38 protein-coding genes (1 of these 38 running past the window's edge) are annotated in these 40,673 nt (G+C 72.9%); 19 read left to right on the top strand and 19 right to left on the bottom strand.

Annotation, left to right across the window (positions count from 1 at the left end):
• Positions 1-231 precede the first annotated feature (231 nt).
• Both AB0M08_RS18875 and AB0M08_RS18870 read left to right on the top strand, forming a co-directional pair.
• A complete protein-coding gene (locus AB0M08_RS18875) occupies positions 232-1,206 on the top strand; it encodes an ATP-binding cassette domain-containing protein (RefSeq protein ID WP_364494465.1) in 975 nt (324 codons plus the stop codon).
• Complete coding sequence (locus tag AB0M08_RS18870; protein ID WP_364494462.1) at positions 1,203-2,015, top strand: ABC transporter permease; 813 nt, start codon at positions 1,203-1,205, stop codon at positions 2,013-2,015. The genes AB0M08_RS18875 and AB0M08_RS18870 overlap by 4 nt, the downstream gene beginning before the upstream one ends.
• A gap of 126 nt (positions 2,016-2,141) precedes the next feature.
• Here AB0M08_RS18870 and AB0M08_RS18865 read toward each other — a convergent pair whose 3' ends face one another.
• The 6 genes from AB0M08_RS18865 to AB0M08_RS18840 all read right to left on the bottom strand — a co-directional run bounded on the left by AB0M08_RS18865 (position 2,142) and on the right by AB0M08_RS18840 (position 12,410).
• A complete protein-coding gene (locus tag AB0M08_RS18865; protein WP_364494459.1) occupies positions 2,142-5,528 on the bottom strand; it encodes a BTAD domain-containing putative transcriptional regulator in 3,387 nt (1,128 codons plus the stop codon).
• A gap of 302 nt (positions 5,529-5,830) precedes the next feature.
• Positions 5,831-6,790, bottom strand: a complete 960-nt coding sequence (locus AB0M08_RS18860; RefSeq protein ID WP_364494457.1) for a type II CAAX endopeptidase family protein — start codon at positions 6,788-6,790, stop codon at positions 5,831-5,833.
• Between the two features lie 130 nt (positions 6,791-6,920).
• On the bottom strand, positions 6,921-7,589 hold the full coding sequence (locus AB0M08_RS18855) for a response regulator transcription factor (RefSeq protein ID WP_364494454.1): 669 nt from the start codon (positions 7,587-7,589) through the stop codon (positions 6,921-6,923).
• A gap of 190 nt (positions 7,590-7,779) precedes the next feature.
• Complete coding sequence (locus AB0M08_RS18850) at positions 7,780-8,934, bottom strand: histidine kinase (protein ID WP_364494451.1); 1,155 nt, start codon at positions 8,932-8,934, stop codon at positions 7,780-7,782.
• Between the two features lie 159 nt (positions 8,935-9,093).
• A complete protein-coding gene (locus AB0M08_RS18845) occupies positions 9,094-10,827 on the bottom strand; it encodes an ABC transporter ATP-binding protein (protein ID WP_364494448.1) in 1,734 nt (577 codons plus the stop codon).
• Positions 10,824-12,410 (bottom strand): ABC transporter ATP-binding protein, encoded by a 1,587-nt coding sequence (locus tag AB0M08_RS18840; protein WP_364494483.1) that lies wholly within the window; start codon positions 12,408-12,410, stop codon positions 10,824-10,826. The genes AB0M08_RS18845 and AB0M08_RS18840 overlap by 4 nt, the downstream gene beginning before the upstream one ends.
• A 262-nt stretch (positions 12,411-12,672) precedes the next feature.
• Here AB0M08_RS18840 and AB0M08_RS18835 point away from each other — a divergent pair, with 262 nt between their 5' ends.
• Positions 12,673-13,185 (top strand): GNAT family N-acetyltransferase, encoded by a 513-nt coding sequence (locus AB0M08_RS18835; protein ID WP_364494445.1) that lies wholly within the window; start codon positions 12,673-12,675, stop codon positions 13,183-13,185.
• A 67-nt stretch (positions 13,186-13,252) separates the two neighbouring features.
• On the opposite strand, the gene AB0M08_RS18830 is transcribed toward AB0M08_RS18835, so the two are convergent.
• Both AB0M08_RS18830 and AB0M08_RS18825 read right to left on the bottom strand, forming a co-directional pair.
• Positions 13,253-14,302 (bottom strand): LLM class F420-dependent oxidoreductase, encoded by a 1,050-nt coding sequence (locus AB0M08_RS18830; protein ID WP_364494443.1) that lies wholly within the window; start codon positions 14,300-14,302, stop codon positions 13,253-13,255.
• The gene (locus tag AB0M08_RS18825) at positions 14,302-15,387 is read right to left on the bottom strand and encodes a Zn-dependent alcohol dehydrogenase (RefSeq protein WP_364494440.1); all 1,086 of its coding nucleotides are present in this window, start codon (positions 15,385-15,387) and stop codon (positions 14,302-14,304) included. Before AB0M08_RS18825 ends, AB0M08_RS18830 begins: the two co-directional genes overlap by 1 nt.
• Positions 15,388-15,539: 152 nt before the next feature.
• Between AB0M08_RS18825 and AB0M08_RS18820 the strand changes: the two genes are divergently transcribed.
• The 4 genes from AB0M08_RS18820 to AB0M08_RS18805 all read left to right on the top strand — a co-directional run bounded on the left by AB0M08_RS18820 (position 15,540) and on the right by AB0M08_RS18805 (position 18,372).
• Positions 15,540-16,142 carry a TetR/AcrR family transcriptional regulator gene (locus AB0M08_RS18820; RefSeq protein ID WP_364494437.1) on the top strand — a complete coding sequence of 201 codons (603 nt, stop codon included), beginning with the start codon at positions 15,540-15,542 and terminating at the stop codon, positions 16,140-16,142.
• Positions 16,143-16,221: 79 nt separating this feature from the next.
• Complete coding sequence (locus tag AB0M08_RS18815) at positions 16,222-16,977, top strand: glucose 1-dehydrogenase (protein WP_364494434.1); 756 nt, start codon at positions 16,222-16,224, stop codon at positions 16,975-16,977.
• A gap of 1 nt (position 16,978) precedes the next feature.
• The gene (locus AB0M08_RS18810; protein ID WP_364494431.1) at positions 16,979-17,923 is read left to right on the top strand and encodes an SDR family NAD(P)-dependent oxidoreductase; all 945 of its coding nucleotides are present in this window, start codon (positions 16,979-16,981) and stop codon (positions 17,921-17,923) included.
• A complete protein-coding gene (locus tag AB0M08_RS18805; protein ID WP_364494428.1) occupies positions 17,920-18,372 on the top strand; it encodes a TIGR03618 family F420-dependent PPOX class oxidoreductase in 453 nt (150 codons plus the stop codon). Before AB0M08_RS18810 ends, AB0M08_RS18805 begins: the two co-directional genes overlap by 4 nt.
• A 42-nt stretch (positions 18,373-18,414) precedes the next feature.
• On the opposite strand, the gene AB0M08_RS18800 is transcribed toward AB0M08_RS18805, so the two are convergent.
• Complete coding sequence (locus AB0M08_RS18800) at positions 18,415-19,140, bottom strand: SDR family oxidoreductase (RefSeq protein ID WP_364494426.1); 726 nt, start codon at positions 19,138-19,140, stop codon at positions 18,415-18,417.
• A gap of 47 nt (positions 19,141-19,187) precedes the next feature.
• Between AB0M08_RS18800 and AB0M08_RS18795 the strand changes: the two genes are divergently transcribed.
• The 4 genes from AB0M08_RS18795 to AB0M08_RS18780 are packed head-to-tail and all read left to right on the top strand — an operon-like array spanning position 19,188 to position 22,501.
• Positions 19,188-19,919, top strand: coding sequence for an enoyl-CoA hydratase family protein (locus tag AB0M08_RS18795; RefSeq protein ID WP_364494424.1), 732 nt, complete (start codon positions 19,188-19,190; stop codon positions 19,917-19,919).
• On the top strand, positions 19,916-20,764 hold the full coding sequence (locus AB0M08_RS18790; protein WP_364494422.1) for a CoA-transferase: 849 nt from the start codon (positions 19,916-19,918) through the stop codon (positions 20,762-20,764). Before AB0M08_RS18795 ends, AB0M08_RS18790 begins: the two co-directional genes overlap by 4 nt.
• Entirely contained in the window at positions 20,748-21,455 is a 708-nt protein-coding gene (locus AB0M08_RS18785) for a CoA-transferase (RefSeq protein ID WP_364494419.1), read from the top strand. The genes AB0M08_RS18790 and AB0M08_RS18785 overlap by 17 nt, the downstream gene beginning before the upstream one ends.
• Positions 21,452-22,501, top strand: a complete 1,050-nt coding sequence (locus AB0M08_RS18780) for a nitronate monooxygenase (protein WP_364494417.1) — start codon at positions 21,452-21,454, stop codon at positions 22,499-22,501. The genes AB0M08_RS18785 and AB0M08_RS18780 overlap by 4 nt, the downstream gene beginning before the upstream one ends.
• Here AB0M08_RS18780 and AB0M08_RS18775 read toward each other — a convergent pair.
• On the bottom strand, positions 22,485-23,645 hold the full coding sequence (locus tag AB0M08_RS18775) for an acetyl-CoA C-acyltransferase (protein WP_364494414.1): 1,161 nt from the start codon (positions 23,643-23,645) through the stop codon (positions 22,485-22,487). The genes AB0M08_RS18780 and AB0M08_RS18775 overlap by 17 nt on opposite strands.
• A gap of 64 nt (positions 23,646-23,709) precedes the next feature.
• Between AB0M08_RS18775 and AB0M08_RS18770 the strand changes: the two genes are divergently transcribed.
• From AB0M08_RS18770 to AB0M08_RS18750, 5 genes are all read left to right on the top strand, one after another.
• Positions 23,710-24,843, top strand: coding sequence for an acyl-CoA dehydrogenase family protein (locus AB0M08_RS18770; protein WP_364494411.1), 1,134 nt, complete (start codon positions 23,710-23,712; stop codon positions 24,841-24,843).
• 5 nt (positions 24,844-24,848) lie between these two features.
• Complete coding sequence (locus AB0M08_RS18765) at positions 24,849-25,493, top strand: acyl-CoA dehydrogenase family protein (protein ID WP_364494409.1); 645 nt, start codon at positions 24,849-24,851, stop codon at positions 25,491-25,493.
• Positions 25,490-26,350, top strand: coding sequence for a TIGR03619 family F420-dependent LLM class oxidoreductase (locus AB0M08_RS18760; RefSeq protein ID WP_364494407.1), 861 nt, complete (start codon positions 25,490-25,492; stop codon positions 26,348-26,350). The genes AB0M08_RS18765 and AB0M08_RS18760 overlap by 4 nt, the downstream gene beginning before the upstream one ends.
• Before the next feature lie 34 nt (positions 26,351-26,384).
• A complete protein-coding gene (locus AB0M08_RS18755; protein ID WP_364494404.1) occupies positions 26,385-26,891 on the top strand; it encodes a PadR family transcriptional regulator in 507 nt (168 codons plus the stop codon).
• Positions 26,892-27,002: 111 nt separating this feature from the next.
• Positions 27,003-28,340, top strand: a complete 1,338-nt coding sequence (locus AB0M08_RS18750; RefSeq protein ID WP_364494402.1) for a right-handed parallel beta-helix repeat-containing protein — start codon at positions 27,003-27,005, stop codon at positions 28,338-28,340.
• A 27-nt stretch (positions 28,341-28,367) separates the two neighbouring features.
• Here AB0M08_RS18750 and AB0M08_RS18745 read toward each other — a convergent pair whose 3' ends face one another.
• The 3 genes from AB0M08_RS18745 to AB0M08_RS18735 are packed head-to-tail and all read right to left on the bottom strand — an operon-like array spanning position 28,368 to position 31,439.
• Complete coding sequence (locus AB0M08_RS18745; RefSeq protein WP_364494399.1) at positions 28,368-29,483, bottom strand: sulfotransferase; 1,116 nt, start codon at positions 29,481-29,483, stop codon at positions 28,368-28,370.
• Positions 29,480-30,289: an SDR family oxidoreductase gene (locus tag AB0M08_RS18740; protein ID WP_364494396.1), complete on the bottom strand. Its 810-nt coding sequence runs from the start codon at positions 30,287-30,289 to the stop codon at positions 29,480-29,482. Before AB0M08_RS18740 ends, AB0M08_RS18745 begins: the two co-directional genes overlap by 4 nt.
• 22 nt (positions 30,290-30,311) lie before the next feature.
• Positions 30,312-31,439 carry a hypothetical protein gene (locus AB0M08_RS18735; RefSeq protein WP_364494393.1) on the bottom strand — a complete coding sequence of 376 codons (1,128 nt, stop codon included), beginning with the start codon at positions 31,437-31,439 and terminating at the stop codon, positions 30,312-30,314.
• Between the two features lie 80 nt (positions 31,440-31,519).
• Here AB0M08_RS18735 and AB0M08_RS18730 point away from each other — a divergent pair, with 80 nt between their 5' ends.
• Positions 31,520-32,662, top strand: coding sequence for an alcohol dehydrogenase catalytic domain-containing protein (locus tag AB0M08_RS18730; protein ID WP_364494391.1), 1,143 nt, complete (start codon positions 31,520-31,522; stop codon positions 32,660-32,662).
• Between the two features lie 24 nt (positions 32,663-32,686).
• On the opposite strand, the gene AB0M08_RS18725 is transcribed toward AB0M08_RS18730, so the two are convergent.
• The 6 genes from AB0M08_RS18725 to AB0M08_RS18700 all read right to left on the bottom strand — a co-directional run bounded on the left by AB0M08_RS18725 (position 32,687) and on the right by AB0M08_RS18700 (position 38,922).
• Positions 32,687-33,367 carry an FKBP-type peptidyl-prolyl cis-trans isomerase gene (locus tag AB0M08_RS18725; protein WP_364494388.1) on the bottom strand — a complete coding sequence of 227 codons (681 nt, stop codon included), beginning with the start codon at positions 33,365-33,367 and terminating at the stop codon, positions 32,687-32,689.
• Positions 33,368-33,431: 64 nt separating this feature from the next.
• Positions 33,432-35,051 carry a GMC oxidoreductase gene (locus AB0M08_RS18720; protein ID WP_364494385.1) on the bottom strand — a complete coding sequence of 540 codons (1,620 nt, stop codon included), beginning with the start codon at positions 35,049-35,051 and terminating at the stop codon, positions 33,432-33,434.
• Positions 35,048-36,199: a thiolase domain-containing protein gene (locus AB0M08_RS18715; RefSeq protein ID WP_364494383.1), complete on the bottom strand. Its 1,152-nt coding sequence runs from the start codon at positions 36,197-36,199 to the stop codon at positions 35,048-35,050. The genes AB0M08_RS18720 and AB0M08_RS18715 overlap by 4 nt, the downstream gene beginning before the upstream one ends.
• The gene (locus AB0M08_RS18710) at positions 36,196-37,122 is read right to left on the bottom strand and encodes a lipid-transfer protein (protein ID WP_364494380.1); all 927 of its coding nucleotides are present in this window, start codon (positions 37,120-37,122) and stop codon (positions 36,196-36,198) included. Before AB0M08_RS18710 ends, AB0M08_RS18715 begins: the two co-directional genes overlap by 4 nt.
• Entirely contained in the window at positions 37,119-38,018 is a 900-nt protein-coding gene (locus AB0M08_RS18705; protein WP_364494377.1) for an OB-fold domain-containing protein, read from the bottom strand. The genes AB0M08_RS18710 and AB0M08_RS18705 overlap by 4 nt, the downstream gene beginning before the upstream one ends.
• Before the next feature lie 118 nt (positions 38,019-38,136).
• Positions 38,137-38,922, bottom strand: coding sequence for a crotonase/enoyl-CoA hydratase family protein (locus AB0M08_RS18700; RefSeq protein WP_364494374.1), 786 nt, complete (start codon positions 38,920-38,922; stop codon positions 38,137-38,139).
• A 61-nt stretch (positions 38,923-38,983) separates the two neighbouring features.
• Between AB0M08_RS18700 and AB0M08_RS18695 the strand changes: the two genes are divergently transcribed.
• Complete coding sequence (locus tag AB0M08_RS18695; protein WP_364494480.1) at positions 38,984-40,555, top strand: acyl-CoA synthetase; 1,572 nt, start codon at positions 38,984-38,986, stop codon at positions 40,553-40,555.
• Positions 40,545-40,673, top strand: the 5' portion of a protein-coding gene (locus AB0M08_RS18690; RefSeq protein WP_364494371.1) for a nitronate monooxygenase family protein. It continues 966 nt past the right edge of the window; only the first 129 of its 1,095 coding nucleotides appear in the window; the start codon lies at positions 40,545-40,547; the stop codon falls past the right edge of the window. The genes AB0M08_RS18695 and AB0M08_RS18690 overlap by 11 nt, the downstream gene beginning before the upstream one ends.

The following is a 40,673-nucleotide window of genomic DNA, read 5'->3' as shown; positions in this document are numbered from 1 at the left end:
GCGGCCACCGCCCCCACCCCCCCCACCGCACCCACCCCCACATCGCATGAGCCCGAATTAACCGGCTGGCGCCCCCCGCCCCCCCACGGCGCGCCCCGCCGACCGGCGGCCCGCCCGTGCGGGACTGACATCGCTGGCACGGCCGATTCCGGCCGTGCCAGCGCCGTGTGCGCCCCGTACCAGCGGCATCCCGCACTCTCAGAGTCGCAACAGACCTGAGGGGGAGATCCGGTGGAGGACTTGGTGGTGCGCGCCGAGGGGCTGCGCAAACGATTCGGGACGACCCAGGCGCTGGACGGCGTCGACCTGGCGATGCGCCGGGGCACCGTCCTGGGCGTGCTGGGCCCCAACGGCGCCGGCAAGACGACCGCGGTACGGGTGCTCGCCACGCTGCTGCGCCCCGACGAGGGAAGCGCGTTCGTCGCCGGCGTCGACGTGCTCCGCGACCCGCAGAAGGTGCGCCGGCGCATCGGGCTGACCGGCCAGTACGCCTCCGTCGACGAGGACCTGACCGGCACGCAGAACCTGGTGCTGATCGGCCAGCTGCTGGACCTGACGACACGGGACGCCAAGAAGCGCGCCGCCGAACTGCTGGCCTGGTTCGACCTGACCGAGGCCGCCGGCCGGATGGCGAAGACGTACTCGGGTGGCATGCGGCGCCGCCTCGACCTGGCGGCCAGCCTGGTCGGTCACCCCGAGGTGATCTTCCTGGACGAGCCGACCACCGGACTGGACCCGGCCAAGCGCGAGGACATGTGGGGCGTCGTCCGCACCCAGGTCGCGCAGGGCTCCAGCGTGCTGCTGACCACGCAGTACCTCGAGGAGGCGGACGCGCTCGCCGACGAGATCGTGGTGGTCGACCACGGCCGGGTGATCGCCCAGGACACCCCGGACGGGCTCAAGCGGCGCGTCGGCGGGCAGACCCTGCGGATCCGGCCGGCCGACCCGGAACGGCTGCCCGACGTGATCAAGGTGCTCGACGTCGTCGCGGCGCCCGGCACCACCGCGGCGCCGGACGAGTCGGCCGGCGCCCGTCCCGGCGCCGCCTCGGTGCCGGTCACCGCCGACACCGCCCTGGACGAGGTGCTCCCCGCGCTGCGGCAGGCCGGCGTCGAGGTGACCGAGCTCGCCCTGCACCTGCCCAGCCTCGACGAGGTGTTCCACACGCTGACCGACAACCACACCCGCAAGGAGTCGCCGGCATGACCGCGATGACGATGCCCGTACGCGTGGACCACCCTCGCGGCGGAAGCCTGCTCGCCCTGATCAGGCACAGCGGTGCGCTGATGAGACGCAGCCTGATCAAGACGATCCGGACGCCCGAGGCGCTGATCGACGTCACGCTGCAGCCGGTGATCTTCCTGCTGATCTTCACCTACCTGTTCGGCGGCGCGATCGCGGGCGGCGACCGGCACGCCTACCTGCAGTACCTGCTGCCCGGCCTGCTCGGACAGTCGCTGGCCATGGGCGGCATCGCGCTCGGCCAGAACCTCAACGCCGACATCGAGAAGGGCGTCTTCGACCGGTTCCGGTCACTACCGGTGGCCCGGTCGGCACCCCTGATCGGCGCGGTCATGGCGGACGTCGTCCGCTACCTGACGGTCTGCGTGGTGATGCTGGGGTTCGGCACCGTGATGGGTTTCCGGATCCAGACGGGGGCGGTGCCGACGCTGGCCGCGGTCGGCCTGGCGATCGCCTTCGGCCTCTGCTTCTGCTGGATCTCGGTCTGGGTCGGCATGCTGGTCCGCAGCTCGGGCGCGGTCCAGGGCGTGATGTTCCTGCTGGTCTTCCCGCTCTCCTTCGGCAGCAACGTCTTCGTGCAGACCAGCACGCTGCCGGGCTGGCTGCAGGGCTTCGTCCACGTCAACCCGATCACCTCGATCGTCGCGGCGGAACGCGGCCTCCTCATCGGCGGCCCGGTCGCCCACCACCTGATGATCACCCTGGCCTGGATGGCGGGCCTGCTGGTCGTCTTCGTCCCCCTGGCCCTGCGCGCCTACAACCGCCGAGCCTGAATCCGATCCGCGCAGCCGATCACCTGCCCGACGAATCCGATCAATCGGATTCGTCGGGCACAGGCCGTCACCGACCACTGCGAGCCTGCGCGAGCGGTCGTCACGCCCGTCGATCGCGCGCCGCGGTCAGACCCCGTCGATCGCGAGCTGGCCCGGATTCACCCGGGCCAGTGCCGTGCCCGGGTCCAGCGCCCACCCGCTCTGATACGACTCCTGGAACTCCGCCGCGCCGAGCGCCTCCTGCCCCCGCCGGGTCAGCCACGACACCGTCATGTCGGTCGGGTCGTGCGCGCCGCGCAGCCTCGCCGCCGCGCCGAGCAGCATCGCCGCCTCCCGCGGGCGCCCGAGCAGGTCGGCGAGCCCCGCCGCGCCGACCGCCACCATCGACATGACCGGCATGTCCCGGGTCTCGATCGCCGCGGCGTACGCCCGGATCAGCGCCCGCTCGGCCCGCGGCGAATCGTTGCGCTTCAGGGCGAGCGCCGCGTCCACCGTGCCGACGATGGCCAGCCCGTGATCGCCGGTCATGATCTCGGCGCCGTCCACCGACAGTCCCCGCGACGCGCGTTCCAGCAACGCCTCGGCCCGCTCCAGCTCGTCGAGGCTGACCATCAGCCCCGCCTCCAGGGCATCGATCAGCACGCTCATCTCCAGTGACATGGCGCGTTCCGCCCGCCGCCGGGCCGAGGCGACCGCGTCCCGTGCCTTGTCCGGCTCGCCGCGCCGCATGTGCAGGTCGGCCCAGCGCAGATCGATGAAGATCTCGTCACCCAGGTCCAGCGACCCGAACTGCCCGGCCAGCGACTTCGCCGCGAGCAGATCGGCGAGCGCACCGTCCAGATCGCCCTCGTACTGCCGGAGCATCGCCCGCATCGGCAGCACGGTGGCCTGGCCCCAGCGGTCGCCGGCCGCCCGGAACCCGGCCAGCGCCAGGTCCACGTCGGTACCCACCCGCGCCACGTCGCCTTTGTTCTCCGCCACCTGGGCCCGGAAGAGGTGGGCGAGAGCGGCCACCCACGGATCCGCGTCCTCGCAGAGCCGCACCAGCCGGGCCTCCGCCTCGGCCGTCTCCTCCGCCATGAAGAGGACGATCGAGATCATCGCGCCGAACTTCCCGGGCGGTGCCGGCGCCGCACTCAGCCGTGCGGCCAGCTCCCGGGTACGCCGTCGCCGCTGCTCCGCCGTCTCGGTGATCATCGCGGTCTCCGAGCCGGCCCGGTTGAGCATCAGCATCGCCTCGGCCGCGTCGCTCGTCAGCGGATCCCGCTCCCCCGGCACGGCCAGCGACTCCCGCAGCCAGAACGCCGCGTCGGCGTGCCGCCCGAACATCTGCCAGTACCAGGACAGATCCATGGCGAGCCGGATCGCCGCGCCGGCCTCCCCCGCATCGCAGTAGTACCGCAGCGCGGCGAGCGCGTTGTCGTACTCCGCCCGCACCACCCGCAGCGCGTCGAGCTGGGCACCGGTCCGGAGCAGCGGATCATATTCGGACATCAGCGCCAGCAGGAAACCCGCCGCGAGCTCCCGAACCCGGGCCAGCACACCCTGCTCCGCGAGCCGGTCGATGCCGTACTCACGGAGCGTCTCCAGCATCCGGTGACGCCCGGTGTCCCCCACCAGCTGCAGCATCGACTTGTCGACCAGGGCCGCGAGCAGCTCGGGGATCTCCGCGACCGCGACCGTCGTCCCGGCGCAGACCGCGGCCGCCGACGCCGGGGTGACGCCGCCGGGCAGCACCGACACCCGCTCGGCCACGATCCGCTCATCCTCGGCGAGCAGCTCCCAGCTCCAGGCGATCACCGCGCGCAGCGTCCGGTGCCGGGGCAGTGCCGTACGGCTGCCGGTGGTCAGCAGCCGGAACCGGTCGTCCAGCCCGGCCGCCAGGTCACCCAGCGCCAGCGTGCGCAGCCGGGCCGCCGCGAGCTCCAGCGCCAGCGGCAGGCCGTCGAGACGGCGCACCACCTGAACGATGTCGGACACCGTCGCCTCATCGACCGTGAAGCCGGGCCGGACCGCGGCGGCGCGCTCGGCGAACAGCCGCACGGCCGGAGCGGCCCGCGCCTCGTCCAGGTGATCGGAATCGGGCATGGCCAGCGGACCGAGCGGCACCAGCGCCTCCCCGTCCACCGCGAGCGGCTCCCGGCTCGTCGCCAGGATCCGCAGCCCGGGACAGCGCACCAGCAGCGTCGTCGTCAGATGCGCGACCGCGTCGATCAGATGCTCGCAGTTGTCCACCAGCAGGAGGTAGTCCCGCCCGGCGAACTGCTCCACCAGCATGTCCAGCTCACCGCGCTCCAGCCGGGCCTTCGCGCTCTCGAAGATCGTGGTCGACCGCGGCCCGGTCGCGTTCAGCACGGTCGCGGGCAGCTCCGACGGCACGGTCACCGACGCCAGGTCGATCATCCACACGCCGTCCGCGTAGTCACCGCGCCGCCGCCGGCTCGCCTCCGTCGCCAGCCGCGTCTTCCCGGCGCCACCGGGCCCGAGCACCGTCACCAGCCGCCCGGCCACGAGCAGCGCGTCCACCCGCGCGAGATCATCCTCCCGCCCCACGAAACTCGTCAGTGGCTCAGGCAGGTTCCCCGCTTCCGCTTCCCTTTCCCGTACGACCTCGGCCGGCGCCCGCAACAGCGTGAGATGCCGCTCTCGCAGGGCCCTGCCGGGATCGGCGCCCAGTCGATCGGCGAGATCCTCGCGCACCCGCTCGAACAGCGCGAGCGCGTCCGCCTGCCGTCCCTGCGCCGCGAGCGCGTCCATCAGCAGCACCGCGACCCGCTCGTCCAGCGGATGCTCGGCCAGCAACGGCACCAGCCTCGCCTCGGCCACGTCCTGCCGCCCGAGCAGCAGATCCGTCTCGGCCAGATCGACCTGTGCCCCGGCCACCGCCCGCGCCAGCCGCACCACGACACCCTCGGCCACCACGCCCACTTCGCCCGCGACCACCACGCCCAGGTCGCCCGCGACCGCCCCACCCACGGCATCCGGACCACCCGCGGCACCCGGACCACCGGCGGCACCCGGACCACGGCCGGCACCCGGACCACGGCCGGCACCCGGACCACCGCCGGCCGCGCCCGTCACGCCCCGCCCGGCGGCCAGCGAGAGCGCCTCGCTCAGCGCCTCGGACGCCTCCGCCGCGTCCCCGGCTCGCAACCGCTCCCGCCCGAACGCCGCCAGCCTCTCGAACCGGACCACGTCCACGTCGTCCGCGTTCACCCCGAGGCGGTAGCCGCCCACCTCCTGCACCACCGCGTCCGCATCCCCGAGCACCCGGCGCAGCCGCGAGACCAGCGACTGCAGCGCGTTCGCCGGATCACCCGGCCGCTCCTCCGGCCAGAGCGCGTCGACGAGCACCCCCACCCCGACCGGCCGGCCGGCGGCGAGCGCCAGCCGGGCCAGCAGCCCGCGCAGCCGCGCACCGGGCACGACCAGGTCGCCGCCGTCCCGATGCGCCCGCAGCGCCCCGAACAGCTGGACCCGAAGCCCGTCGGCTCGCTCTCCGCGTTCCTCCACGCTGCGATCCTCTCGCGCCCGGGCAACCGCCCACAAACCGGTTCTCCGGAGACTTTCCTTACCGGCTCACCCACTCGAGAAGCCCGGCTCGCCGGTCCGGGAAACCCGGCCCACTCGGCCGAGAAACCCACCCGATCAGCCCGGAGAACCCGGCCCACCCCTCTCGAAAGCCCGATTCCCCTCGATCCGGCCCGCCACTACCGCTCTGGGCTTCCTAGGAGGCTAGCCAGAATCCGTGCGCAGACAGCAGGGCGGGCCGCAACCGGTACCCCGGCGGCGGCCCGCATGTCCCACTGACGAACTCACTCCGAGGCTTCGGCCTGCTCCCGATAGGAGGCCTCACCAGCGCCGGCCGAAGCGGACGAGGCAGACGCGGGGGACGCGGTGGGCGAGACGGACGCGGTGGGCGAGACGGAAGCCGCGGAGGAGGAAGCGGAAGCGGTGGTCAGGACCGCCGCCGGACGCGGGCGGATGTTCCCGTTGCGCTGGGCGTTGCGCAGGAAGAGGTACGTCGCGACCAGCCCGATCAGGATCGCCGCGATGCTGGCCTCCGGCCCGAAGCTGCCGCCGGTCAGCGCCGCCCCACCGTCGAACACCCCGTGCAGCAGGCCCTCCCGGCCACCCTCCGAACCCGACACCGTGACACCGAACAGACCGCCCTCGGCCCAGTTCCAGCCGAGGTGCATCCCGATCGGCACCCAGAGGGAGCGGGTCGCCACGTACGCCGAGGCCACCATCGCACCCGCCGCCACGATCCCGATCACGCCGCCGAAGCTGCGGCCCGGGTTCAGCAGGTGCAGCACGCTGAAGATGACCGCCGAGATCGCCAGGGCCCGCCAGGTGCCGGCCTTCTCCTCGATGATCCGGAACAGCACGCCACGGAAGAGCACCTCTTCGACGGCCGCCACCGCCGTCATCAGGCCGAAGATCGAGATCATCCCGCCGAAGGAGCCCCAGCCCGCAATCGAGAAGCCGCCGAAGATCGCGATCAGCAGCACGGTGAGCGTGAACAGGCCGACGCCGAGCAGGGTGCCGTTGCGAACCCCGGCCGCCGCCCTGGACCAGGGTACGTCGACCGCCTCCTTCTTCTCGATCTTCCGCACGCTGAACTCGTACAGCAGAAGCGTGGCACCCGCCGCCAGGAAGCCCAGCAGAAGGCTCACGATCGCGATGCCGGAGGCGGCGTTGAGAAGTCCGACCACCGCGGCGTCGGTGACGATGAAGATCACCATCAGCATGATCAAAGGCAGCCAGCGTTTCATCGCGATCCCTCTTCCACCAGGAGCGGCCCCTCGCCGCCCTCACAGGAAGAACGCTATGCGGACAGCCATCGAGGATCGTCACCTCACGGTGGACAGTCCGCGGTCGCTCCCACAGGGGATGGTCTAGCGACTAGGGGATGACGAGACCGGTCCGGTACGCGTACACCACGGCCTGCACCCGATCCCGCAGATCGAGTTTGGCCAGGATGCGCGAGACGTACGTCTTGACCGTCTCCCCGCTGAGCACCAGGCTCGCCGCGATCTCGGTGTTCGAGAGCCCGGAGGCGATCAGCCGGAGCACCTCCAGCTCCCGGGGCGTCAGCCCGCCCGGCGCTCCACCGGACGGCTCACCCGGCCGGACCCGCTCGGCGTACCGGCCGATCAGCTGGCGGGTCACCTCGGGCGCGAGCAACTGGTCACCTCGCGCCACCGTACGGACCCCGGAGACCAGCTGCAGGGGCGAGACGTCCTTGAGCAGGAAGCCGCTCGCCCCGGCCTGGAGCGCCCGGTACACGTACTCGTCGATGTTGAACGTGGTCACCACGAGCACCTTGACCGGGTCGGCGACCCCGGCGCCGGCCAGCCTCCGGGTGGCCTCGATGCCGTCCATGATCGGCATGCGGACGTCCATCACCAGGACGTCGGGCCGCAGGCGGGTGGCCATCTCGACCGCGGCCGCGCCGTCCTCCGCCTCGCCCACGACGGTCATGTCGGGCTGGGCGCTGAAGATGGTCGCGAACCCGGTCCGCACCAGGGCCTGGTCGTCGCAGACCAGCACCCGGATCGGTTCGTCGCTCATCCCCGGCATCCTGCACGAGTGCGCGGGGTGACGGCCCGCTCGATCAGGCGTGACGGCGGCGAGGCCAGGCGTGACAACCGCGAGGCCAGGCGTGACGGCGGCGAGATCAGGCGTGACAACCGCGAGGCCAGGCGTGACGGCGGCGAGATCAGGCGTGACAACCGCGAGGCCAGGCGTGACGGCGGCGAGATCAGGGGTGATCGGCGACCGGGATGTGCGCGCGGACCGCGAAGCCGCCGTTCGCCTGTACGCCCGCCGAGAACTCGCCGCCGAAGACCTCGACCCGTTCGCGCAGCCCGGCCAGCCCTCGCCCGGATCCCCCGGTGCCCGGCGACGGGCCGGCCGCCTTCGCCGTGACGATCTCCAGGCGCAGCCCCTCCCGGCGGTAGTCGACCTCCACCCGGGTGTCGCTGCCGGCCGCGTACTTGAGCGCGTTGGTGAGCGACTCCTGCACCACCCGGAACGCGGCCAGTTCCCGGGCCGCGCCCAGCTCCCGCGGGCTGCCCTGGCGGACCAGGTCGATCGGCTGGCCCGCGTCCCGGGTCTGCCCGACCAGTTCGTCGAGCTGGCTCAGGCTGGGCAGCCGGCCCATCGGCGCGTCCCGCGACGGGTCCAGGACGCCGAGCAGGTCGCGCAGCTCCGAGAGGGCCCGCCGCCCGGTGTCGTTGATCGACTCGAGGCTCTCCAGCACCCGCTCCGGCTGCGCGGTCAGGAACTGGGCGGCACCGGCCTGCACCACCATCGCCGTGACGTGGTGGGTGACCACGTCGTGCAGCTCCCGGGCGATCTTCACGCGCTCGTCGGTACGCGCGCTCTCGGCGGTCAGCCGCCGGTTCTCCGCCTCGTCGGCCCGGGTCTTGCGCAGCCAGGCGCCGAGCAGCCAGTCCGCGGCCAGCGCGCCGTAGAAGACCGCCATGTCGGCCGGGCCGTTCGGCGAGCCGCTCGCGATCAGCGCCGCGGCGAGCCCGGCGTACGCCACCGTCGCGCCGAGGCCCCACCAGCGGCGCGACGACGGCTGATGTGCCCCCGCGCTGAAGATCGCCACCAGCAGTCCCACGCTCGCGAACGAACTGTGGCCACCCAGCTCCTGCAGCGCGAAGCCGGCCGCGACCACGGTCAGGCACCAGGCGGGCCACCGGCGGCGTACGACGAGCGGCAGCGACATGGCGAGCGACGCGACCACGGCGAACGCGTCCACCGGCCGGGGCGGCAGGTCGCCGAGCTGGGTGCCGTGGTGCTGCAGCGCCGGGAGGAACGAGATCGCGGCGAGGACCACCGCGAGCAGACCGTCCCGGACCGGCTCGCCGAGCCGGTGCCATCGTCGTACCGCATCCCTGAGGAACATCCGGGCAGCGTAACGACCAGGATCACGGGCCGGGTCACCGTACGGGGGACAGTCCCCGGTAGCTCGCACGGGGGATGCCGCCCGCTCTCCGGCTGGCTCACAGGGGTGTCTCGCGGTCCTTGAGACACCCCTGTGAGCCAGCCGAGACCCGGCGGCGCGCTACGGCCGGGTGTGGGTCGCGGAGTCGGCGCCGTGCCAGGAGCTCCAGAGGGCGGCGTAGCGGCCGTTCGCGGTCAGCAGCTCGTCGTGGGTGCCGAGCTCGACGATGCGGCCGTCGTCCATCACCGCCACCCGGTCGGCGTCGTGGGCGGTCTGCAGGCGGTGCGCGATCGCGATCACCGTGCGCTCGTGCAGGACCGCGGCGAGGGCCCGTTCGGCGGTCCGCGCGGCGGTCGGGTCGAGCAGGGCGGTCGCCTCGTCGAGGATGATCGTGTGCGGGTCGGCGAGCAGCACCCGGGCCAGCGCGAGCTGCTGGGCCTGCGCGCCGTCGAGTGGCCGTTCGCCGAGGTCGCGGTCCAGGTCGGTGGCCCAGTCGGCGCCGACCGTGGCCAGCGCGCGGCGCAGCGTCTCGTCCGGCGCCGGGATCATCAGGTTCTCCCGGAGCGTCTCCCGGAACACGTGGTGCTCCTGGGTGACCAGCACGACCTGGCGGCGGAGCAGGTCCGGGGGCAGGTCGGCGACCGGGACGCCGCCGGCCGTCACGCTGCCCGCGGAGGGGCGGTCGACGCCGGCGATCAGGCGGCCCAGGGTGGACTTGCCGGCGCCGGAGAGCCCGACGACGGCGAGCCGCTCGCCGGGCCGGACGGTCAGGTCGACGTCGTGCAGCACGTCCCGGCCGGTGTCGTACGCGTACCGGACGCCCCGGACCTCGATCCGGTCGTCGCGGGGCGCCTCGGTGGCCGGCGGGGGCGGGGCGGGCACCGCGGCGAGCCCCTCGACCCGGGCGAACGAGGCGGCGCTGCTCTGCAACATCTCGATCCGGATCAGCAGGGTGTCCACCGGCCCGACGAGCTGCCGCAGGTAGAGCACGGCCGCGCCGACCGTGCCGAGGCTGATCCGGCCGTCGATGTAGAGCAGGCCGCCGACGGCGAGCACGAAGACCGTCGGGATCGCGTACGACGTCTCGACCACCGGGAAGAACACGCTGCGCAGGGCGAGGGTGGCCATCCGGGTGCGCCGGGTCTCCGCCAGGGCCGCCGACCCGGCCGCCATCCGGCGCTCGGCCAGCCGGAACGCCTCGACCGTACGGGCGCCCTCGGTGGTGGCCGCCAGCTCCTCGGCCAGCCAGGAGTTCGCCTCGCCCTCCCGCAGGTACGCGTCCCGGGCCCGTTTCAGGTACCACCGGGTGACCACCACGATCCCGGTCAGCCCGAGCACGCCGACCACGCCGAGCAGCGGGTCGAGCAGCAGCACCGCGGCCACGATGAAGACGACCTCGACCAGGCCGATGAAGACCCGGGGCAGGATGTCGCGGAGCGTGGTGGCGACCGCGTCCACGTCGGTGGTGCCTCGGGCGGCCAGGTCACCGGCGGGCACCCGCTCAACCACGGCGGCGGGCAGGTTCAGCGCCCGGCGCAGGTAGTTCTCCCGGATCCGGGCCGCGGTGCGCTCCCCGAAGCGGTACCCGATCGCCAGCGCGTACCGGCTCAGCAGCATCTGGGCGAGCGCGCAGCCGAGCACGGCCAGGGCCAGCCGGTCCACCGCGCCGGTACCGCCGCCCGCGGTGACCGTGTCGATCACCCGCCCGAGCAGCCAGGGCGCGCCCAGGGCGGCGAGCGCGGCGAGCGCGTTCAGCCCGAGCATCGCCGCCACCGAGCGCCGGTCCGCGAGGATCAGCCGCCACGCGGCCCGGTAGACGGTCCGCTGATCGGCGATCGGCAGTGTGGTGCTCACGCGTTCTCCCCTTCCGCGACGAACCCGGGATCGGCGTCGGGCGACTCCCCGAAGACCCGGCTGACCAGGGCCCGGTAGCCCGGCTCGGTACCGAGCAGCGCCCGGTGGGTGCCGGTGGCCGCCACCCGGCCGGAGACCAGGTAGTGCACCGTGTCGGCCCGGTCCAGCAGCACCGGCGAGGTGGTGGCGACCACGGTGGTACGCCCGGTCCGGGCCGCCGCCAGCCGCTCGGCGATGGCGGACTCGGTGTGGGCGTCGACCGCCGAGGTGGGCTCGGCGAGCAGCAGGGTCTCCGGGTCGTCGTGGACCGCGCGGGCCAGGCGGAGGCGTTGCCGCTGGCCGCCGGAGAGGTTCCCGCCGCCGGCGTCGACCGGGCGGCCCAGGTCTGCCGCGACGTCGTGGGCGGCGGCGGTGTCGACGGCCGCGCGGACCCGGTCGTCGTCCGGCTCGTGCCGCCCGGCGACCACCTCGCGCAGCGGACCGGCGAAGAGGTGGGCGTCGTTCTCGGCGACCAGCAGCCGGGCCCGGACCTCGTCCCGGGCCACCCCGGCGAGCCGGTGACCGCCCCAGGACACCTCGCCGAGCGCGTACCGGCCCAGCCGGTCGAGGACCTCGGTGGCGTCCGCGGGGCGGCGCCCGGCGAGCGCGGTCAGCCGTCCCGGCTCGGCGGTCACCCCGGAGTCCGGGTCGTGCAGGACCGCCGGGGTGGGCGGCCCCGCACCGCCGTCCGGGTCGTCCACCCGCAGCCGCAGGAAGTCGACCACCCGGCGGGCGGCGACCAGGCCGTTGGTGATGTCGAAGCCGCAGAAGATCAGCACGGTCACCGGGATGACCAGCATCGCGGTGTACCCGTAGACCGCGACCAGCTCGCCGATGCTGATCCGGCCGGCCACCGCCATCCGGGCGGCCAGCCAGATCACCGCGGCCAGGAAGATCACCGGGAGCCCCTCGCCGAGCGTGCCGATCCAGCTCGACGGGCGGCCGACCAGGTAGCCCTGGTCACGCAGCCGGGCGGACTCCCGCTCGTAGCGGGCCAGCTGCGCGTCGGCGCCGCCCAGCCCGTTGAGGATGCGCAGGCCGCCGGTCACGTCGACGAGCCGGGCGTTGAGACGGCCCTGGCGTTCCCGGTACCGCGATCCGGCCCGCTGGGTACGCCGCAGCAGCGGGGTGACGATCGCGGCGATCGCCGGGACGCCGACCAGCACCACCGCGGCGAGCAGCCCGGACGTACGGAACAGCAGGGTGGCGATGATGATGCAGCCGAGCACGGCGGCCACCCCGACCCCGCCGACGTTCATCGCCCGGCTGATCGTCCAGACGTCGGAGATGCCGATGGTGACCACCTCGCCCGCGGTGACCTGGCGGGGCAGGGCGGCACCGAGCCGGACGGCGTGCGCCATCACCAGCTCGGCGGTGGTCAGGGCGGCCTCGGTACGCAGCTTGGTCATGCTCCGGTGCCGGGAGATGCCGAGGCCCGCGTTGGCGAGGCCGAGCAGCAGGACGCCGCCGGTCCAGAGCGCCAGCGCGCCGCGGCTGCGCGGGCCGAGGCCGTGGTCGATGGCCTGCGAGATGAAGTACGGCATCCCGGCCAGACTGAGGAACCAGAGCGACCCGAACACCGCGCCGAGTGCGACCCGCCCCTTCAGTTCCCGCGTGAGCCACCACAGATATCGACCGGGTCCCCATGTCTCCACACCGGACATCCTGCCCCGAACCACCCCGTTCCAGCACCGGGTTATCCGGCCGGGCGGGACGGGAACCGGGACGCCCCGGCGGACCACCACGCCGCCGCGGGGGCGGCCCGCGGATCACGTGACTAATCTTGCCCTCGTGCCAGGATCATCGTTGACCGCCGTTGTCCGTCAAGCCACCGAAGCCGACGTGACCAGCATCGCCGAGGTATGTACCAAGGCCTACCAGGTCGCGTACGCCGACATCCTCCCGGAGGGCTTCATCGATCGCATGATCGCCGTGTACTACACGGAGGAGCGGACGGCGAGGGAGATCCCGCCGTCCGAGCCCGCGTGGCTCGGCTACCAGGTGGCCGAGGAGGACGGCAGGATCGTCGGCGTCACCGGGGGCGGGATGAAGGATCCGACCACCGGCGAGGTGTTCGTGCTCTACCTCGAGCCGGGCCAGCGCGGCCGGGGCCTGGGCACCCTGCTGCTGGACGCGGTCACCGACCGGCTCCGCGAGGCGGGCGCCAAGGAGCAGTGGGTGTCGGTCTTCCTCGGCAACCAGAAGGGCATCGCGTTCTACCGGGCCCGGGGTTTCCGCCCGGTCGAGACGGTCCAGGCGTACGGCTCGCGCACCGACGACCACGTCCGCAGCCTGCGCATGCACCGCGTGCTGGATTGACACACCGTCCGACAAGCTTTCACCGATCGGCGCGGTCAGGACTGGTCGCGGTCAGGGCTGGTCGCGGTCAGGGCTCGTCGAGGACGGCGCGCAGGGTCGCGACGTCCTTGACCCGCTCGGCCCGGGTCGCGGCGAGCGGGGAGACCAGGACGGTGGTCACGCCGAACGCGGCGAGGGCGGCCAGCCGGTCGCGGATCACGGACGGCGGGCCGACCAGGGAGGTACCGGTCAGCACCGCGTCCGGGACGGCCCCGGCGGCCTCGGCGCGGCGGCCGGCCAGGAACAGGTCCTGGATCAGCGCCGCCTCGCCCGGGTAGCCGTACCGGCGGAGCAGGTCGTTGCTGAAGTTGCGGGTGCGGGCGCCCATCCCGCCGAAGTAGAGCGCGAGCTGGGCCCGGTGCCCGGCGAGCAGCTCCGGCGTGGGATCGGCGATCGCGAACGGGAGCGGGACGCTGATGTCGAGCGGGCCCAGCGACGGGTCGCGGCGGGACAGCCCCTCGCGCAGCGCCGCGGCGTAGACCGGGGCCGCCGCGTGCGGGTCCAGGAACAGCGCCTGCCAGCCCTCGGCGATCTCGGCGGCGAGCGCCACGTTCCGCGGGCCCATGGCGGCCAGCATGATCGGGATCCGGTCGCGGACCGGGTGGTTGATCAGCTTCAGCGGCTTGCCGAGCCCGGTGCCCTCGCCGGGTGGGAGTGGGATGCGGTGATGCTTCCCGTCGTACCGTAAGGGCTCCCGGCGCCAGACGGCCCGGCAGATGGCGACGGTCTCGCGCATGCGGCCGAGCGGCGAGCCGAAGGCGATGCCGTGGAATCCCTCGATCACCTGCGGTCCGGACGCGCCGAGCCCGAGCGTGAAGCGGCCCCCGGAGACGTGATCGAGTCCGGCCGCGGTCATCGCGGTGAGCGTGGGTGTCCTGGTCTGCAACTGCATGACCCCGGACATCAAACCCATTCTCCGGGTACGCGCGGCGAGGAAGCCGAGTCGGCTGACCGCGTCGAAGCTGTACGCCTCCGGCACCACGACCAGTTCCGCGCCGGCCGACTCGTACTCGGCGACCTCGTCGGCCGCCGCGGCGAACCCGGAGCCGTGGTAGCCGAGCTGGATGCCGAGGCGCATCACGAGCCGTCCACGATCACCTGCCGGACCACGTCGCCCCGGCCCAGCGCGCCGAGCGCGTCACCGAGCTGCTCCAGGCGCAGCCGGCGGCTGATCATGCCCTCGATGTCGAGCAGGCCGGCCCGCCAGAGCGCCAGCAGCCGGCCGAAGTCACGCGGCGGATCGGCCGAGCCGTAGAGCGACGGGAGGATCCGCTTGCTCTCGAAGAGCAGCTCGAACGGGCTGAACTCGACCTTGGGATGGTCCCGGCCGGCGCCGACCACCACGATCGTGCCGCCGCGCCGGGCCGCGGTCCACGCCGTGCGCAGCGTCTGCGGCGCCGCGACCACGTCGAACGCGTAGTCGAAGCCCTCGCCGCCGGTCAGCTCCGCGGAGAGATCGCCCAGCTCGGCCGGGGTGACCGCGTGGGTGGCCCCGAACCGGCGGGCGACGTCGTGCTTGGCCGGCACGGTGTCGACGGCCACGATCACCGGCGCGCCGCTGAGCCGGGCGCCCTGGATCGCCGCGATGCCGACCCCGCCGCAGCCGATCACCACCACCGACTCGCCGGGCCGGACACCCGCCGTGTTGATCACCGCGCCGACGCCGGTGGTCACGCCGCACCCGACCAGCGCGGCCACCTCGTACGGCACGTCGGCGTCGATCTTCACCGCGCCCTGCCGGGGCACCACCATCTCCTCGGCGAACGCGCCGACCCCGGCCATCCCGAAGACCGGCAGGTCACCGGCGAGGAAGCGGGGCATCACGTACCCGGTCATCACGTGCGTCAGGCAGAGGTACGGCTCACCACGGCGGCAGTGCGCGCAGACGCCGCAGGCGGGTGTCCAGTTGACCGCCACCCGGTCGCCGGGCCGCAGGTCGTCGACGCCCTCGCCGACCCCGATCACGTCGCCGGCCGCCTCGTGCCCGAGCACCGCGGGCACCGGCTGCGGCAGGCCGCCGTCGCGGGCGGAGAGGTCGGAGTGGCAGACACCCGCGGCGCGGACCCGCAGGTGCACCTCGCCGGGACCGGGCCCGACGACCGTGACGTCGTCGCGCAGATCGAACTTGTCGTCCCCGATGGTGTGGAGAACCGCCGCCCGCATCCGCGCCTCACTCTCTCGGCTGGCGCTCAGGGGTGTCTCACGATCCCGGACACACCCCTGAGCGCCAGCCAGGACCAGAACTAGAACACGTTCTAAGCTATCCGCGCGGGGGTCTACCAAGCAAGCGATTGGCCGGGCGGGATAATGGGCGGGTGACGACCCCGAACAGCAGGAAGACGGACCGGCGCACCGACCTGGTCCGGCTCGCCGGTGACCTCTTCGCCGAGAAGGGATTCCGGGCCACCACGGTGCGCGAGATCGCCGACGCGGCCGGCATCCTCTCCGGCAGCCTGTACCACCACTTCGACTCCAAGGAGTCGATCGGCGACGAGCTGCTCAGCGCGTTCCTGGAGGACGTGCTGGCCGGCTACCGCGCGGCGACCGCGGACGGCGGCGACCCGCGGACGGCGATCGAGAGGATCGTCCGGTCCAGCACCGAAACCCTCGCCCGGCACCGCGCGGCGCTGACCATGCTGCAGAACGACTGGTCGTACTTCAGCGCGCAGCCGCGGTTCGGCTACCTGCGCACCGCGATGAAGGAGATCGAGCAGACCTGGATCGACCAGCTGGAGCGCGGCAAGGAGACCGGCCAGTTCCGCGCCGACCTGGACGCCCGCCTGGTCTACCGGCTGCTCCGCGACATCCTCTGGATCCCGACGTCGTGGCGGCAGGGCGCGGGCTGGACCACCGACCAGATCGTCGAGGGCTTCCTGAGCCTGCTCTTCGACGGCATCACCACCCACCCCGCCACCTGAACCGCGCACTGGAGCGACCGGCCGGACCGGCGTAGGGTCTACCAAGCAAGCGCTTGGTAGAGGCGTACCGGGAGGCTCCGTGGGCAGGCTCGAGGGCAAGGTCGCGCTGATCACCGGCGGGGCGCGCGGGATGGGCAAGGCGCACGCGCGGCACTTCGTCGCCGAGGGGGCGCGGGTGGTGATCGGCGACGTGCTCGACGCGAAGGGCGAGGCGGTCGCCGCGAAACTGGACGGCTGCCGGTACGTCCACCACGACGTGACCAGCGAGGACGACTGGACGGCCGCGGTCGGCGCCACGATCGCGGCGTTCGGGCGGGTCGATGTGCTGGTCAACAACGCCGGCATCCTGCGGCACGCCCCGATCGCCGAGATGGAGCCGGCCGCGTTCCGCGAGGTGCTCGAGGTCAACCTGGTCGGCTGCTGGCTCGGCATCCGGGCGGTGGCCGGGCCGATGACCACCGCGGGAGGCGGGTCGATCGTCAACATCTCGTCGGTGGAGGGCATCGCGGGCGCGTCCGGGCTGGCCGCCTACAGCGCCAGCAAGTTCGGGGTCCGCGGTCTCACCCGCTCGGCCGCGCAGGAGCTCGGCCCGGCCGGGATCCGGGTCAACTCGGTGCACCCGGGCGGCGTCCTGACCTCGATGTCGCTCGGCGCCGCCGACACGCTGACCCGGGTCGACCCGCTCGCGTTCCTCAAGGCGCTGCCGCTGCCCCGCTTCGCCGAACCGGTCGAGATCTCCCGGCTGGTCGCGTTCCTCGCCTCCGACGAGGCCTCGTACACGACCGGCGCCGAGTTCCTCGCCGACGGCGGCCTCCTCAGCGGCCCGGGCTACTGACATGGCCGCTTCCGATCAGACCAGGGCCGCCGCCGTGAACACGCTGGAGGGCCTCGTCGCGGTGGTGACCGGGGCGGGCCGGGGACTCGGTGCGGCGGAGGCGGTCGCCCTCGCCGGGGCCGGGGCGCGGGTGGTGCTCAACGACCTGCCCGGGCCCGGCCTGGAGGCGGTCGCCGACCGGATCAGGTCGGCCGGGGGCGAGGCGGTGACCTGCCCCGGCGACGTGGCCGAGTGGTCCACCGGCGCCGCGCTGCTCGACCGGGCCGTGCGGGCGTTCGGCGGCGTGCACGTGCTGGTCAACAACGCCGGTGTGCTGCGTGACCGGATGGTGTTCTCGATGTCCGAGCAGGAGTGGGACACCGTGATCCGGGTCCACCTGCGCGGGCATTTCGTGACGACGCGCTTCTTCACGGCGTACTGGAGAAAGCTTTCCAAGAACGACGGACGGCCGGTGACCGCGCGCATCGTCAACACCGCGTCCGAGGCCTATCTGCTGGGCTCCGCCGGGCAGCCGAACTACGCCGCGGCCAAGGGCGGCATCGTGAGCCTGACGCTGGCGACCGCACGTGGTTGCGCCGCCTACGGGGTACGCGCGAACGCCATCTGCCCCCGCGCCCGCACCGCGATGACCGATGCGCTGATGGGCCCGGCACCGGACGGCCCCGACCCGCTCGACCCGGATCGCGTGACACCGCTCGTCGTCCACCTCGCCGGGCCGCACGGCGACCGGATCACCGGCGAGGTCCTCGTGGTGCACGGCGACGTGATCGCCCTGCTCGGCCCGCCGACGGTCCGCTCGGTCCTGCACGCGGCCGGTGACCGCTGGACGCCCGGCGAGCTGGACGCCGCCCTCGCCCCGCTCTTCACCGCCGATCCCCCGCGCCCCGGTTACGTGTGCGAGGAGACGCTGCCGCTGGCCGCGTCCACGCTCGGCGAGGCCCCGTGAAGCAGCGCGAGACGGTGGCGATGACCGGGGACGAGGTACGCGCCTTCCTCGCCGGGGGCCGCAAGACGCACCTCGCCACGATCAACCCGGACGGCACGCCGCACCTGGTGACGATGTTCTACGGACTGCGCGGCGACCGGATCGTCTTCTGGACCTACCGCGCCGCGCAGAAGGCCCGCAACCTGGCCCGCGATCCCCGGGTGACCTGCCTGGTCGAGGCCGGCGAGGAGTACTTCGCGCTGCGCGGCGTCCAGGTGACCGGCACCGTCGTCCCGATCGCCGACCTGCCCGGCGTGACCGAGATCGGCCGTCTGATCGCCGCCCGCCTGCCGGACGTGCCCGCCGAGGCACTGGACGCCTACGTCGCCCAGGCCGCCCCGAAGCGCACCGCCTACGTGGTGGTCCCCGCCCGCGTCACGAGCTGGGACCACCGCAAGCTCCTGCCGTGACCCCGGGTTTCAGCTGGTGCTCAGGGTCTGCTTCTGCGGAGGCTACGCCCCGCCCCGCCACTCCGCCAGATACGCCGGCCACTCGCCGCCTCCGTGCACGGCGAGGGCCGCGCCGCTGATGTAGCCGGCCATCGGCGAGGCGAGGAAGAGGCAGGCCCCGGCGACGTCCTCGGTGCTGGCCGGGCGGCCGAGCGGGACCGTCCTGGCGAGCGCGGCGTGGTCGACCGCGTCCCCGACCGGGCCGACGACCAGCGAGTTCACCCGCACCTTCGGGCCCCACTCGGCGGCCAGGCTGGTCGCGAGGTGGTGCAGGCCCGCCTTGGCCGCGCCGTACGCCGCCGTACCGGGCGACGGCCGGGTACCGCTGACGCTGCCGATCATCAGGATCACCCCGCCGGAGGGCTGCTCCCGCATCACCGTGTTGGCGGCCTGCGAGACGTGCAGCGGCGCGATCAGATTGAGCTCGATCACCTTGGCGTGCAGGCGGGGCGAGGCGTTCGCCGCGTCCGCGTGCGGCCCGCCACCGGCGTTGTTGACCAGCACGTCGAGCCGCCCGAAGCGCCCGACCGCGGCCCGGATCAGCGCCGAGGCCTGGTACGGATCGCGGACGTCGGCCTGGAAGAAGTCGTTGTAGTCGGCCGGGGTGTGCCGCCCGCAGACCAGCACACCGGCCCCGGCGGCACGGAAGGCCCGGGCGATCGCCGCGCCGATTCCCCGGGTCCCACCGGTCACGACCACGGCACGGCCGGAGAAGTCGAGGGGGTCCATGCGCCGATGCTAGCTAACCAAGCAAGCGCTAGGTTAGCCTGCGAGGCGTGGCCGTTCATCTGCGCCCCGGCCCGATCGCCGAGGTCGTCATCGATTTCCCGCCGGTCAACGCGCTCCCCGCGGCCGGCTGGCTCACCCTGGCCGAGACCCTGACCACGGCCGGCGCCGACCCCGCGACCCGGGTCGTGGTGCTCTCCGCCGAGGGGCGCGGCTTCTGCGCCGGCGTCGACATCAAGGAGATGCGGCGTACGCCCGGGCACACCGCCCTGCTCGCGGCGAACCACGGATGCGCGGCCGCCTTCGCCGCGGTCTACGACTGCCCGGTCCCGGTGATCGCGGCGATCCACGGCTTCTGCCTCGGCGGCGGGATCGGCCTGGCCGGCAACGCCGACCTGATCGTGGCGACGGCGGACGCGACCTTCGGCCTCCCGGAGGTGGATCGCGGCGCGCTCGGCGCGGCCACCCATCTCTCCCGCCTGGTCCCGCAGCACCTGATGCGCACGATGGTCTACACCTGCCGCGCCCTGACAGCAGAGCAGCTGCATGCCTGGGGTTCCATAACCGAGATTTCGGAGACCAGCCGCCTCCGGCAGACCGCACTACGCCTCGCCGAGGAGATCGCGGCCAAGGACCCCGTGGTCATCCGGCGGGCCAAGGAGTCGCTCAACGCGATCGACCCGGTGGACGTCAAGCGCTCCTACCGCCTGGAACAGGGCTTCACCTTCGAACTCAACCTGAACGGCGCCGGCGACCGGGCCCGGGAGAGGTTCGGCGCATGAAGGACATGACCCTCGACGAGGTCGTCGGCGAGATCCGGGACGGGATGACCGTCGGCGTCGGCGGCTGGGGCTCCCGGCGCAAACCGATGGCCCTGGTCCGCGCGCTCGCCCGCTCCGGCGCCCGCGACCTGACCCTGGTCACCTACGGCGGCCCGGACGTCGGCCTGCTGCTCGCCGCCGGCTGCGTGCGCCGGGTGGTCACCGGCTTCGTCTCGCTCGACTCGATCCCGCTCGAACCGCACTTCCGCCAGGCACGCCGGGCCGGGACCGTCGAGCTGACCGAGTACGACGAGGGGATGCTCTACTGGGGCCTGCTCGCCGCCGCGAACCGCCTCCCGTTCCTGCCGATCCGCGCCGGGCTCGGCTCCGACGTGCTGCGCGTCAACCCCGACCTGCGCACCGTCCGGTCCCCGTACCCGGGCGGCGAGGAACTGGTCGCCATGCCCGCGCTCCCCCTCGACGTCGCGCTGATCCACCTGAACCGTGCCGACGCGCACGGCAACGGCCGCTACCTGGGCCCGGACCCGTACTTCGACGATCTGTTCTGCCTCGCCGCCCGCCGCCGCTTCGTCTCCTGCGAGCGGATCCTGAGCACCGCCGAGCTGACGGCCGCCGGCCCGCCGCAGGGCCTGCTGGTCAACCGGGCGATGGTGGACGGCGTGGTGGAGACCCCGAACGGCGCCCACTTCACCAGCTGCGTCCCGGACTACGACCGCGACGAGGCGTTCCAGCGGTCGTACGCGGAGGCCGCCGCGAACCCCGGCGACTGGGCGACGTTCCGCAAGCGCTACCTCGACGGCGACGAGTCCGACTATCAGAGGGCGATCGATGACGGACCCGGCTAGCGACGTGACCAGGGACGATGTGACCAGGGACGACGTGTGCGTGGCCGCCTGCGCCGACGCGTGGCGGGGCGACGGCGCGATCCTGGCCAGCCCGACCGGCGCGATCCCCCGGCTCGGCGCGCGGCTGGCCCAGCTCACCTTCGCGCCCGATCTGCTGCTCACCGACGGCGAGGCCACCCTGGAGTACCGCGGCGCCGGCGAGGGCTGGCTCCCGTACCGGGCGGTCTTCCAGCTGGTCGCGGCCGGCCGGCGGCACGTGATGATGGGCGCCAGCCAGCTCGACCGGTACGGCAACCAGAACATCTCCTGCGTCGGGGACTGGGCCCGCCCGCACCGCCAGCTGCTCGGGGTGCGCGGCGCGCCCGGCAACACCGTCAACCACGCGACCAGCTACTGGGTGCCGAAGCACACGCCGCGCGTCTTCGTCGAACACGTCGACATGGTCTGCGGCGTCGGCTACGACCGCCCGGCCGGGCCGTTCCACGAGCTCCGGGTGGTCGTCACCGACCTGGCCGTCCTCGACTTCGCCACGCCCGACCACCGGATGCGCCTCCGCTCGGTCCACCCCGGCGTCACCGTCGACGAGGTCCGCGCCGCGACCGGTTTCGATCTGACCGTTCCGGCCCGGGTCCCGGTCACCCGTGAGCCGTCCGCCGCGGAGCTGGCGCTGATCGGCGGGCTACGGCGGTGAGGACCGCGCTCACCGGCCTCCTCGGTTGCCGGCACCCGATCGTGCAGACCGGCATGGGGTACGTCGCGGGCGCCCGCCTGGTCGCCGCCACCAGCGCGGCGGGCGGCTTCGGCATCGTCGCCTCCGCGACGATGACCCTCGAGGAGCTGCGGGAGACCATCCGGGCGATCCGGCGCGAGACCGATGCTCCCTTCGGGGTCAACGTACGGTCGGACGCGCCGGACGCCGGCGAGCGCATCGATCTCCTGATCCGCGAGCGGGTCCGGCTCGCCTCGTTCGCGCTGGCGCCCAGCCGGGACCTGATCCGCCGGTGCGCCGACGGCGGGGTGCTGACCATGCCCTCGGTCGGCGCCCGCCGGCACGCCGAGAAGGTGGCCTCCTGGGGCGTGGACGCGGTGCTCGTCCAGGGCGGCGAGGGCGGCGGGCACACCGGGCCGGTCCCGACCTCGCTGCTGTTGCCGCAGGTGGTGGACGCGGTGGAGGTGCCGGTGGTCGCGGCGGGCGGCTTCTTCGACGGGCGGGGGCTGGTGGCCGCCCTGGCGTACGGCGCCGCCGGGATCGCGATGGGCACCCGCTTCCTGCTCACCTCGGACAGCCCGGTCGCCGGGCGGGTCAAGCGGCTCTACCTGGACGCCCCGGTCACCGGCACGGTGGTCACCACCCGCGTCGACGGGGTGCCGCACCGGGTGCTGCGGACGGCGTACATCGACCGGCTGGAACGCTCCGGCCGGCTGACCGGGCTGGTCCGCGCGCTGCGGAACGCGGCCGTCTTCCGCCGCCTCGCGGGCCTCTCCTGGCCGGAGGCGGTCGGCGCCGGGCGCGCCGCACGGCACGGCCGGGGCCTGAGCTGGCAGCAGACCCTGCACGCCGCGAGCACCCCGGTCCTGCTGCGTACGGCCATGGTCGAGGGCCGGCCCGACTACGGCGTGATGTCCGCCGGCCAGGTCACCGGGGTGATCGACGACCTGCCGTCCTGCGCCGAGCTGATCGACCGGATCATGGCGTCCGCCGAGGAGACCCTGGCCCGGCTCAGAGACGTTCGATGACGGTGACGTTCGCCTGCCCGCCACCCTCGCACATGGTCACCAGCCCGTACCGCCCGCCGGACCGCGCCAGCTCGTGCACCATGCCGGTGATCAGCCGCGCGCCGGTCGCCCCGAGCGGATGACCGAGAGCGATCGCCCCGCCGTTGACATTGACCCGCTCCGGGTCCGCCCCGGTCTCCCGCATCCAGGCCAGCACCACGCTCGCGAACGCCTCGTTCACCTCGAACCGGTCGATCTCGTCCACGCTCAACCCGCACCGGCGCAGCGCGTGCCGGGTCGCCTCGATCGGCGCGGTCAGCATCAGCACCGGGTCGTCCCCGCGCGCCGAGACGTGGTGGATCCGGGCCAGCGGCCGCAGACTGTGCTCCCCGATCGCCCGCGACGAGGCCACGAGCAGCATCGCGGCTCCGTCCGCGAGCTGACTCGACGTCGCCGCCGTGGTGACTCCGCCCTCTCGCAGCGGCGCCAGCGCCGCCATCCGCTCGGCCGAGGTGTCCGCCCGCGGGCACTCGTCAGCGGTGCACCGTCCGATGGAGACGACCTCTCCCGCGCCTGCATCCGTTTCTTCGTGACTTCTCTGGTCCGGGGAAGGGGCATGGGCCCGCAGGGCTCGCTCGTGACTGCGCAGCGCGAAATCCTCCAGCTCCGGCCGGGTCAGGGACCACTTGGCGGCGATCTCGTCGGCGCTGCGGAACTGGTTGACCTCCTGGTCGCCGTAGCGGGCGGTCCAGCCCAGCGACCCCGCGTAGGGACCCACCGCGCCCATCGCGCTGCCGATCGGGACCTGGGACATGCTCTGCACGCCGCCGGCCACCACCAGGTCGGCCGTGCCGCTCGCCACCGCCTGGGCCGCGAAGTGCACCGCCTGCTGGCCCGAGCCGCACTGCCGGTCCACCGTCACGCCGGGCACGTGCTCCGGGAGGCCGACCGCGAGCCACGCCGTCCGCGCGACGTCACCGGACTGCGGCCCCAGGGTGTCCACGCAGCCGAGGATCACGTCGTCCACCGCGGCCGGGTCGACGCCGGTCCGCCGCAGCAGCTCCGCGATCACGATCCCGCCCAGGTCGGCGGGGTGCACCTCGGACAGTCCGCCGCCGCGCCGCCCGACCGGACTGCGGACCGCACCCACCAGATAGGCCTCCACCGTTGACGCCCTTCCGGATAGCCGAGTAGAACAGGTTCTAAATCTACCGCGATCGGGGCGACCGATGCACGTGGGATACACGCCGGATCAGGAGGCGCTGCGCGACCGGCTGCGCGCCTACTTCGCCGCGCTGATGACGCCGTCGCTCCGCGCCGAGCTGGACGGCGGCGATCACGGCGACTACGGCGACGGGGACGCGTACCGGGAGGTCGTCCGGCGGCTGGGCGAGGACGGCTGGCTCGCGCTGGGCTGGCCGGCCGAGTTCGGCGGCGGCGGGCGCTCCCGGATGGACCAGCTGATCTTCGCGGACGAGGCGGCCCTGGCCGGAGTGCCGGTGCCGTTCCTGACGCTCTACACGATCGCGCCGACGATCATGCGGCACGGCACCGCCGCGCAGAAGGCCGGGCTGCTGCCCCGGATCGCGTCCGGCGAGGCGCACTTCGCGATCGGCTACTCGGAGCCCGAGGCCGGCACCGACCTGGCCGCGCTGCGCACCCGGGCGGTCCGCGACGGCGACCACTACGTGATCACCGGGCAGAAGATGTGGACCAGCCTGATCCGGTACGCCGACTACGTCTGGCTGGCCTGCCGGACCGACCCGGACGCGCCGCGGCACCACGGCATCTCGGTGCTGATCGTCCCCACCGACTCCCCCGGGTTCTCCTGGACGCCGGTGCGGACCCTGGCCGGGCCGACCACCAGCGCCACCTACTTCGAGGACGTCCGGGTGCCGGTCTCCGCCCTGGTCGGCGCGGAGAACCAGGGCTGGCGCCTGATCACCGACCAGCTGAACCACGAGCGCGTGGCGCTGACCTCGGCCGCCCCGCTGCAACGGGCCCTCGCCGAGGTCACCGCGTGGGCACGCGCTCAGGGCGTACGGGAGAAGGAGTGGGTGCGGCTGCACCTGGCCCGCGCGCACGCCGGGATCGAGGTGCTGAAGCTGTTGAACTGGCAGGTGGCGGCGGCCGCCGGCAGCGGACCCGGGCCGGTGCGGGCGTCGGCGAGCAAGGTCTACGGCACCGAGCTGGCGATCGAGGTCTACCGGCTGCTGATGGAGGTGCTCGGGCCGGCGGCGCTGGACGGCCGGATCGAGCGGATGCACCGGGCGGCCCTGATCCTCACGTTCGGCGGCGGCGCCAACGAGGTGCAGCGGGACATCATCGCGGCCGGCGCGCTCGGCCTCCCGATCCGGAGGTGACCGAAATGGACTTCGATCTGACCGAGGCGGCGCGGGATCTCGCCGCGCTCACCCGGGAGCTGGCGCAATCGGGACGACCGCTCTGGCCCGCCCTGGACGAGGCCGGGGTGCTCGCCGCGACGCTGCCGAAGGACGCCGGAGGGGAGGGACTCGGGCTGATCGAACAGTGCGCGATCCTGACCGAACTGGGCCGGCACGCCGAAGCCGAACGGTTCCTCGACACGATCGCGCCGGCCGGGACGCCGGCGCACACCACGGTCGGGATCGCCGCGGCCCAGCTCGGCGTGGTCGAGCGTGCCCTCGAGATGACCGCGGCGTACGCGCGCACCCGGGTGCAGTTCGGCCGTCCGATCGGGTCGTTCCAGGCGGTGTCGCAGCGGCTCGCCGACGCGTGGATCGACGTGGAGGCGCTGCGGCTGGCGACCTGGCAGGCGGCGTACCGGCCGGAGCCGGACACCGTGGCGACCGCCGGGTTCTGGGCCGCCGAGGCCGGTCACCGGGTGCTGCACACCGCGGTCCACGTGCACGGCGGCGCCGGGCTCGACCTGGAGCACCCGCTGCACCGCTACTACCTGGCCGCCGAGCGCCTGGAGTTCCGGCTCGGCGGCGCCACCGCCCAACTGCTGGCACTCGGAGAGGCCCTCCCGTGAAATTCACCCTCGGCATCGCCCTCAGCCCGCTCGACCAGCTCACCGCGCTCGCCCGGACGGCCGAGGAGTGCGGGTTCGACGCGATCGCGCTGCCCGACTCGATCTTCTTCGCCGAACAGGTCGACGCGGCGTACCCGTACACGCCGGACGGCAGCCGGTTCTGGAACGCCGAGACGCCCTGGCCGGACCCGATGGTCGCGGCGGCCGCGATGGGCGCGGTGACCAGCCGGATCCGGTTCTACACCCAGGTGCTCAAGCTCGGCCCGCGCAGCCCGGTGCTGCTCGCCCGCCAGATCGGCACGGTCGCCGCGCTCACCGGCGACCGCTTCGGCCTCGGCGTCGGGCTGGGCTGGTCCCCCGAGGAGTCCCGCTGGTGCGGCGCGCCCTTCGCCGACCGGGGCGCCCGGGCCGACGAGTCGATCGAGATCCTCCGGCTGATCCTGGGCGGCGGGATGGTCGAGTACCACGGCCGGCACTTCGACTTCGGCCGCCTGCGGATGAGCCCGGCGCCCGCCGTACCGGTCCCGCTCTACGTCGGTGGGCACACCGGGGCCGCCCTGCGCCGCGCGGCCCGGGTGGGCGACGGCTGGTCCTCGGCGATGATGCGCTTCGACGACCTGCGGGCCACCGTCGCCCGCCTCGGCGCGCTGCGCAAGGAGTACGGCACCGACGACCGGCCGTTCGAGATCCAGGCCGTCTGCGTGGACCGGCACGGCCTCGACGGGTACCGGCAGCAGGCCGAGGCCGGGGTGACCGACGCGATCGTGGTGCCCTGGCGCTCCTTCGCGGCCGACCTCGGGTCCAAGCAGGACGCGCTGCGCCGATTCGCCGACACGGTCATCCATCGACTCCCATGATCCGTCCAGATTAACCTAGGTTAGCCTGCACGGCGTGTACCTCGACATCCTGATCCTGACCCATCTCCGGGGCAGGCCGGCGCACGGCTACGAGATCAAGCGGAGGGTCTCCGACACCACCGACCGGGCGCTGAACAACAACATGCTCTACCCCGCGCTGCGCCGTTTCGAGGCGGCCGGCGCGGTGACCAAGACGGCCGAGGAACTGCCCGGGCGGCCGCTCCGGCACGTCTACGTGCTCACCGATCTCGGCCACGAGATGCTGCACGACATGCTCACCGAGTTGCCCGCCGAACTGGCCGGCAGCGACGACGAGTTCCTGGCCCGGCTCGGCCTCTTCGACGAGCTCACCCGGGACGAGCGGCGCGAGGTGCTGGCCGCCCGCGACCGCGCGCTCCAGGGCCGCCTCCGGCATCTGAAGGGGCAGGCCGCCCGGGCCGCGAGCAGCCGGCAGAACCGGGACTGGGGCATCCGGGTGACCGCCGAGCTGATCGGCCGGGTGGAGCGCGAACGGGCCTGGCTGACCGAGCTCGACCGGTAGCGCTCACGGGAGCGTACGGGGACGGACGGTGACCTCCTTAGGATCCAGAGGTCGCCCGGCCCCCACCGGGTGGCGTCCCCGTACATCCCCAAGCACGAGGAGCAAGAACCGGTGAGTATCCGGAAGAGAGTGCGGAACACCGCGCTCGTCTCCGCCCTGGCGGCCAGCGCCGTCGCGGCGATCATCATCCTCCCCTCGATGGGCCACGCCGCCTCCGCCTACTACGTCTCCCCCACGGGTAGTGACAGTGCGGCCGGCACCGCGTCGGCGCCGTTCCAGACGATCGCGAAGGCGCAGACCGCGGCGGCCGCCGGCGACACGGTCTACCTGCGCGGCGGCACGTACGCCTACACCACGGCGACGAAGACCTGCTCCAGCCAGACGGCCGTGGTCGACGCGATCACGCTGAGCAAGAGCGGCACCGCGGGCAGCCCGATCAGCTACGTGAACTACCCTGGCGAGAAGCCGGTCTTCACGTTCTCCGGGATGACCGGCGTGGACTGCCGGATCAAGGGCTTCGACGTCACCGGCAGCTATCTCTACCTGCGCGGCATCGGGGTCAGCGGCGTGCCGCAGAACAACAGCCTCAACCACGAGTCGTGGGGCATCTGGATCTCGGGAAGCAACAACACCTTCGAGAAGATCAACACACACGGCAACATGGGTCCGGGTCTCTTCATCGCCAAGGGCGGGAACAACCTGGTGCTCAACTCGGACTCGTACGACAACTACGACCCGTACAGCTCGAACGGGGCCGGGGAGAACGGCGACGGGTTCGGCGCGCACATCGCGGCCGGGAACTCCGGCAACGTGTTCCGCGGCTGCCGGGCCTGGTGGAACTCGGACGACGGCTTCGACCTGATCAACGCGTACTCGTCGGTGACGATCGAGGACTCGTGGTCGTGGCGGAACGGGTACCTGCCCGAGACGACCACCGCGATCGGCAACGGGACGGGGTTCAAGATGGGTGGCTACGGCGGCGTCTACGTCGCCACGGCCGTCAAGCACACCGTGACGAACTCGGTGGCGTTCCTCAACCGGGGGCCGGGCTTCTACAGCAACCACCACCCGGTCGCCAACGACTACGTCAACAACACCAGCTACAGCAACGGCACCGACTACAACATGCTGGGGATCAGCTCCAGCGGCGCGGCGGTCGGCCTCGGCAACCTCAAGAACAACATTGCGTACGGTGGAACGCTCACCGCCAACATGACGGGGACGACCGCGACCACCAACTCGTGGAACCTGGGCGTGACGATGTCCGACGCGCAGTTCCAGAGCGTGACGACGACCGGCTGGAACGTCTCCCGGCAGTCGAACGGCAGCCTCCCCGTGCTGACCGCGCTGCACCTGGCCTCGGCCAGCACCCTGATCGACAAGGGCACCGACGTGGGCATCGCCTACAACGGGTCCGCTCCTGATCTGGGTGCCTTCGAGACCAGCTGATCAGCGGTGACACGGCGGCCGCGGTGGTCACTCCATCGCGGCCGCCACATCGGTATCGGTCAGGCCGAACGACGCCAGGTCGTATTCGTGGGCGGGCTTGGGCGTACCCGAGAGGTGTTTCTCCATCGCCGCCCGGGCCGTGCCGCTCAGCGGTGTCCCGAGGCGGTCGTAGATCCGGCCGACGACGCGCAGCGGATCGGCCGCGAAGTCCCGGTAGTCCACGTCGATGAACCGGCCGGCGTCGTGCCGGGCGCGGGCGGCCCGGAAGGCCCGCTCGCCCCGGGACCAGAGCGCGAGCTGCGACCGCCCCAGCAGAGCGCCCCGGAAGCCCGCCGACCAGCCCTCGGCGGCCCGGGCGTTGAGGCTGCAGACCGACGCGATCGCCGCCGCCGGGTCCCGGTGGGTCCGGACCACCACCGCGTCGGGGTAGACCGCCAGGAGCGCGTCGAGTGCGAAGAGATGGCTCGGGTTCTTCAGGATCCACCGGCGGCCCCGGTCCGCCATGCCGATCAGCCGCAGGTTCCGCCGGTGACGCCGGTAGGCCGCGGTCCAATCGTTTCCGGCCAGCCAGTCGGCGTAGTCCGGGATGTACGCGGTGCACTCGAAGGAGACCGAGGTCATCGACTGGCAGAGCAGCCGCCAGCACTCCTCGATCTGGTCCGGGCCGAGATGGTGGACGCCGTCCAGCGCGGTGTGCCGCCGATAGGCCGCGCTGAGCACCGCATACACGGGGTGATCGGCCCACTCCCAGCGCGGCGGGCGGGGCTGCGGCGCCTCGGTGAGCCACAGCTCCAGACCCTGGTGCGCGGGGTCGGCGGTGAGCAGCCGGTGCAGCGTGGTCGTGCCGGTACGCGGCAGCCCGGTGATGAAGACCGGACGCTCGATCCGGACGCCGGCGTGTTCCGGGTACTGCCGCCAGGCCGCCTCGCTGAGCAGCCGGGAGACCAGGGCGCCGCGTACCAGGCCCCGCGTCGCCTTGCTTCCCACCGGGGTGAGGGCGGCGGTCTCCGCGTACGCGAGAAGCAGTTTCCGTAATCCCTGCCGGTAGTCCTCGTCGCCGAAGTCGTCGAGCCCGGTGATCCTGGTGGCGGAGGCGTGCAGGTCCTCGACCGTCCCGACGTCGGTGCGCGGGCCGGCGGTCATGCGTGGAACTCCCCGCAGTTGACGTCGAGGCACTGTCCGGTGATGCCGCGGGCCAGCCCCGAGGCGAGGAAGACCACCGCGTCGGCGACCTCGTCCGGCTCGGGCAGCCGCCGCAGATCGATACCCGCGGCCGTCTCGTCGTAGATCTGCCGCGCCGGGACGCCCCGCTCCGCGGCCAGATGGTCGAACCACATCCGCAGCGTGTCCGCCCAGATCCAGCCCGGCGCCACCGAGTTGACCCTGACCCCTTTCGGACCCAGCTCGCTCGCCAGGTTCTGCGCCGCGGCCAGCAGCGCCGCCTTCGCCAGCCGGTACGGACCGAACGGCTTCCGCGAGTGCCGCAGCACCGCCGAGTTCACCACGACGACGTTCCCGCCGTTCCTGATCAGCGCCGGGGTGACCGCCTGGATCGTCCGGAGCGCGGCGAGCAGGTTCACGTCCAGGCTCTCCCGCAGCTCGCCGACGTCGACCCGCCCGAGCCCGCGCATCGGCGGCATCGTGAACGCGTTCTGCACCAGCACGTCCACCTCGGCGAGCGCGGCCAGCTCCCGGCAGTCGCCGGTGAGGTCGACCGGCAGGGGGCGGGCCCGCGGGCCGATCTCACCGGCGACCTCCTTGAGGAACGCCGCCGTCCGCGCGACCAGCACCACCTCGGCCGCGCCCTGTTCGGCGGCGCGCAGCGCGATCGCCCGCCCGAGACCCGGCCCCACCCCGGCGACCAGCACGACCTTGCCGTCGAGGAGCCCGCCGCCGCTGATGCCGCCGCCGCTGATGCCGCCGCCACTGATGCCGCCGCCGGTGTGCATCAGCTCTCGCCTCCGCCGTGCATCAGCCGAGCATCCGGTCCGCGACCGCCGCCTGCCGGGCCGCGATCCGCTGCCGCCACTGCTCCGGTGTGATCGTCTCGTGGTACGGCAGCACCTTCGGCAGGTCGTCCACCGCGACGATCTCCACGGCCGGGCCGTCCTCGGCGGTCAGCGCGCGGGACAGCCGTTGCCAGCGCAACTGGACGTAGCCACGGCGATGCCCGGTCCGTTCCAGCCAGTTGGCGACGCCTGGGTCACGCTCGCTGATCACGTACCGGATCAGCCCGTCCGGGTCGGCCTTCGCCTGCGCGGTGGTGAGGCTGGTCTGGTGGTTGATGTAGTCGAGCGACACGTACCACATGCTGCCCAGCTGAATGCCCTGGTAGGGCGCGTCCGACCGGGGCACGGTGACCACCATGGCCTGGTCGTCGTCCAGCTCGTAGTGCCCGACCGAGGAATACTGCGTGCTCAGCCCGCCCGGCGTCGGCCGCGGCGGCGTCAGCGTGTTCACCGGCAGCCCCAGATAGAAGCGCTCGGCGAAGGCGAGGAACGTCCGCAGCCGTCCGATCAGCATCTTCCCGGCGACGCCGTAGCGTTTGGTGAGCGCGTCCAGCGTGGGCGGTGGCGGGGCCGCGCCGATCCGGTCCACACGCTGGATGCGCAGCCTGCCCGGGCGCTCACCGGCCCAGTCGCTGAAAACCTCACGAACGACGAGCATCGCTTTCGGTACGCCCTCCGCGAGCCGCACCGTGTACGCCCCGTCCTCGGCGACCGCCAGCTCCCGGTCGTCGAAGGCGCTGAGACTCCCCGGCACCCGCACCGGCGAATACTCGCCGTCGAGGATCTGGAAGCTGAGATCCGCCGTGCTGCCGCGCTCGCCGGTGACCACGTACTCCGCGTCGTTCCGCAACCAGGCGTGGAAGTACAGCGTGTCCGGGTTGTCCAGACCCATCTTCGTGTACGGCCCGGTGGAGCGGACGAAGTACGGGAAGTCCCGCTGGTAGGCCCACGCCATCTGCACCGAGGCCCGGATGCTCCCGGCGAGATAGTCGTGCCCCTCGGCGAGGTCCCGCTCATCCCGGCAGTGCGGGGCGGCCTCGATGATCCGCTCGGCTTCCCGGATCGCATCCGCAAACGACGTCGTCAGCACACCCTCGACATTAGAACGTGTTCTATAAATCAGGCAACAGTGCTTGACCTTCGACGAGAACGCGTTCCACCCTGTGACCCATGCTGGCGTACCGCCTCCCGGGCTGGGGCATGCCCCCGATCCTCACCGACGTGCCCGTGCCGACACCCGCCCCGGGCGAATTCCTGATCCGGGTGGCGGGCTGCGGCCTGTGCCGCTCCGACCTGACCATGCGCGCCATGCCCCGCACCTACGGCGAGAAGCTCGGCTGGCAGATCCCTTTCACCCTCGGCCACGAGACCGCCGGCTGGATCGCCGCCGCCCCCGCCCTCGTCCCCGCCGCCATTCCCGCCCGCACCTCGCCCTCGCACCCCCGCGCGCCCTCGCCCTCCACCGTGGGCGACATTTCCGATATAAGCTCTTTATCCGTCACTGTCGATCCGGTGGTCCGTGATCTGGCCGTGGGTGACGCGGTGGCTCTCGTGGCGGCGGCCTCCTGCGGCACGTGCCCGCTCTGCCTCCGGGGCCTCGACAACGCCTGCCCGAGCGGCGTGACCGGCCGGGGTTTCGGGCGCGACGGCGGCCTGGCCGAGTTCGTGCTGGCCGGATCCCGCCGCGAGCTCATCCCGCTCGGCCCGCTGGACCCCCGGCACGCCGGCCCGCTCACCGACGCCGGAGCGACCGCCTACCACGCCGTACGCCGGGCCCTCCCCCACATCCTCCCCGACGGCACCGCCGTGGTGATCGGCGCCGGCGGCCTGGGCGCCTTCGCGGTGCAGTTCCTCCGCGTCCTCACCACCGCCCACGTGATCGCCGTCGACACCAACCCGGCACGCCTCGACTACGCCACCACGCTGGGCGCCCACTCCGCCCTGCCCGCGCTCACCACCACCGGAGCCGACGCCGTCCTGGACTTCGTCGGCACCGACGAGACCATCGCCGCCGGTCTCGGCGCCCTGCGTCCCGGCGGCGCCTACGCCCTGATCGGCTCCTCCGGCGGCCGCCTGAACCGCCCGTGGTTCGGCACGCTCCCTCGCGACGCCGAGATCTTCACCTTCCAGGGCGGCACCATCGCCGACGCCCACGAGGTCATCGCCCTGGCCGCCGCCGGCCGGATCCGCAACGAGATCGAGGAGTTCCCGCACACCGCCATCGACAAGGCCTACACCCACTTGACCACCGGCACCCTGACCGGCCGCGCCGTCATCACCTTCCCGGCCTCAGCCCCGCCGGGACACCCATGACCACCAGCCGCCGGCCCGGGGTGGTCAGGAAGCGGAGAGGACGTCGACGATGAAGCGCAGGGCGCCCGCGGGCTGGCCGCCGGACGGGCTGTCGCCGTACGCCAGGTCGGACGGGATGTCCAGCTGGACGCGGCTGCCGACCTTGACGCCGATCAGGCCCTGGTCCCAGCCCTTGATGACGCTGCCGCCGCCGATCCGGAAGCTGAAGGCCTCGGAGCGGCTCCACGACGAGTCGAACTCGGTGCCGTCCGCGTAGGTGACGCCCACGTAGTTCACGTCGATGGTCTGCCCGGACTCGACCGCCGCGCCGGTGCCCTGGATGAGCGTCGTCACCTTCAGCTCGGTGAGGGTGCCGGTGCCGGCGGTCGCGGCCGGCTTCGTGCTCAGGGCCGCATCGGCGCCGGCCGGCAGCGACGGGAAACCCGCGCTCGCCGACGCGGTGGGATCACCGGTGGCGGTGTCCGACGACGACGTGGTGATCCACCCGATCAGGCCGACGAGCAGTGCCAGCACGACCGCCGCGACGCAGGCCGCGGTCACCACGCGGCGGCGCTTCTCCCGGGCTCGGGCGCGCGCCTTGGCGGCCTTCGCCTCGGCCCGCTTCTCCGCCTTGGTCTTGAGCGGCTGTCCGGCGCCGGTGCGCGGCTGGCCGGGGGCGGCACGTCGGGTGGCCGTGGTGTTGCGGCTCGTCACAGATTCGGGCACCGCCCGACGATACCGTGAACGGCCGGTACCCGGCCGCCACCGGGTGCGGGATCCGCCGACGGCGTCAGGCGTGGGCGGCGATGAAACGGTCCATCAAGCGCTCGGCGTTGGCCGTGATGGTCAGGGACGGGTTGGCCAGGCAGGTGGAGCCCGGTAGCAGGGCGCCGTCCACGCAGTACAGGTTGGTGTATCCGGTGACCAGGCCGGCGTAGTCGGTGGCCTTGCCCATCACCAGGCCGCCCAGCGGGTGGTAGGTATTCTTCGAGCCCAGGCCCATCCCGGTGCCGCGGTCGTAGCTGGGCAGGCCGGTCAGCAGGTTGCCGGTCTTCCCCTCGGTCTCCCACCAGAGGCGGGTGACCAGGTCGCGGCCGGCCTTGTCGGAGGAGGTGGCCATCTCCGCGTACGGCCAGTAGACCTTCCCGGCACCGGTCGCCGCGTCGTAGCGGATCTCGCCGCGCTCGGACGACAGGCTGGTGACCAGGTGCGCGGTGGTCGGCGGCACCCAGGACGGGACCGGGGCGGCCTCCCACGCCATCGCGGCCGGGGCGTACGGGTTCGCGTCGTCGTAGAACTTCACGTTGCCGGGGCCGCCCTGCGCCGAGCCGACGTCCTTGCGCAGGTTGATCCGGGCGACCAGGAAGTCGCCGTTGTTGGCCCAGCCCTTGCCGACCTGGGTGCTGGTCAGCTTCGGCAGCCTTCCCTTCGCCCGCGAGGTGAGCAGGAGTGACGTGCTGCCCACCGAACCGGCGGCGAGGAAGAGGTAATCGCAGGTCAGCGTCTTGGTGGCGAGCACCGAGCCGGTCTCGTCGATCTGCTTGGCGGCGACCTCGAACGTGGTCACCCCGGAGACCTCGCGGATCTCGGTGACCTCGTGCAGCGGCAGGACCGTGGTGTTGCCGGTCGCCTCGGCCCACTTCAGGTAGTTGCGGTCGACGCTGTTCTTGGCGCCGGAGTTGCTGCCGAACGGGCCCTCGCCGATGGTGTGGCAGGCCACCGCGCGCCCGGCCAGCTCGTCCCGGATCACGTCCCAGTTCACCCCGAACGGCACCGAGACCGGGGTCTGCCCGAACTCGGCGATGTACTCCAGCCAGGCCCGGGCGCCCTTGTACTGTGCCGCGTTCTGGACGTCGGTGGGGATCGTCGCGGCGCCCAGGTTCTGCCGGGCGCGCGGCCAGTACGTGCCGTTGAAGTCGGCCCACGGCAGGTCGGAGGGGTAGACCTTGCCCCAGTCGGCCTCCCGGGGCTGCGGCAGGAACATGCCGATGACCAGCGAGCCGCCGCCGACCCCGGAGCCGCAGAGCACGTTGATCCCGTCCCCGGCGTGGGTGGCGATCAGCCCGGCCTTCTTCTCGATCACCGTGCTGACGTCCAGGCCGAGCGGCGGGTGGTCGTTGAACCAGGCGCAGCGCCAGTCCGGTTTCGTGATGGTGCAGAACGTGCTGCCGGAGCCGTCGACCGTCCAGCGGCGACCGCGTTCGATCACCGTCACCAGCATCCCGGCCTGGGCGAGGCGGTACGCCGTCACGGCGCCGCCGAACCCGCTGCCGATCACGATCGCGGTCTTCCCGGCCAGGGCGGGTACCGCGCCGTACGCGGCGAGCGGCCCCTCCCAGCCCAGGATCCCGGTGGCGACCGCGGCGCCCGCGCCGAGCGCACCGATCCTCAGAACCTGCCGTCTTTTCATGGCCGCCTCCCGACAACCCACATGGAGAAGAACTGGGATCCGCCCCCGTACGCGTGCCCGAGCGCGGTCGTCGCACCCGGCACCTGATGGGCACCGGCCCGCCCCATCACCTGCATGGCCGCCTCGGCGAACCGCAGGAGTCCCGAGGCGCCGATCGGGTTCGAGCAGAGCACCCCGCCCGACGGGTTGACCGGCAGCCGCCCGCCGATCGCGGTCTCCCCGGCCTCGGTCAGCTTCCAGCCCTGGCCGGGGGCCGCGAAGCCGAGGTTCTCCAGCCACATCGGCTCGTACCAGGAGAACGGGACGTAGAGCTCGGCCACGTCGATCTCGTCGATCGGTGCGGTGATCCCGGCCGCCCGCCACAGCGCGCGCGCCGCTTCGGCGCCGGCACGTGGGTCCACATGATCTTTTCCCGAGTACGACGTGGGCTCCGAACGCATCGCCGTCGCCTTGATCCACGCGACGTGCCCGGTCGACGCCTCGGCGGCGGCCTGATCGCCGATCACCACGGCGCACGCCCCGTCCGACGAGGGACAGGTCTCGTCGTAGCGGATCGGGTCCCAGAGCATCACCGACGACCGCACCGACTCGCACGTGATCTCGGGCTGCCGCAGGTGGGCGTAGGGATTCAGCGCCCCGTTCCGCCGGTCCTTGACCGCGACCAGGGCCCCGACGTGCGGCGGCGCCCCGGCCCGCCGGATGTACGCCCGGACGTGCGGCGCGAAGTACCCGCCCGCCCCGGCCCCGATCGGCGCGGTGAACGGCGGCTGGATGGAGAGCGCCCACATCGCGTTCGACTCGGACTGCTTCTCGAACGCCACGGCCAGCACCCGCCGGTGCACCCCGGCCCGGATCAGCGTGGTCGCCACGATCGCGGTCGCGCCGCCCACCGACCCGGCCGTGTGCACCCGGAGCAGGGGTTTCCCCACCGCGCCGAGCGCGTCGGCGAGGAACAGCTCGGGCATCATCACGCCCTCGAAGAGGTCCGGCGCCTTGCCCAGCACCACCGCGTCGATCTGCTCCCAGGTGGTCCCCGCGTCCGCCAGGGCCCGGTCGATCGCCTCGCGGCAGAGTCCGGCCATCGAGACGTCGAGCCGCTTGCTGCGGTGCTCGGTCTGCCCCGTGCCCAGCACGGCCGCCCTGATCACGGCTCGGCCCGCATCACGCAGACCAGGTTCTGCTGCAGGGCCGGTCCGCTGGTCGCGTGACCCAGGGTGACCGTCGACCGCCCGGTGAGGATCTCCTCGGCCGCGGTGCCGATCCGGGCCAGCCCGGCCGCGAACATCGGGGCGGGGCGGCGGGTGACCCGGGTCTTCGCCCCGAGCCCCATCGCGCGCCGCAGCAGCAACCCCTGATGGAGGTAGGGAGCGTGCAGCTCGGCCACCTCGACGCCCGCGACATCGGCTTCGGCCGCGGCCGCGGTGGCGGACGGAACCGTGGTGAGATCCCGCTCGCCGAGCCCCTGCGGATCGATCCGGTGTGCGAACCCGGTGATCCAGGCCGGTCTCTCGCGCAGTTGCCGGGCCCGTTCGGTGGCGGCGAGGACCACCGCCGCGGCGCCGTCGGGGACGGGAGCGCAGTGGTTCACGCGAATCGGCGGGGCCACCCAGTCCGACTCATCGGATAGATCCACGTCGCTGAGCACGCCCGCGTCGATCGCCGCCCGGGCCTGCAGCGCCGCGATGCTGACCGCGTCCGGCCAGAGCGGCGCCACCGTGTACGGGTCCAGCTGCAGCGCCAGGATCCGCCGGATGTCGCCCGCGGACGCCGCGCCGAACCCGTACACCAGGGCGGTCTCCGCCTCCCCGGCGAGGATCTTCACGTACGCCTCGTAGAGCGCCCACGCCGCGTCCATCTCCACGTGCGACTCGCAGATCGGCGGGCTGGCCCCGATCGCGTCGACCGCGCTGACGAACGAGAAGGCCCGCCCGACCACGTAGTCCGACGACCCGGAGCACCAGAAGTCCACCTCCCGGCGCTCCAGCCCGGCATTCGCCAGGGCGCGCTGGAACACGGGTACCAGGTCCACCGAGCCGATGGACTGTGCGAATCCGACGACGGCGACGCTCACAGGTGCTCCGCATACGTCTCGTAGGGCGCGTCCGGCTCCCCGGACGGTTCGAAGTGCGCGATGTTCTCCGGGGTGGTGGACCACTCCGCGGGGTCGCGCCAGGAGGCGGCCACCCGCATGCCCATCCGGACCTCGGCGGCGTCGATCCCGGTCACCAGGTGCGGGATGGGGATGTCCGCGCCGTCCAGCAGCACCTGCGCGACGACGTACGGCGGGGTCAGGCGCTGCCCGGCGAACGGCACGTTCACCACACAGAACGTGGTGATCGTGCCGTGGTCGGCGACCTCGACGATCTCCTCGGTGTGCACCCCGTCGACCGGGCAGATCCGCGGCGGGACGTAGACCTTGCGGCAGACCGGGCAGCGCCGGCCGGTGATCCGCCCCTCCTGGAGCGCGCGCAGGTACCGTCCCTCGCCGGGCGACGTGGTGTGCGTGTACTCGAGCGTGATGGGCGTGACGATCCCGGTGACATCCTCGCTCGGCGCTTGCGGGACGCCGGAGGTCCCGGAGACGTCGCCGGGCTCGAAGCCCTCGATGTCGGTGATGTGCCCCCGCCGCACCGCGGCCCACCGGATCCGCACCCGCACACCGGTGGACACCCCCGCCGCCGCGCGGTGCAGCAGCGCCGTGTCCGCCCCGTCCAGCCGCACCAGCGCCCACCCCGTCGTCCCGCTCACCACGGTCCCCACCGGCGCCACCTCGACGAGATCGGTCACCGGCTCGTGGGTCACCGGGTCGTACTCCAGTGGCGGCACGTGCACCCGTCCGTCCGACGTCCGCGCACCGAGCACCCGCCGCGCCCGCAGCCCGCTCATGAACCGGCTCAGCACCGGGCCGAGCGACCGGGTGTAGTCGAAACTGATCGTCATCGGCGCGGTGAGCGAATCCACGTCCATGAGTGAAACACGTTCCAATCTTCAGCGGCAAGCGCGCTCGCCAACCGTCTCTGAACGCATGGAACACGTTACAGAGACCCCGCCGAGCCGGCGTACATCCGCACCGACAGCGGGCGACCTAACGGCCCTCGTAGACCGGGCGCCGCTTCTCCAGGAAGGCGCGCGGGCCCTCCTTCGCGTCCCGGCTGGCGAAGACGGCCGTACCCCAGCGGGTCTCGGCCGGAAAAGCCTCGTCCTCGGGCATCCCCTCGGTCTCCCGGATCGTGCGCAGGATGGCCTGGACGGCGAGCGGGCCGTTCGCGGCGACCAGGGCCGCGAGCTCCAGCGCCTTCGCCAGGGCCTCGCCGTCCGGCACCACGTGACCGATCAGCCCGGCGGCGAGCGCCTCGGCGGCGGTCAGGTGGCGCCCGGTCAGCAGCATCTCGGCGGCGATCGTGTACGGGATCTGCCGGGGCAGCCGGACCGCCGAGCCGCCGAGCGGGAAGAGACCCCAGCGGGCCTCGGAGACCCCGAAGCGCGCACTCTCACCGGCCACCCTGATGTCGGTGGCCTGCAGGATCTCGGTGCCCCCGGCGACCGCGGCACCCTCCACCGCGGCGATCAGCGGCTTGGTCAGCCGGCGCCCTTTGAGCAGCGCGTCGATCCGGGTGAGATCGGGGCCGCCGCCTCCGGCGCGCATGCCGTCGCCGGGGTGCGACGCGGTCATCGCCCTGAGGTCGGCGCCCGCGCAGAACGCGCCGCCCGCCCCGGTCAGCACCGCCACCCGGATCTCCGGATCGGCGTCCACCCGGTCCCAGGCCTCCCGCATGATCGCGAGCATCTCGGCGGAGAGGGCGTTCCGCACCCCGGGCCGGTTCATCGTGACGATCAGGATCGGTCCGCGCTGTTCGACGAGGGCGTCCACCGGGCTCCTTCCACATCATCGGGTCTTGCCCTGGAACGATAACAGGTTCTATTTTCCGATGATGGCGGCCAACATAGCGGACCTTTTCGAGCACGCGGTCGACGCCTTCCCCGACCGTGTCGCGGTGGCCTGCGGGGAGCGGACGAGCACCTACGCCGAACTGGAGTCGAGCGCCAACCGACTCGCCCACGTCCTGCGCGATCACGGTCTCGGGCCGGGTGATCACATCGGGCTGCTCGCGGGCAACTCGATCGAGGCGGTGGCCGCCCTGCTCGCGGTGTACAAGCTGCGCGCGGTGGCCGTCAACATCAACTACCGGTACGTCGAGAACGAGTTACAGTATCTGTTCACCGACGCCGAGCTGACCGCGCTCCTGCACGACCCGGAGTTCGCCGGCCGGGTCGCGAACGTCCGGCCCGCGGTACCCGCCCTGCGCGTCGTCGTACCCCTGGTGGCGGGCGAGTGGGCGGACGCCGACCCGGGCCGCGACTTCGGCACCCGGTCCGGTGACGACGTCTACCTGCTCTACACCGGCGGCACCACCGGATACCCGAAGGGCGTGATCTGGCGCCAGGAGGACGTCTGGCGCGCCCTCGGCGGCGGCATCGACTTCATGTCCGGCATCCCGCTCGCCGACGAGTGGGCGCAGACCGCGCTCGGCGCCGAGTCCGGCGGGATGGTCCGGCTCTGCCTCGCGCCGCTGATCCACGGGAACGCCCAGTGGGCCGCCCTCGCCGCCCTCTTCGCCGGGGACACCGTGGTCATGCTCCCCCGGTTCGACCCCGGCGCGACCTGGCAGGCCGTCGAACGGCACCGGGTGAACGCCGTCGTGCTGATCGGGGACGCGATGGCGCGGCCGTTGATCGACGCGTACCGGAAAGGCTCCTATGACGCCTCGTCCCTGGCGGCGGTCACGTCGAGTGCGGCGCTCTTCTCACCGGTGGTGAAACGCGAGTACATGGAGACCTTCCCGACCATCATGATCACCGACGCGATCGGCTCCTCGGAGACCGGATTCGCCGGCATCGGGGTGGTCGCCGACGTGGCCGGCGGCGCGGTCGACGGCCCGCGCGTGATGCCCGGCCGCGACACCATCGTGATCGACGAGTACGGCCACCGGGCGCCACCGGGCGTGATCGGCAGGCTGGCCCGCGGCGGACACCTCCCGCTCGGCTACTTCAAGGACGAGGCCAAGACGAAAGCGCTGTTCACCCAGGTCGACGGGGTGCGGTACGCGGTGCCCGGCGACTTCGCCAGACTCGAGGACGACGGCACGATCACCCTGCTCGGCCGGGGCAACACGTGCGTCAACACCGGCGGCGAGAAGGTCTTCCCCGAGGAGGTGGAGGGCGCGCTGAAGGCCCACCCCGGCGTCTTCGACGTCCTGGTCATCGGTGCCGCCGACGATCTCCTGGGCCAGCGGGTGGCCGCCCTGATCCAGACCAGGTCCGGGGTACGCGTCGATCCCGCCGACCTGGACGCACACGTGCGCGCCCGGCTGGCCGGCTACAAGGCTCCCCGCTCCGTCTGGTTCGTCGACCGGATCGAGCGCACCATCAGCGGCAAGGCCGACTACCGATGGGCACACGAGTACGCCCGTACACACACCCCCGAGGACCGGCATGCGGACTGACCTGTGTGACACGCTCGACATCGAGTATCCGATCGTGGGCTTCAGCCCGTCGGAGCACGTGGTGGCCGCGATCAGCCGGGCCGGTGGACTCGGCGTCCTCGGCTGCGTCCGCTTCAAC

Origin of the sequence: Actinoplanes sp. NPDC051851 (genome assembly GCF_040681165.1) — a bacterium.
Classification (GTDB): Bacteria; Actinomycetota; Actinomycetes; order Mycobacteriales; family Micromonosporaceae; genus Actinoplanes.
The sequence above is the reverse complement of the archived record's forward strand: the minus strand, read 5'-3'. Positions and strand labels throughout refer to the sequence as shown.

What these genes read in the sequence shown, in the direction of transcription:
- AB0M08_RS18840 (WP_364494483.1), bottom strand. Translation starts at nt 12,410, where the DNA reads ATGCCGTACTTCATCTCGCAGGCCATCGACCACGGCCTCGGCCCGCGC.
- AB0M08_RS18790 (WP_364494422.1), top strand. Translation starts at nt 19,916, where the DNA reads ATGAAGGACATGACCCTCGACGAGGTCGTCGGCGAGATCCGGGACGGG.
- AB0M08_RS18850 (WP_364494451.1), bottom strand. Translation starts at nt 8,934, where the DNA reads ATGTTCCTCAGGGATGCGGTACGACGATGGCACCGGCTCGGCGAGCCG.
- AB0M08_RS18785 (WP_364494419.1), top strand. Translation starts at nt 20,748, where the DNA reads ATGACGGACCCGGCTAGCGACGTGACCAGGGACGATGTGACCAGGGAC.
- AB0M08_RS18740 (WP_364494396.1), bottom strand. Translation starts at nt 30,289, where the DNA reads ATGCACACCGGCGGCGGCATCAGTGGCGGCGGCATCAGCGGCGGCGGC.
- AB0M08_RS18765 (WP_364494409.1), top strand. Translation starts at nt 24,849, where the DNA reads ATGGACTTCGATCTGACCGAGGCGGCGCGGGATCTCGCCGCGCTCACC.
- AB0M08_RS18705 (WP_364494377.1), bottom strand. Translation starts at nt 38,018, where the DNA reads ATGGACGTGGATTCGCTCACCGCGCCGATGACGATCAGTTTCGACTAC.
- AB0M08_RS18830 (WP_364494443.1), bottom strand. Translation starts at nt 14,302, where the DNA reads ATGCGCCTCGGCATCCAGCTCGGCTACCACGGCTCCGGGTTCGCCGCG.
- AB0M08_RS18860 (WP_364494457.1), bottom strand. Translation starts at nt 6,790, where the DNA reads ATGAAACGCTGGCTGCCTTTGATCATGCTGATGGTGATCTTCATCGTC.
- AB0M08_RS18730 (WP_364494391.1), top strand. Translation starts at nt 31,520, where the DNA reads ATGCTGGCGTACCGCCTCCCGGGCTGGGGCATGCCCCCGATCCTCACC.
- AB0M08_RS18800 (WP_364494426.1), bottom strand. Translation starts at nt 19,140, where the DNA reads ATGGACCCCCTCGACTTCTCCGGCCGTGCCGTGGTCGTGACCGGTGGG.
- AB0M08_RS18745 (WP_364494399.1), bottom strand. Translation starts at nt 29,483, where the DNA reads ATGACCGCCGGCCCGCGCACCGACGTCGGGACGGTCGAGGACCTGCAC.
- AB0M08_RS18695 (WP_364494480.1), top strand. Translation starts at nt 38,984, where the DNA reads ATGGCGGCCAACATAGCGGACCTTTTCGAGCACGCGGTCGACGCCTTC.
- AB0M08_RS18720 (WP_364494385.1), bottom strand. Translation starts at nt 35,051, where the DNA reads ATGAAAAGACGGCAGGTTCTGAGGATCGGTGCGCTCGGCGCGGGCGCC.
- AB0M08_RS18810 (WP_364494431.1), top strand. Translation starts at nt 16,979, where the DNA reads ATGGCCGCTTCCGATCAGACCAGGGCCGCCGCCGTGAACACGCTGGAG.
- AB0M08_RS18870 (WP_364494462.1), top strand. Translation starts at nt 1,203, where the DNA reads ATGACCGCGATGACGATGCCCGTACGCGTGGACCACCCTCGCGGCGGA.
- AB0M08_RS18855 (WP_364494454.1), bottom strand. Translation starts at nt 7,589, where the DNA reads ATGAGCGACGAACCGATCCGGGTGCTGGTCTGCGACGACCAGGCCCTG.
- AB0M08_RS18825 (WP_364494440.1), bottom strand. Translation starts at nt 15,387, where the DNA reads ATGCGGGCGGCGGTTCTCCACACCATCGGGGACGACAAGTTCGATCTG.
- AB0M08_RS18770 (WP_364494411.1), top strand. Translation starts at nt 23,710, where the DNA reads ATGCACGTGGGATACACGCCGGATCAGGAGGCGCTGCGCGACCGGCTG.